Below are 57,671 nucleotides of genomic sequence, written 5' to 3' on the forward strand. Positions count from 1 at the left end.
CTTACACAGAAATCCGTGAAGGTGACGAAGTTCGTCGTACTGGTCGCATCATGCAAGTACCAGTAGGAAAAGAACTAATTGGTCGTGTTGTAAACCCATTAGGTCAACCAGTTGATGGTTTAGGCCCAATCAATACAACAAACACTCGTCCAATCGAAAGTCCAGCACCAGGTGTAATGGATCGTAAATCTGTTCATGAGCCACTTCAAACAGGTATTAAAGCGATCGATGCTCTTGTACCAATTGGCCGTGGTCAACGTGAGTTAATCATCGGTGACCGTCAAACTGGTAAAACAGCAGTTGCACTTGATACAATCATTAACCAAAAAGATGAAGATATGATTTGTATCTATGTAGCTATCGGACAAAAAGAATCAACTGTACGTAACGTAGTAGAAACACTACGTAAGCACGGTGCATTAGAGTACACAATCGTTGTAACTGCATCTGCTTCTCAACCAGCTCCATTATTATACTTAGCTCCTTATGCTGGTGTAACAATGGGTGAAGAGTTCATGTACAATGGTAAACACGTATTAGTAGTATATGATGACTTATCAAAACAAGCAGCGGCTTACCGTGAGCTGTCATTACTATTACGTCGTCCTCCAGGTCGTGAAGCTTATCCAGGGGATGTATTCTACTTACATTCTCGCTTATTAGAGCGTGCAGCAAAATTAAGTGATGCAAGAGGCGGCGGTTCTTTAACTGCACTACCTTTCATCGAAACACAAGCAGGGGACGTATCAGCTTACATCCCAACAAACGTAATTTCTATTACGGATGGACAAATCTTCTTACAATCTGACCTATTCTTCTCTGGCGTACGTCCAGCGATCGATGCGGGTACTTCTGTATCTCGTGTTGGTGGATCTGCTCAGATTAAAGCAATGAGTAAAGTATCAGGTACACTTCGTCTTGACCTTGCATCTTACCGTGAGTTAGAAGCGTTCGCTCAGTTCGGCTCTGACCTTGATAAAGCAACTCAAGCGAAACTAAACCGTGGTGCTCGTACTGTTGAGGTATTAAAACAAGGATTACACAAACCGTTACGTGTAGAGAAACAAGTTATCATTCTTTACGCTTTAACACGTGGATTCCTAGATGATATCCCAGTAGTAGATATCACTCGTTTCGAAGAAGAATTCCATGCTTGGTTAGATTCTAATGCGACTGACTTATTAGAAGAAATCCGCACAACTAAGAAACTTGCGGATGACGACAAATTTGCAGCAGCAATTAACGGATTTAAAAAAGTATTCGTAGCTTCTGAGTAATAAAAGCGGAAGCGGCTCGTCCTGAATGTGAGGGGGACGAAGTGAAGCCACCGAACATTCAAGCCGCTGGAGCTAGATAATAATATATATAGGCATCTCAATCTTTGAGATTGCTGACGGTTATGTAAAGGAAAAGAGTAGGTGCACCTATTCTTTTCCTTCAATCATGAGCAAGAATATCTTGCAACGTAGATTAGGAAGAGGATTCTTACTAATCGTGCCAACTTCCGGAAAAAAGGTGGTGAAAACCTGTGGCATCTTTACGCGATATAAAAGCGAAGATTACCTCGACAAAGAAAACGAGTCAAATTACGAAAGCGATGGAGATGGTATCTGCATCTAAGTTAAACCGTGCAGAACAAAATGCTAAATCTTTCGTTCCGTATATGGAAAAGATTCAAGAAGTAGTAGCGAGCATTGCGCAAGGAAGTAAAGGAATTAATCATCCGATGCTAAATGCGCGTCCTGTAAAGCGTACAGGATACATCGTTATTACATCTGATCGCGGACTAGCAGGTGGTTATAACAGTAACGTATTACGTACAGTGAGTAACGTAATTCGTGAACGTCATAATATGGATTCAAACCAATATTCAATTATTGTGCTTGGACGACTAGGACGTGATTATTTAAAACGTCGCGGCTTTAACATCATTGATGAAGTAGTTGGATTATCTGACCACCCATCATTTACTGATATTAAAGATCTTGCTTCTCGAGCAATTGCGATGTTTGCAGATGGTGCTTATGATGAGCTGTATATTTACTACAACCATTACGTAAGTAAAATTTCACAAGAAGTAACGGAAAATAAAATTTTACCGCTTACTGATGTGGCGTCTGATAAACCGACGACAGCTTATGAATTCGAACCTTCTGAAGAAGAGATTTTAAAAGTACTATTGCCACAATACGCAGAAAGCTTAGTGTACGGTGCATTACTAGATGGTAAAGCAAGTGAGCACGCAGCGCGTATGACAGCAATGAAGAGTGCTACAGACAACGCAATGGAAGTTATCGATTCACTTACACTTTCATTCAACCGTGCGCGTCAGGCAGCGATTACGCAAGAAATTACGGAAATCGTTGGTGGAGCAGCAGCGTTAGAATAGTATTAAAAAGCGTAGGCGGTTCGTTCAGAATGAGAGGGAGATGGAGCTTTTGACGTAGAGGCGATTTGTGCCTCGTAGGAAAAAGCGAAGCCACCGAACATTCTAACCGCCGGAGCTAGATTCAATAAAAAGCGTAGGTGACTTGCTCAGAAGGGAAGGGCATTGGAACTCCTGACAAAGAGGCGTTCTTTGCCTCGTAGGAAGGGGTGAAATGACCGACCCTTCTAGCCACCGGAGCTAGATTCAATAAAAAGCGGAAGCGGCTCTTTCAAAAGAGTCGCGTAAGCTAAACTAATAAAAAATTAAAAGCCAACTTCTCTTAGAAAGCTGGCTAATTAAAAGAAAGCTAGGAGGGAACCCGATGAATAAAGGGCGCGTTACGCAAATCATGGGTCCGGTTGTAGACGTTAAGTTTGATGGCGGAAAGCTACCAGAAATCTACAACGCCCTTACGGTAAAACAAAGCAACGAAAACGGAAGCATGAACTTAACATTTGAAGTTGCACTTCATTTAGGTGATGATACAGTTCGTACAGTTGCGATGTCTTCCACAGATGGACTTGTTCGTGGCACAGAAGTAGAAGATACTGGTAAAGCAATTTCTGTACCAGTTGGTGATGTAACACTTGGACGTGTATTCAACGTATTAGGTGATGCAATTGACTTAGATGGTGAACTTCCTGCGGATGTACACCGTGATCCAATTCACCGTCAAGCACCTGCATTCGAAGAATTATCTACTAAAGTAGAAATTCTTGAAACTGGTATTAAAGTAGTAGACTTACTTGCTCCTTACATTAAGGGTGGTAAGATCGGCCTATTCGGTGGTGCCGGTGTAGGTAAAACAGTATTAATTCAGGAATTAATTAACAACATCGCACAAGAGCACGGTGGTATCTCTGTATTCGCTGGTGTAGGTGAGCGTACTCGTGAGGGTAATGACTTATACCACGAAATGAGCGATTCTGGCGTAATCAAGAAAACTGCGATGGTATTCGGACAAATGAACGAGCCACCTGGAGCACGTCAACGTGTTGCATTAACAGGTTTAACAATGGCTGAGCATTTCCGTGATGAGCAAGGACAAGACGTACTTCTGTTCATCGATAACATCTTCCGTTTCACGCAAGCGGGTTCTGAAGTATCTGCCCTTCTTGGTCGTATGCCATCTGCGGTAGGTTACCAACCAACACTTGCAACAGAAATGGGTCAATTACAAGAGCGTATTACATCTACAAATAAAGGGTCTATCACGTCTATCCAAGCGGTATATGTACCAGCCGATGACTATACTGACCCAGCACCAGCTACAACGTTCGCTCACTTAGATGCAACAACAAACTTAGAGCGTCGTTTAACACAAATGGGTATTTACCCAGCCGTAGATCCATTAGCATCTACATCTCGTGCACTGTCTCCAGAAATCGTAGGAGAAGAACATTATGAAGTAGCTCGTCAAGTACAACAAACTTTACAACGTTATAAAGAACTTCAAGATATCATCGCTATCTTAGGTATGGATGAGTTATCTGAAGAAGATAAGTTAGTTGTACATCGTGCTCGTCGTATTCAATTCTTCTTATCTCAAAACTTCCACGTAGCTGAGCAGTTTACAGGTCAAAAAGGTTCTTACGTACCTGTAAAAAATACAGTTAGTGGTTTCAAAGAAATTCTAGAAGGAAAATATGATGACCTTCCAGAAGATGCATTCCGCTTAGTAGGTGGCATTGAAGAAGTTATTGAAAACGCGAAGAAAATGATGGCGTAAGGCCTTAGGAGGGACGAAGTATGAAGACATTTCCAGTCAGTATTGTAACTCCTGATGGACCGGTTTACGAAAAAGAAGTAGAAATGGTAAGTGTAAAAGCAGAGAGTGGGGAAATGGGGATCTTACCAGGTCACATTCCAACTGTTGCACCATTAAAAATTAGTGCAGTTCGTCTGAAAAATGGTGGACACACTGATTATGTAGCAGTAAGCGGTGGCTTTATCGAAGTTCGTCCAGATAAAGTGACTGTATTATCATCATCTGCTGAAGAAGCAAACCATATCGATATCCATCGTGCAAATGAAGCGAAGCGTCGCGCTGAGCAACGTATGCAAGATAAACAAGCACATGTTGACTTTAAACGTGCAGAAATGGCCTTGCAACGTGCCGTGAACCGTTTAAACGTTTCTGATATGAAGTAAAAAAAATCCGTAAGGGCCCTTGCCTTTACGGATTTTTTTGTCTATTTTATGGAGAATTTTACAAAACTGGTATAATTATATTGATGCTTGTATAAGTAGAAGTGTACAACAATTTATATTTTATGAAGGGGATGAATCAATGATTGGTGAAATGAAACGAGAAGCATTGTACTCTTTAAAGGGAAAATGGGGACTAGGTGTTGGGTCAACAATTTTATATTTTATTTTAAGTTATGTCGTTTCGATGGCTGCAATGCTTATACTATTAATTCCAGGAATTATTATATTTCTCTCAGTTGTAAGTTTAACTGGATCATTTGAAGAGGAAACGATGTCAATTGGAGCAGGTATTACCTTTGGGATTTTTTATTGCATTATGATAATTTTGAGTAACGCATCGTATGGGATTACATCATATGGTTATACAAATGTATTTTTACAGATTAGTAAACGAGAAGATGCTAAAGTAGATCACTTATTTGAAGGATTTCGCGGTTTTAAAAGAATGATGAAAACAATGTGGGCAATGCTTGCAATTTTGTTATATACAGGTACATGGATTCCGATGCTGTTAATAGGCTTATTTGCATTGTTAGGTGAAGAAGGGAATACGTCATTTGCAATAGCTTTCTTCGTGCTATTAGCGATTTCAATTGTTGGTATGATTGTGATGTATTTTTCTTATGCGCTGACGTACTATGTAATGATTGAAAATCCAGAATATAGTGTTTCGCAGGCGATGAAGGAATGTAAGAATCTTATGAAGGGGCATAAGTTAGATTTGTTTCTTTTATGGCTGAGCTTCATAGGATGGGCTATTTTAGCGCTTCTTACTTTTGGAATAGGCTTTCTTTGGCTTAGTCCGTATATGAGTACAACGACAGCACACTTTTATCGCTACATCTCAAAAGGTGAATTGCAATAGAAACATGCTATACTAATAGAATTATTGTGTATAGGAGGCTAAATATGATTAGTGATCTAAAAGGAGAAGCACTAGATTCATTAGAAGGGAAATGGGGATTAGCAGTCGGAGCCACATTACTTATTTCTGTTATAATGATCACTTTTAACTTTATTGTTGATTTTTCGTTTACACAAATTTTGGGTTGGGAAGATATGAAAAACTCCATGATAGTAGATATTATTACAACTTTTATGGTAGGTCCATTAACGTTAGGTGGCTATTATTTAGCGCTACATATAATTCGAGAAAAAGACGCGCGTATTGGGCATATATTTAGATGGTTTACAGCAGGAAGTAAGTTTATAAAGTCATTTTTATTATATATAGTAGTGAACATTTATATTTTCTTATGGTTTTTACTATTTATTATTCCAGGCATCATTAAATCATTCTCTTATGCGATGACGTACTTTATAATAAATGATCATCCTGAGTATTCCATAAATCAAGCTATTACAGAAAGCCGTCGTATGATGGATGGGCATAAGATGGAGTATTTCATTTTATGTTTAAGTTTTATCGGTTGGTTTATATTGAGTTGTATTACGTTAGGGATTGGATTCTTATGGTTAATTCCATATTTCTACACAACATCTGCGGCTTTTTACGAAGAAATCGCAGAAGAATATTATGAGAAAAAAATTTAGCACTATAAAACCCCCAGTATGAATTATTTGTTCATACTGGGGGTTTTTTGTAGAAACTTTATAAATTGATTACTAGTAAGTGGTTTACTGAAATAGTAACCTTGCATATATTTACAGTTATGTTTTTGCAGAAACTTAAGCTGTTTTTCGGTTTCAATTCCTTCGGCAACGACTGAAAGATTTAAAGTATTTGCGAGGGAAAGGATTGTAGAAACGATGGCTCGTTCTTCAGGACGATGATCGGCTAATTGTGTGAATTCTCTCGGTACTTTTAATGTGTCGATTGGAAAAATTGATAAATAAGCAAGAGAAGAATACCCAGTACCGAAGTCATCAATGGAAGTTTGGATACCGTATTCTTTTAATTGCTTCAGTCTTAATAACGTTTCTTTCTCGTCAATCATTGCAATTCTTTCTGTTAACTCAAGTGTGACATATTTTGGGTCGACGCTTATGTTGTTTAATATTTGTGAAATGTTTTCGATTAATTGATCTTGCCGGAACTCTTTTGCGGATAAATTAACACTTATTTTTAAATTTTGGTAGCCAAGGATATGCCATATTTTTAATTGGAGACAAGCTTCTTGTAATACCCAATGTCCAAGTGGGACTACTTGTGGCGTCTCTTCTACAATTGGAATAAACTCACATGGTGAAATATCACCTAATAGTGGGTGTTTCCAACGTATTAAAGCTTCAGCGCCGATGATTTTATTTGTTGTCGTATCAATTTGTGGTTGATAGACGAGATGAAATTCTTTGTTTACTAAAGCAATTGGCAGATCTTTTTCAATTCGAGCTTTTCGTTCCATTTTTTTATATAGTTCTTTCGTGTAAAGAGAGCTACCGTTTTTTCCTTTATTTTTTGCTTCGTACATGGCCATATCAGCATGCTGCAAAATGGATAGCGGATCTTCACCTGCTTCAGGATATATTGCAATTCCGATACTCGGTGAGATTTGTAAATGTTGATTTTCGATTTCAAATGGCTCATTCATGGCCGCTACAATTATATCAGCCATTTTTTGGACATCTGGCTTTTTTTTGTAATTTTCGATAAGGATTGTGAACTCATCTCCAGCTAGCCGCGCGAGTTTCATATTTGATGTTGATATTCTTTCGAGCCTTTTTGCTACTGCGATGAGCAATAGGTCTCCTACTCGATGACCGAGGGTATCATTAATAACTTTAAAACGGTCTAGGTCGAGAAACATAACAGCAAAAGGCTTTTTCGATATTTTTGCTCGTGCAATTGCCTGTTCCAAATGTTGATGAAATGCACGACGATTTGCAAGCTCTGTTAAAGTATCATGGTATGCTAGAAAATTAATCTGTTCTTGCTGTTGTTTGCTTTCCGTAATATCTTTAATCATTAAATAAACCCCAGAAATTTTCTCTTTTAAAAAGATCGGTACGGCGGTAACGTGCAAGTAGTAAATATCTCTGTTTTTATGATACGCCCGTATTTCTAAAGAGATAGAATGTCCCTTTTTTACACGATGAAAGGAATTAATCATTTCTTCTAAATCTTCTTCGTATATGAGTGAATAGTAAGGCTGGTTTAATAATTCATTCGTTTGATAACCGAGTAAAGTAGTACCAGCGTTATTTACTTTGAGAAAATTGCCGTATAAATCTAATGTGAAGATTGGATCTGGATGATGCTCGTATAAAGATTTAAACATTTGTTGATTATGATAGAGTTCATTTTTCTGTTCTACTAAATCTTCTGTACGTAGTTTAATTTGTTTCTCGAGTTCTGAGTTGAATTGCATTTGAGCTAGCAATAATATTTTATTTTGTTTTCGAACTAAACTATGACGTATGAGAACGAAAGAGAAAGTTATTATAAGACCAATTACTATAATAGGCCCAAAGACGTATTCAACTAATATAAAAAGAATAAGTGTTATTACTGAAATATAAGGCAATGATAATCGGATTGATTCACCAATTTTAGGTGTTAGTAGTACTTGCTCTTGTTTTTCAGGTTCTTTTGTATGGAGAATACAGGCGATTGCTACTAGTACTAAGGTTACTTGATAGAAAGGAGTAACTGTAAACATAGAATACTCTGGTATGAAGTATTTTATATAAGCATAAATCGCATCTGTAGTAGCATATAAAATTAAAGCACTGCTAAGAAGCGCACCAACCTTTTTAGGTAATAAGGATAGTGGTTTGAATAAAAGATTGATTCCTATTAAGAGAAAGAGTAAATCAACCATTGGATAGGTAAGTTGAACAAATATGTCGATATAGGATGTTGTAAAAACGTGAATGGTTCGTTCAATAAGTAAGTAGTAACTTAAAGTAAATTGGGCTGTAACGATAATACAAATATCACATAGCATAAAAAGTTTTTCTAATAAATCTCGGTTATAAATGATTTCGTATAGAAAGGCAAATGCAAAAGTAACTAAAAAAAGTAAGTAAAAAAAGTCAGATGGATCAACGAACGTATAGAAGTCCTTTACAATTAAACGCTGATAGGCAACGACTATATCACCGATAAAATAAGAGAGAGCTCCAACGGATAATATAATCCAAAATAAACGAGATAGCCCTTCTTTCATGTTTGAAAAGTAAAGTATATAACTACAAGCGATAATATCAATTAATAGGGTACTCATTCCGATTAATAGCTGAAAAGGAAATGAATATTCATATAGAAAAGGCATCGCTACGTAGTGAATCGTTATAGACAGCAATACAATGCTTATAAGAATACTTACATGTGTTTGTTTTTTCATTTATATCACCTACGGTTTCTTGAAAAGCGTATATAAGTTTTATATTTATTTTGCACAGTTATAGCGAGTTGTAAAAATAGATTTTAATAATTCTTGTTTCTGTCTCCCAACATATCGACATAGGAATTTGAAGTTTGCTATAATGATTAGAATAGTTGCATTATTTAGAAAAATTTAAAAATAATAATTACTGCAACTAGGACATATTGTTTACTATGTGAACTTGTTCTTAATTTAGGGGGGAGGGTTTCACAATGGCAAGTGTATATGAAAATAGTTATATGATCGTTTTGATTTTCTTGCTATTAGGTATATTGCTGCCGGTAGTGGCTCTTACATTAGGAAGGATGCTGCGCCCAAATAAGCCAAGTGCAGCAAAGGCGACGACGTATGAGAGTGGAATTGAGCCGTTTCATGATGCAAATATTCGGTTTCATGCTCGTTATTATATTTTCGCTTTATTGTTTGTGATCTTTGATGTAGAAACTTTATTTTTATATCCTTGGGCTGTTGCGTATGACAAGCTAGGTTTATTTGCATTAATTGAAATGCTCATCTTTGTTGTAATGTTGCTAGTTGGATTAGCGTATGCTTGGAAAAAGAAGGTGTTACAATGGTTATAAATTTTGAGGAATTACATCCAAATGAGCGAGCAGAATTAGAACGAAATATCTTTTTTTCTACATTGGAGCAGTTGAAAGGATGGGCGAGGAGCAATTCTTTATGGCCGATGACATTCGGACTGGCGTGCTGTGCAATTGAAATGATGGGAGTAGGCTCATCACATTACGATTTAGATCGATTTGGGTCATTTTTTCGGACTTCACCAAGACAATCGGACGTCATGATTGTATCGGGAACAGTAACGAAGAAGATGGCTCCTATTGTTCGGCGCTTATATGATCAAATGCCCGAACCGAAATGGGTTATTGCGATGGGATCTTGTGCGACAGCAGGTGGTCCGTATGTAAATTCATATGCTGTTGTGAAAGGTGTAGACCAAATCGTACCAGTTGATGTGTATATTCCTGGTTGTCCCCCAAATCCGGCTGCTTTAATTTATGGAATTAATAAATTAAAAGAAAAAATTCGTTACGAAGCAAAGACCGGGAAGCAGGTGACGAATAAATGAGTAATCCAAACAAAGACTTAGAGGATCTGAAAAAAGAAGCAGCTAGGCGTGCAAAAGAAGAAGCGAGAAAACGCCTTGTAGCGAAACACGAGGCGGAAATAAGTGAGCTTGAGGCAGAAAATCAAGAAAAAGAGAAAGCGCTACCAAAAAATAATGATATTACTATAGAAGAAGCAAAACGACGTGCAGCAGCGGCAGCAAAAGCAAAAGCGGCGGCGTTAGCGAAGCAGAAAAGAGAAGGAACAGAAGAAGTAACGGAAGAAGAAAAAGCGAAAGCAAAGGCAAAGGCAGCGGCAGCAGCAAAAGCAAAAGCGGCGGCGTTAGCGAAGCAGAAAAGAGAAGGAACAGAAGAGGTAACGGAAGAAGAAAAAGCGAAAGCAAAGGCAAAGGCAAAGGCAGCAGCAAAAGCAAAAGCGGCGGCGTTAGCGAAGCAGAAAAGAGAAGGAACAGAAGAGGTAACGGAAGAAGAAAAAGCGAAAGCAAAGGCAAAAGCAGCGGCGGCAGCAAAAGCAAAAGCGGCGGCGTTAGCGAAGCAGAAAAGAGAAGGAACAGAAGAAGTAACGGAAGAAGAAAAAGCGAAGGCAAAGGCGGTGGCAGCAGCCAAGGCAAAAGCGGCAGCATTAGCGAAGCAGAAAGCTTCGCAAGGTGATGGGGATTCGGGAGATGAAAAGGCAAAGGCAATTGCAGCAGCAAAAGCGAAAGCAGCAGCGGCTGCAAGAGCGAAGACAAAGGGAGCTGAAGGTAAGAAAGAGGATGAGCCGAAGCGGGAAGAAACGTCCGTAAATCAGCCGTATTTAAATCAGTATGTTGAGGCTATTAGGGAGAAGGTAGGAGAGGGTGCATTAGTAGATTCCTACATTAATAAACTGTCAAAGGATGTGCCGACTCTTGTGGTGGATCAAGAAAAATATTATGAAGTGATGGAGTCACTGCGATTCCATGAAGGACTTGCTTTTGATTATATGTCAGAGCTACATGCGACGGATTTTGTGACACATATGGAAGTATATGTTCATTTGTTTTCATATGGTAAGAAACAATCGGTAGCGGTGAAGGTAAAGCTAGACCGGGAAGAACCGCAAGTTGAATCTGTGACAGCGCTTTGGAAAGGGGCTGACTGGCCGGAGCGAGAAGCATACGATTTGCTCGGCATTATATTTAAAGGGCATCCGAATTTAACGCGTATTTTAATGCCAGATGATTGGGTAGGACATCCGCTTAGAAAAGACTATGAACCGTATGATGTGGAGGTGTAGCTATGATCCGTACGGAAGAGATGCTTTTGAATGTAGGACCTCAGCATCCGAGTACACATGGTGTGTTCAGGCTCGTAATTAAGATTGACGGGGAAATTATTAGAGAAGCTACACCGGTTATTGGGTATTTGCATCGCGGGACAGAAAAAATCGCTGAGAGCTTACAGTATACGCAAATTATCCCTTATACAGATCGAATGGACTATTTATCAGCCATGACGAATAATTACGTCATTTGCCATGCTGTAGAGACGATGATGGGGCTTGAAATTCCGGAGCGTGCCGAATACTTGCGAGTACTTGCGATGGAGCTAGGGAGAATTGCAAGCCATCTCGTTTGGTGGGGGACGAATCTTCTTGATATAGGAGCGGTCAGCCCGTTTTTGTACGCGTTTCGTGAACGAGAGATGATTATAAATTTATTAAATGAATTATGCGGGGCACGGCTTACTTTTAACTATATGAGAGTTGGCGGTGTGAAGTGGGATGCGCCAGATGGTTGGATTGAAAAGGTGGAAGAGTTTGTTCCGTATATGAGAGAGCAATTGGCAGGTTATCATGATCTTGTTAGCGGTAATGAGATTTTCTTAAATCGTGTGAAAGGCGTTGGTATATATAGCGCGGAAGAAGCGATCTCGTATTCTTTAAGCGGAGCAAATTTGCGGTGCACTGGAGTAAACTGGGATCTTCGCAAAGACGAGCCGTATTCGATTTATGATCGTTTTGATTTTGATATTCCTGTTGGAAGCGTGGGAGATGCTTGGGATCGCTACGTTTGCCGAATGCAAGAAATCGAGGAGTCTTTAAAGATTGTTGAGCAAGCAGTTCAGCAGTTCCCAAAAGATGGAGCAGTGCTGGCAAAAGTACCGAAAATTATTAAGGCACCTAAGGGAGAAGCGTTTGTACGTATCGAATCGCCGCGCGGAGAGATTGGTTGTTACATCGCTAGTGACGGAAAGAAAGAGCCGTACCGTTTGAAGTTTCGTAGGCCATCTTTTTATAACTTGCAAATTTTACCGAAGTTATTGAAAGGTGAAAACATCGCTAATTTAATTACGATTTTAGGTGGAGTTGATATTGTACTTGGGGAGGTTGATGGCTAATGATTGAGACGCTCTTACAATCATCTTCAAGCTGGACGAATTTCTTCATTTTTTTCGGATTAGCGGTGCTTCTACTATTTGCAGTCCTTGGCTTCGTTACATATGGAATTTTGGCAGAACGGAAAGTGATGGGATTTATGCAAGGGCGGATTGGACCAAACCAGGTTGGAGGCCGATTCGGTTTACTGCAAACGGTAGCTGATGTTTTAAAACTATTATTGAAAGAAGATAGTATTCCGAAAGCAGCAGATAAACCACTGTTTATATTAGCACCTGTCATTGCATTTGCGCCAGCATTTATGGTGCTGGCAGTTATACCGTTCACTGATAAATTTCAATTTGCCGATATTGGAGTCGGGCTACTTTATTATATCGCTGTTTCCGGTATTACGACGATAGGTGTTGTAACTGGGGGATGGGCATCGAATAATAAATATTCCCTTTTAGGAGGGATGCGTGCGGCGGCGCAAATGATTTCTTATGAGATTCCGCTCGTAATGAGTGTAATTGGTATCGTGTTGTTGGCTGGTAGCCTGAATTTAAATGAGATTGTAGCGGCGCAGGAGAAGGTTTGGTACATTTTCGTGCAGCCAATTGGCTTCGTCGTTTTCTTAATTGCAGCAGTTGCAGAGTTAAATCGGACGCCATTCGATTTGCCAGAAGCGGAGTCAGAACTTGTTTCTGGATATCATACGGAATACTCAGGTTTTCGCTGGGCGTTTTTCATGCTTTCAGAGTACGTATATTTCTTCGGGATGGCATCGTTAATTACAGTGCTCTTTTTAGGCGGATGGAATCCAGTCATGTTTCTTGGATTTATCCCAGGTGCCGTATGGTTTGCTTTGAAATTTAGCAGTGTAGTCTTTCTATTAATTTGGTTCCGCGTTACGTTCCCGCGTATAAGAGGTGACCAGTTAATGGAGTTTGGATGGAAAGTATTATTGCCGATTGCACTTGCAAATATTTTCTTAACGGCATTGATTAAGGAGTTATTCTTCTAATCTATGAGGGGGGTGCCAGTAAGAGATGAAGGGACTATTTAAAGGATTAAAATATACACTAAGTAATTTGAGCAAGAAGAAGGTAACGTATGATTATCCAAATCAACCGTTGCCGTTGCCAGACCGTTTTCGGGGGATTCAAAAATTCTATCCGGAGAAATGTATTGTTTGTAATCAATGCTCTAACATTTGTCCGACAGACTGTATTCAGTTAACAGGAAAGAAACATCCGGATCCTACGAAAAAAGGAAAAATTATCGACACGTATGATATTAATTTTGAAATTTGTATTCTTTGTGATTTATGTACAGAAGTTTGTCCGACAGAGGCGATTGTCATGACAAATAACTTTGAGCTCGCGGAATATTCACGTGATGACTTATTTAAAAATTTGCAGTGGCTTGACGAAAACGACGAAAACGTCAGGAAGGAGAATAAGGCATGAATGGCGAGTTTGTAGCATTCTTTATACTATCCTTGTCTGCAATTATCGGCGGTGTTCTTATGTTGAACTTAACGAAAGTTATGCACATGATGCTAGCTCTCGTTCTAACATTTCTCAGCATTGCAGGTTTGTATTTTCTTTTATCAGCCGAATTTATAGGCGTTGCACAAATTTTACTTTACTCTGGTGCAATCACAATTATTATGATTTTCGGCATTATGTTAACGAAACATAACGCGGAAAATGAATCGCGTCTTACTCTTCGAAAATGGATTATCTTCTTTGCGGTTGTAGCATTTGGAGCGGTTATGTATTTCGCTGTTAATAATATTGATTTTGCAAATGAGAGCACACAAGGAAGTTTACCTCTCCATGAAAACAACACACTTCAAATCGGTACGCTTCTCTATTCAAAATATATTATCCCATTTGAACTAACTTCAGTTATTTTACTTGTAGCACTCGTTGGCGCGATTATACTTGCGAAAAAGGACGAGAAAGAGGAGGATTCCAATGAGTAGCGTTCCGGCTTCTGCATATTTAACACTTGCGATTATTTTGTTTTGCATCGGCCTATTTGGAGCTTTAACAAAGCGGAATACAGTAATCGTATTAGTTTGTATCGAATTAATGCTAAATGCTGCCAATTTAAACTTAGTGGCGTTTAGTAAATTAGGCTTATTTCCGAATTTAACAGGTCAAATTTTCTCACTGTTTACGATGGCTGTAGCGGCAGCGGAAGCGGCGGTAGGACTCGCTATTTTAATTGCTTTATATCGTAATCGTACGACAGTTCAGGTGGATGAAATGGATACGCTCAAAGGATAGCATTGTGACCGAAAAAGGGGGAAGGAAACAATGATCGATTATGCATGGCTCATACCGCTTTTCCCACTCGTTTCGTTTTTGTTACTTATTATATTCGGGAAGAAAATTAGAGAAGGAAGCAGTGTACTTAGTATTTTTTTCGTCTTTCTCTCCTTTATACTTGCGGTACTTGTGTTAATAGAAAGATTTTCAGAAGCAAGCGTGAAGCATAAGTGGGTGTGGCTTAGAGCTGGAGATGTGGATATATCATTTGGCTTTGAAGTGACTGCATTAGGAGCTTTAATGTTGTTTATCGTTACGCTTGTGAGTCTGCTTGTACATGTGTATTCGAAAGGTTATATGAAAGGTGATGAACGATTACCAACCTTTTACGCATATTTAGGACTCTTTACATTTGCGATGTTAGGGCTTGTTATATCAACGAATTTATTACAGCTTTATATATTTTGGGAATTAGTTGGCCTTGGCTCATTTTTACTTATCGGTTTTTATTTCTTTAAAGAAGAAGCGAAGGCTGCTGCAAAAAAGGCTTTTATTATGACCCGTATTGGGGATGTTGGTTTATTTATCGGGATGATTTTAATTTTTTGGTACGCAGGTAGTTTTGAATATGACGCAATATTTAGAGCGATTTATACAGGGGATCTACCTCCTTACATGATTACAATAACGGCGATATTAATTTTTATCGGGGCGATGGGGAAATCAGGTCAGTTCCCGCTTCACACGTGGTTGCCAGATGCAATGGAGGGGCCAACGCCCGTGTCGGCACTTATTCACGCGGCGACGATGGTTGCAGCGGGCGTATATTTAGTAGCGACGATGTTTCCATTATTTTCGGCAAGTGCGGTAGCGATGCAGACAGTGGCAATTGTCGGAGCTTTCACTGCAATCTTTGCGGCCTCTATCGGCCTTGTACAAACAGATATAAAGAGAGTACTTGCTTATTCTACAGTTAGCCAGCTCGGGTATATGATGCTCGCATTAGGTTCTGCTGGTTATGTAGCTGGTATATTCCATTTGACGACACATGCTTTTTTTAAAGCACTACTATTTTTGGCAGCAGGAAGTGTAATTCATGCCGTGCATACGCAAAACATTAACAAAATGGGCGGTTTACAGAAGAAGATGAAAGTAACTGGTACGCTATTTTTGATAGGTACACTTGCAATTAGTGGGGTTCCACTCCTTTCTGGGTTCTTTAGTAAAGATGAAATTTTGGCTGCGACTTGGATGAATGGTAATTACTTTTTATTCGTATTAGCAGTAATTGCGGCATTCTTAACGGCATTTTACATGTTTCGTCTATACTTCCTTGTCTTTACTGGGGAAGCGAAGACGAAGGAAGATGTGCATGAGTCGCCCCGCGTTATGACGTATCCAATGATTGTTCTCGGCGTTCTCGCAGTAGTGGCAGGATATATAAATACACCATGGTTTGGGACGTTTCTCGGAGATTGGTTGACGAAAGATGTAGGGTTTAAGGTTGAAGAAGCGCATGGACCAGTTTGGATTATGATTGTTGCGACGCTCGTTTCATTTGCGGGAATCGCTCTTGCATATTTCATATATGGCAAGAAATCAATTTCTAGAGAGTGGGCTGGGGGTACGGGAACCTCGCTTTATAATCTTTTGAAAGAAAAATATTATGTGGATGAACTATACAACATGACGGTGATCCCTATTACGAAAGGAATCGCTCGTGTGCTTCGCTTATTTGAAGTGTATGTAGTCGAAGGAATTGCAGTTTTAATTGCAAGTGTAGTTAAAGGAACAAGTAATCTTGGATCGAAGCTTCAAAACGGGAATGTACAAGTGTACGGTACTGTAACGGCTGTTTCGCTCGCTGTACTCGTCATTATTTTGCTCTATACGGGAGGGGATTTACGATGAATGATTTGTTGTTAACGTTCTTCATTTTTTCCCCGCTTTTAGGAATTTTATTGCTTGTATTAACACCGAAAAAGGAATTGCGTACAGTGCGGGCGCTTGGCTTATTTGGGACGGCACTTCCATTTGGAATCGCCATCGTCCTCGCTTGTACATATGCTTCTGGAAAGAGCTTGTCACTATTTGATGAAAAGGTGAAATGGATTAAGTTCGGAGATTTTACAGCGGTGGATAAAAGGTGGTTTTCTATTTATTACGAGCTCGGTATTGATGGTTTGTCGCTTATCATGATGGTACTGACGGCTCTTCTAGCGATGCTTGCAGCAATTGCAGCCTTTTCTATTAAAAGCAATTTAAAAGCATTTTATATGCTGTTACTCATGCTAGAAATAGGGATGCTCGGCGTCTTTGCTGCTCAAAATTTAATGTTGTTTTTTATCTTCTTTGAAATTACGTTGCCACCCATGTTCTTATTAATTGGGAAGTGGGGAAAATTGTCGAGTGAAAAGGCTGCTTATAGTTATTTAATATATAACGGTATTGGCTCAGCTATTTTGCTCATTGTTTTCTCAATTTTGTTCGCGAAAACAGGTACAACAAATATTGTGGAGCTGAAAGAGATATTAAGAAGCGTAAGCGCAGGGGGAGAACTCGTCATCCCAAGTAGCTTGCAGCTTGGTGTATTTATTGCCATAATGATTGCCTTTGCAATTAAACTACCTGTTTTTCCGTTGCACCGCTGGATGGTCAATGTACACATAGAAGCGCATCCAGCTGTAGTTATGCTTCATGCGGGTGTTTTGTTAAAGATTGGAGCGTACGGTATTATTCGCTTCGGGAAAGGGTTATTCCCGGAATATTTTCACGATGTTGCAACGCTAATTGCGATATTAGGCGTAATTAATTTATTATACGGTGCCTTTTTAGCGCTCATCCAAACGGACTTTAGGAAAGTACTCGCTTACTCTAGTATTTCGCATATGGGAATTGTATTAATGGGACTTGCGTCACTTAATGCACCTGGTACACAAGGAGCGCTATTCCAAGTTGTATCACATGGTTTAATTGCAGCCTTGCTCTTCTTCTTGCTAGGTGTTATAGAACAACGATTTGGAACTTCGGATATTACGGTGCTAGGCGGACTTGCGAAAAGTGTACCGATACTTAGCGGATTCTTTTTAGCAGGAGGAATGGCATCACTTGGATTACCAGGGATGTCTGGGTTTGTTAGTGAATTTCTTGCCTTTCTCGGTTTATTTCAAGGAGAGCCCGTCATTGCTGCAGTCGGTGTGATTGGCATCATTTTAACCGCTGTATACGTATTAAGAGCGACACTTCAAGTGACATTTGGAAAGAAAGAATGGGAAGCGAAATCTGATATACACGGATGGGAGTACGTCCCTGTTTTACTACTTATCTTTTGTATTATTGCAATTGGAGTTATGCCAGAGATACTAGGGGATCCGCTTCAAAATACATTGAAAACATTGGGGGTGAAGTAGGATGGATATGAATACGTTACTTAGCTTATCGTGGCATCTAATGGTGCCAGAATTTATTATTCTCGGGGCCGCCATCCTTCTTTCCATATGTGATTTGTTTTTTAAGCTGAACCATAGATATGTAGCTCTTGGTGCGATCGCTGCCATTGTATTAGCAATTGTTTCATTAATTACGCTATATAGCGAACCAGCTGGAGATATTTTAAATGGATCGTTTGTGTTAGATGGATTTTCAAAAGGGTTTAAAACGTTGTTATTAGGCGCCTCAGCTCTCATTTTATGCATCGCAATGAGCGATGATAAGAAGAATCCGATTGAAGATAAGGGCGAATATTATTACTTATTTTTAATGGCACTTCTTGGCGCGATGTTCATGGCTTCTAGTGTTGACTTTATCACCCTTTTCGTTGGTTTAGAGTTACTTTCACTTTCTTCTTATATTTTAGTCGGAATACGAAAAAAGAACCGTGCATCAAATGAAGCGGCAATGAAATATGTCATTAGCGGAGGAATTGGAACGGCGATCACGCTCTTCGGAATGAGTTATTTATACGGTATTACAGGTTCAACTAACATTGTAGATATGCAAAAGGTACTCACTGGGGAGCTCGCTAGTGGTATTCAGTTATTGTTAGCTCTCGCATTTCTTTTATTGCTAGTTGGTCTCTCATTTAAAATTGCCACAGTGCCGTTTCATATGTGGGCACCTGATGTGTATGAAGGAGCGACTACACCTGTTACCGCTTTTCTTGGAACGATTTCTAAAATTGCTGGGTTCCTACTCATTATTCGTTTGTTCCTTATGGTTTTTGCAAGTGTATTAATACAAGGAGATATGCAATCTTTATATGGGCATATGAGTATATATATTGCGGTGCTAGCAAGTATAACGATGATTGTTGGGAATGTAGTCGCGTTAAAACAATACAACATAAAACGTTTATTTGCTTATTCAGGTATTGCGCATGCTGGGTATTTACTCGTTCCACTTGTGGCATTATCACCATTTACGCTAGATAGCATGTGGTTTTATATGCTGGCATACATGCTTATGAATATAGGCGCGTTTGCCATTATCCACGGCTTAATCTTACAAAACGATAAGGAAAACATAACGATTTTCACCGGATTATATAAGAAATCACCATTTGCAGCGATCATGATGACAATCTTTATTTTATCGCTGGCCGGGATACCAGGGACGGCTGGCTTCATTGGAAAGATTAACATCTTTTTAGGCGCGCTTCATGTAGAGCCAGCACATTACGTACTAGCTTCGATTATGATGGGTACGACAGTTGTTTCATTCGTATATTATTTCCGTATTTTACAACAAATGTTTTTCCGCACCGGAGAGACAGAAGAGAGGATACGGTTACCGTTAAATATAAAGGTTGTTATGAGTCTTTGTGCAATTTCGATTGTAATACTAGGGATTATGCCGATGATTGGGTACAATTTCTTTTATGAATATTTTCCATTAATGAAAGATTTCTTCTTCTTAGGGAACGTGGTACAATAGTGAAAATAAAAGGTGTGGAGTCAGTACTCTGCGCTTTTTATTTTGTGTTAACTTGTAATGTAGATATACGTTTTTTGAAAGAAAATCACGATGTAAAATGTAAGATGTCTATTTGCATTTGAAAAAGTGTGGCTCCTACTTATTATGGTATCGTTTTTATATTCTTTCATAAGTAGTAGCTGAGTAAAAAGGGGTCGATTTTTTGGCACAACTTTTAGGGCAACAAGCACTGATTGCCATTGTTTCGCATTTATTGTTTATTACCATTACGTGGTGGGCTTTGCAAGGCATTCACATTGAGCGTTTAATGAAGTCCGGAAAAGTGCTGCAGACGCGAGTATTACTCATCTTAATTACAATTGCAATTGGGACATCTGTAAGTAACTTTTTCCTTGATTATTTAGGCTATTCGAAGAGTTTAACGTATTTAGTAAAGTAAGTGTATAGAACCTCAAATCTCCGTTAACAATGGGGATAGGAGGGGATGAAATTGAAGCTTAAAGCCATTCTTATTGTTGCACTTAGTGTTGTTTTATTTTTGGTTGGATATAGAGAGATGAAACCGATAAGCGATGAACAGAAAATGGAGAGCATGATTAAGGCTTTAGAGAAAAATGATGCTAAAGTAGAAAAATGGTCATGGTTAGCTAGAGAAACAAAAACAATTTCTAATATACATACGTTTCAAAAGTTGTTAAACGATGTGAAGGACAAGGCAAATATTCAAAAGTGGGAAGTAGAGCAATCTCCAGATGGATATAAAGCTACATCCTATAAAAAGTTTGCTTCTCATGAAGAACGAGTAGTAGTAACTTGGAGTAAAGAAAATACTAAAGAAAACACTTTCATTATCTTTGAAGTAAGTGGGGCGAAATGGGACCCGAAGTATGTTCAAAAAGTGAATAAAATTTTTAGTGAAAAACCTATAATTTACACTTGTGTTCAAGGTGTACTGAATGATAAGATTGAAGGTGTTTTGCAAAATAAAACCAATCAGGTTTTGAAAGATCTTTCAGCAAGAGCGATCGAACAAGTAGAAGAAAGAGCATTTGTGTCAGTCTCCGCATACAATAAAAAGTGGGATGACGCTCTTTCAACAAATAGAGAGAAAATAAATGTGCAAATAGCAATACGTTCTACAGACAACAAAGATACAATTGTGGTTGGCACACCGATCATAACTTCTGAGTATTGAGTGAATAGATACTGAAAAAAGGACACGGAGGGGAATAATTTGGAAAAGATCATCGTCCGTGGCGGAAAGCGGTTAAACGGCACAGTGCGTGTTGAGGGCGCAAAAAATGCTGTATTACCTATAATCGCTGCAGCCCTATTAGCGAGTGATGGAAAGAATGTACTATCTGAAGTACCAGTTTTGTCTGATGTATACACAATTAATGAGGTATTACGTCATTTAAATGCTGAAGTCGTATTTGAAAATAATCAAGTAACAATCGATTCTTCTAAAGAACTAAACATTGAAGCACCATTTGAATATGTACGTAAAATGCGTGCATCTGTTCAAGTAATGGGACCATTATTAGCACGTAATGGTCGTGCTCGTATTGCACTTCCTGGTGGATGTGCAATCGGTTCACGTCCAATTGACCAACATTTAAAAGGCTTCGAAGCAATGGGAGCAAAAGTACAGGTTGGTAACGGTTTTGTTGAGGCATATGTTGAGGGAGAACTAAAAGGAGCTAAAATCTACTTAGACTTCCCAAGCGTAGGCGCGACAGAAAACATTATGTCTGCAGCTACATTAGCAAAAGGGACAACAATTCTTGAAAACGCAGCGAAAGAACCAGAAATCGTTGACTTAGCTAACTTCTTAAATGCAATGGGAGCGAAAGTACGCGGAGCTGGAACTGGAACGATTCGTATCGAAGGCGTTGATAAATTATATGGTGCAAACCACTCTATTATTCCTGACCGTATTGAAGCGGGAACATTCATGGTTGCAGCAGCAATTACTGGTGGAGACATCTTAATTGAAAATGCTGTACCTGAACATTTACGCTCAATTACAGCGAAAATGGAAGAAATGGGTGTTAAAATTATTGAGGAAAACGAAGGTGTACGTGTTATCGGCCCAGATAAGTTAAAAGCGGTTGATATTAAAACTATGCCTCACCCAGGTTTCCCAACAGACATGCAATCACAAATGATGGCATTATTACTACAAGCTGATGGAACAAGCATGATTACAGAAACGGTATTCGAAAACCGCTTTATGCACGTTGAAGAATTCCGTCGTATGAATGCTGATATTAAAATTGAAGGTCGTTCTGTTATTATGAACGGTCCAAACAGCTTACAAGGTGCTGAAGTAGGCGCAACTGATTTACGTGCTGCAGCTGCATTAATCTTAGCTGGTTTAGTATCAGAAGGTTATACTCGTGTAACTGAGTTAAAACATCTTGACCGTGGTTATGTAGATTTCCATAAGAAATTAGCTGCATTAGGTGCAACTATTGAACGTGTAAACGAAAAAGTAGAAGAAGTGAAAGAACAAGAAGTTTCTGATCTTCACGCTTAATTGAAATAGTCTCTATGTCTTTTGACATAGGGGCTATTTTTTTTTGGGTTATTACTGTTATAGTCAATAAATTCTATACTTATGCACGTACCAGTAAAAATATTTAGAAAATTTCCGTTTTATGCTCTTCCTCCTTAAGTATGTTCTAAAAGAAAGAGTTGTTCCATAAGAATGAATGGAGTAAAGCTTTTATATTGGGGGAAAATAGGATGAAATTTTCAAAGCCACTTTTTATTACAGTAGCGCTCTTAATAGCGCTCGTTATCATTGTACCTGCAGCCCTTGTTATCCCATTTGCGAAAGCAAAAGTAGGGGAAGAAACGGCCTCTAAAACTCCTCCAGCGATAGAAAGTATACCAGCTCCAGGAAAAGTAGATACAGCGGTTCAAGTTGCTGTATATCGTGAGAAACAGAAGAAGGTAGAATCATTGCCTATGGAGGAGTATGTGACCGGTGTAGTAGCTTCTGAGATGAATGCCAGTTTTGAAATAGAGGCACTAAAGGCACAGGCATTAGCAGCGAGAACATTTGTAGTACAACGTATGCTAAGCGGAGGAAAGAAAAATAATGCGGACGTGACAGATACGGTGAAAGATCAAGTGTACAAAAGTAAAGAAGAATTGAAGAAACAATGGGGTAATAACTACGAAAATAATTTGAAGAAAATCGAAGAAGCCGTTTCGAAAACAGCAGGACAAGTTTTAACATATGATGGAAAACCAATTTCAGCATCCTTCTTCTCAACGAGTAATGGCCGGACAGAAAATGCAGCTGACTATTGGGGAAATGATTATCCGTACTTGAAAAGTGTAGATAGTCCGTGGGATCAAGCCTCTCCAAAGTTTACGAGCGAGCAAACATTTACAGTAGCTGATTTTCAAAAACGTCTCGGTGTGAAAGTACTAGCAGACGGGAAGGTTGGAAATATTAAAGACCTTACGGAAGGAAAGCGCGTAAAGGATGTAGCTTTTCAAGGAAAAACATTAACAGGAAAAGAAGTTCGTGAAAAGTTAGATTTACGTTCTTCTGATTTCACGTGGAAACAACGAGGGGATAAAATCATCATTACAACGAAAGGCTTCGGTCACGGCGTTGGTATGAGTCAATACGGAGCGAACGGTATGGCAGCGGAAGGAAAGAAATATACAGATATCGTCGCTCATTACTATAAAGGCGTTGAAATAAAGACGATGAATGATTATGAAGGAAAATTGATGGTGAAGAAATAGGTGTCAGAACTCTGGCACTTATTTTTTTGTTTAAAATATCATAATTTTCCATTAACTGTTTGATATAATAGGATAAAAAGGCATTTGGGGGAGATGAAATGGTGCTACTGGAGTTGAAACAGTTAGGGAAAACGAACCAATTACCGGTAATTGACCTAAAAGTCGGGAAAGGACAATGTGTTGTTTTGCAATGCAATAATCATACAGCTAAAGTGTTGCACCGCATCATTATAGGCGAAGAAGAAGCGTCGACTGGCAATGTACTGTTTGAAGGGGGAGCAATTGGAAAGAAAAATTATCCACGCATCGGCTTTTGCTTTTTGAAAGATGAGGCATATGATCGTTTGAAGGTGAAGGAATACTTTAAGTTTTTAATAGGGCTTTATGAATCAAAGATAAGCATAGAAGAAGTTGTGCAGTCTGTTGGTCTCCTAGATAAACTAAACGTTAAAATAGAAAAACTATCGTTTTCAGAGAAGCGTCGTCTTCATATTGGACGAGTGATGATTCATAATCCGGATTTAGTTATTTTGGAAGAGCCAGAGCAAAATGTAGATATAGAGAGTACGATCATTATTCGAAAAGCAATCATGAAAATGAAAGAACAAGGAAAGGCGATTTTTATTACGTCATCATTTCTATCGGATGCCCTTTCGTTAACAGAGGATGTATACATATTAAACAACGATGGTGTGAAAAAGATAGAAATTGAGCAAGAGGAAGTGGAAGAAGTCGGTGAAGAAAAAGTCATTCAAATGATTCCGCAAATGAAATTAGAAAGAATACCAGCGAAAGTGAACGATAAAATCATTTTACTTGATCCGATGGAAATCCATTTCATTGAAACGCAAAACGGAGTAACGCATATTCACGTTCGTGAAGGTGATTTCGTATGTGCATTAACATTAAGTGAACTAGAAGCAAGATTAACAGGTTTTGGTTTCTTTAGATGTCATCGCTCGTATCTTGTGAATTTACAAAGAGTACGAGAAGTGATTACGTGGACTCGTAATAGTTTTAGTTTAATTTTGGATGACGAAAGAAAAAGTTCAATCCCGCTTTCGAAAGGACGCATGGATGAATTAAAAGGCGTGATTGGGCTATAAAAAGTGCTCCAATAAGCTTAACATGCGATTCATTCACCGGTAAAAATACTCCTTTTACCGGTATTTTACTGCGTAAACCCTTTGTTTTTCATATGATTGAGTCAAGAAAAGCGAAACAAACGAACGAAAAGCGCTAAAGCGACTTTCATCTATAAAGAAGAAAAACAAAGGGGATGAAGAAATGACATTGGCAATTGAAATGAAAGATGTAATGAAAAGTTTCGATGGAAAAACGGCACTTCGAAATGTAAATATTGAGGTGAAGCAAGGAGAGATTTTCGGATTCCTTGGACCGAGTGGATCTGGTAAGACGACAACGGTAAAAATTTTAACTTCTCAATTGCTTCATAGTGTTGGAACAGTAAGAGTATTAGGGAAAGATATTACAGGACCAAGTAGCATCGATTACAAACGAATTGGTATTTTAACAGATAACAGCGGCTTATATGAAAGACTTAGTATTTATGATAACTTACTATTATTTTGTGACCTATACGATTGTAAAAAAGAACGAATCGATGAAGTACTAGCACAAGTAAATTTATTAGATGATAAAAAAACACCAGTAAAGAAACTATCAAAGGGAATGAAGCAACGCGTCACACTAGCAAGAGCAATCCTTCATAAACCAGATATCCTCTTCTTAGACGAACCAACATCTGCACTCGATCCAGTAAACGTCCAAAACATTCATAAAATCTTAAAAGACTTAAATGAAGAAGGAACGACGATTTTCTTAACGACTCACAACATGGATGAAGCAGAAACGCTTTGTAACCGCATTGCCTTCCTTTGTGGCGGAGAAATTGTAGCGCTTGATACGCCAGAGAACCTACGCTTACAATACGCTAAGGACCAAATAGAGGTCGTATTAAAAGATAAACAAAAAGAAGTAGTGCAAAAAGATGAATTAGGCGCAAAACGTATTTCAGAATGGATGAAAAAGGGCGAACTGTTATCTATTCATTCATACGAACCAACGCTAGGCGATATCTTTATTGAAGTTACTGGGAGGGGATTATAATGACATTTTCAATGAAACGGTTTTCGGCTATTGTAAGAAAAGAAATAAATGATGCAGGTAAAAACTCACAAGTTATATTAATGGCGCTATTACCTATTCTACTTGCTGTATTCTATAGTAATATGGATTCTATAAAAGAGTTCTTTGCAGGTTTTGTTATTGTAATGACGATTACCATGGTGGGAAGTTATGTGCAAGCAATTATTATTGCAGAGGAGAAGGAAAAACACACGTTACGAGTATTGATGTTGTCTCCAGCAAGTCCAATAGAAGTTATTTTAGGTAAAAGTGTATTAACTGTATTTTTTGTACTAGCATCTAGTTTTATTAGTTTAGTGATTTTAGATACTTTTAAAGGAAATATTGGTATGCTAGTTATTATTATTTTAATAGGAACATTGTTATGTGTCGTTTTAGGTACTATAGTTGGCTTACTATCCCAAAATATAGCACAAACATCTATATTGGGGCTTCCGATTTTTATAATATTCATAATGGGGCCGATGCTACAAGAAATGGTTAAGAATGAATTTATTATAAAAGTAGTTAATCTTCTTCCGACAAATCATGTTATGGAGGCATTGCAAAAAGTTATAAAGGGAGAAGGGTTTATTGCGATTCAAGAACATATTTTAAACAATACAATTTGGACTATATGTCTTATCATTCTTTGTATTATTGTGTACAAAAAGAAACAATTAGACTAAAAACTGAGCCGAAACGCTCAGTTTTTTCTTTTTTTCTATCATTTCCTCGGAAATTTTACATTCCTTATACATATTTTTACAGATTTTGTCGAAAAGTAATTAGTTATACGTTGTATAGGATACGTGAATATTGTTCAAAATGATTGCTGAGGTGATGATGGAATGCGAGGAAGAAATAATAAAAAGTCGCAAAAGGTAGTACATTTATTTCAGAAAAGATGGGTGTTTCCGGCACTATACATTGCTTGTGCAGCGGTAATCTTAATGGTTGCGCTATGGTTCCAAGGAGCTAATCCGAAGAAGACTCCAAACCACGATCAAGCAACACCGTATACACAATCGGAAGATCCAGCAGTACCAGTAACGAAATCTTCAGAAGTAGTGAAAATGCCAGCTGCCGCGAATGCGGAAGTAGTCGTACAGAAGAAATTCTATGAAGATGCAGCAACTGAGGCGGAACAAGAAAAAGCACTTGTCTTTTATAACAACACATATTCCCCGAACAAAGGAATTGACATTGCTGCGAAGAATGGGAAAGAGTTCAATGTTGCTGCTGCTTTAAGTGGTACAGTAACGAAAGCTGAAAAAGATTCACTTCTTGGTTATGTTGTAACAGTTGATAGTGGAAATGGTGTAGCGGTATCTTATCAAAGCTTAGGCAGTGTGAAAGTAGAAAAAGGTGCAAGAGTTGCACAAGGTGAAGTATTAGGAACATCCGGTCTAAGTGCAATGAATAAAGAGGCAGGCTCTCACGTTCACTTTGAAGTACGTAAAGACAATGTGGCTGTGAATCCTGAACGTTACTTAAATAAATCAGTAACAGAAATTAAAGCTGATGCAGGTGCTGCAAAAGCTACGAATGCTTCTGGTAAAAAAGCTGACGACAAATCTCAAAAAGAAGAGAAGTCAACGAGCACGAAACCAGAAAATAAAACAGAAGACAAGTCTCAAAAAGAAGAGAAATCAACAAGCGGTTCAACTAGTGACAAAAAAGAAGAACCGAAGAAAGAAGAAAAATCAACAAATGGTTCTACACAATCATCTAACGATTCTTCTTCACAAGAATAAGAAAGTGAAAAAATCAGTTCTCACTAGGAGAGCTGATTTTTTTATTTCTATATAAAAATAATCAATTTCGAGAAAAAAGTTGCAAAAACAAGGAAAAATGACGAGATTCTCGAATATATATTACAAAAGGGAGGGGATACTGTGTCATTTTTATTTGTTCTGTCGACTGCTATTATTTTATTGTTTGTTTTATTCACTTTATATTATTATATTGCCGGTAAGAAAGAGGTTCCCCACCATCAGTTGTTAGAAGAAGAATTGGAACGAGAAGAATGACGCCTTTTATACAAGGTGTCATTTTTTTTGGCCATAATAGTCAGTTTTAACGTATTTCTCACAAAAAAACGTAATTTTTCTTAACTTAGTCCGCAAAAATAGTGAACATGTAGCATATATCAGTAGTGCGGGCAATACAATGGTATAAACCAAAGCAAAGAGAGTGTTTGAGGTGAGAAATCGTGAATCATTTCATTATAAATCCAAGAATGTTTAACGCTTACAAACAGCACTCACACTTACTTCTTAGTCGTATGCAGCGAGGCTCATTTCACCCTTCTCACATCCAAATTAGGGAGGCGAGTGGTGTGCACGATTACATCAAAGAGAGAACTATCAAGATTGGTAAGTATATCGTGGAGACAAGAAAGACAGTGCGTGTCATTGCAAAGGAATTTGGGGTATCAAAGAGTACAGTTCATAAAGATTTAACAGAACGTCTACCAGAGATTAATCCAGAGCTCGCAAATGAAGTAAAAGAAATTCTTGATTATCATAAGTCTATTCGTCATTTAAGAGGTGGAGAAGCAACAAAACAAAAGTATAGAAAAGAAGATGTAGAGAAGCCTGTACGTCAATAATGTTACAGTAGCAAACATTCCGTTCACATTCGGTAATATTTTTCAGAAGAATTCTTTTTGCGAATATTACGTTTCTGTTAAATTTATGATAAAATCAGAAATTAGGTGAAAAGAATTCGGGTGTAACCTGATTTTGAATATCGAGGAGGAAAAAACGGGAATGTTTGCGCGAGATATCGGAATTGACCTAGGTACGGCTAATGTATTAATTCATGTTAAAGGTAAGGGTATTGTATTAAACGAGCCATCTGTTGTGGCAATTGATCGTAATAGTGGTAAAGTATTAGCAGTCGGTGAAGAAGCGAGAAGTATGGTGGGACGTACGCCTGGTAATATTGTAGCAATTCGTCCGCTTAAAGATGGTGTAATAGCAGATTTCGAAATTACAGAAGCAATGTTAAAGTATTTCATTAACAAATTGGACGTAAAGAGCTTCTTTTCAAAACCTCGTATTTTAATTTGTTGTCCAACAAATATTACATCAGTAGAACAAAAAGCAATTCGTGAAGCTGCTGAACGTTCAGGTGGTAAAACAGTATTTTTAGAAGAAGAACCAAAAGTAGCCGCAGTTGGTGCTGGTATGGAAATCTTCCAACCAAGCGGTAACATGGTTGTTGATATTGGTGGAGGTACAACAGATATCGCTGTACTATCTATGGGTGATATTGTTACCTCTTCCTCTATCAAAATGGCTGGCGATAAGTTTGATATGGAGATCTTAAACTATATTAAACGTAAGTATAAGCTATTAATTGGAGAACGTACTTCAGAAGATATTAAAATTAAGGTTGGTACAGTATTCCCAGGTGCACGTAGCGAAGAACTTGAAATTCGCGGACGTGACATGGTAACAGGCTTACCACGTACAATTACAGTATGCTCTGAAGAAATTACAGAAGCATTAAAAGAAAATGCAGCTGTTATTGTACAAGCTGCAAAAGGCGTATTAGAGCGCACACCACCAGAATTATCTGCAGATATCATCGACCGCGGTGTTATTCTAACAGGCGGTGGAGCTTTACTACACGGTATTGACATGCTTCTAGCAGAAGAACTAAAAGTACCGGTATTAATTGCTGAAAACCCAATGCACTGCGTTGCGGTTGGTACAGGTATTATGTTAGAGAATATCGACAGATTACCAAAGCGTGCTTTGAGATAATTTGAAAGAACTAAGGCTAATGCCTTAGTTCTTTTTTTCGTTTTTGTATTTTTTTATTTTGATTTTTTGCGAAAATGGAAGGAAAATAGAGAAATATGAAGGAAACAGGTAAAATATTCATATATATGGTTAAATTTAATATTTCCTTATTTGAAAACGTTTATAATATAATGAGTCGAATACGACATTAAGGCAAATAATGTTTCAATACATATTGCCTTTCCCTAATTTGGGCATACACTCTTTTCCACCTCCGTGTCAGTTGCAAAAATGTGCAACTATTTTAATGGAATAGAGTGTGTGCATTTTTTTTAGGAAGCTGTGCTAAATATAAAATGTTACTTTGTAATGACAAACAATAAACAAAATGGGATAATAGCAATATGTCCGAGTGGTAAGACCAATATTACAAAAGGGGCGATTGTTACATGCTAAATATAGAACAAATTAAAGAAATCATTCCTCACCGCTATCCATTTTTGCTTGTTGATAAAATATTAGAAGTAGATGAAGGAAAAAGAGCGGTTGGGATTAAAAATGTATCCGCAAACGAAGAATTCTTTAACGGACACTTCCCTGACTATGCAGTTATGCCTGGTGTACTTATTGTAGAAGCATTAGCGCAAGTTGGAGCAGTTGCAGTATTAAAGAAAGAAGAAAACCGCGGAAGACTTGCTTTCTTTGCAGGTATCGACAATTGCCGTTTCAAAAAACAAGTACGACCAGGTGATCAGCTTCGTCTAGAAGTAGAAATGACACGCGTACGCGGCCCGATTGGAAAAGGAAAAGCAATCGCAACAGTAGATGGTGAAGTTGCATGTGAGGCAGAAATTACATTTGCGATTGGTGATAAAAAAGAATAGAAATTAAAAAATCTCCTTGTGAAAAGACAAGGAGATTTTTTAATTTCTGCTATATAACGATGAAACGATAATTTACAAACTAATCAGAAAATAACTTGTAAATAGATGGAAATTACCATATACTTACTTTATTATTTATCTAGAAAACAGGATAAGTGATAAAGGTAATAAAGAAATAAGGGCATTGTCATATTGTTAAGGTACTTAAATAAGACAAAGTAGAATGTTATTGATTATGATGAAATGTGGGGAACTCAGCAAGAATATTAATTAGACGTATGAAATCGAGCATAAAAGAGAGAAAAGGGAAATGTCGCATTTCACAAAAGGAGATTATGAATATGTTCGGGAGAAAGAAAAGAAAACCATTACGACAATTAATTACACATAAAGAGCCTAAATCGCGTATTACAGAACAATACCGTAACATTCGTACAAACATTGAGTTTACATCTGTAGATAATCATGTTCGTTCTATCATTGTTACTTCAGCAGATCCAGGTGATGGGAAAACAACAACAATCGCAAACTTAGCAGTTGTTTTCGGACAGCAAGGAAAGAAAGTTTTATTAATTGGAGCTGACTTGCGTAAGCCGACGATACAAAACTTATTTGCCATTCATAGTTCAAATGGGTTAACGAACTTATTATCAGGACAAGCAAAACTTATGCAATGCATTCAAAAAACAGATATAGAGAACGTATACTTAATGGCAGCAGGTCCAATCCCGCCAAACCCAGCAGAACTATTAGGAAGCCGGGCAATGGACGAGGCGTTGCTAGAAGCATATAACATGTTTGATATTATATTAATTGACACACCACCTGTCCTTGCGGTTACGGATGCACAAATACTTGCGAATAAATGTGATGGAATCGTACTCGTTGTACGCAGTGAAAAGACAGAAAAAGATAAAATCGTAAAAGCGAAACAAATATTAGATAAAGCATCAGGAAAAATACTTGGAGTCGTTTTAAACGATAAAAGAGAAGAAAAAGAGCAGTATGGTTATTACTAAAATAGAAAAAAGCCAATAAGGAATACTTGTTGGCTTTTTTCTCATTTTGAAATTTATTTCTCAAGTTACATAGCATAAAAAACATGATATGATAAATAATTTGGAAAATCATTGGAATGTGTTGTCATATTTAAGATTATTTTGTAAGATTAAACTTGTTTCTTGTGAACAAATATAGAACTGAATTATTAAAAATAAAAAATGTAAGATTTATATGTTATAATTTTTCCTATGTGTAAATTTTAGAAAGTTGGAGGAACTTATGGAAGAAACAATTAGTTTAAAAGAGTTATTTCATATCTTAAAAAAACGTTTAGCAATGATCCTCGTAATCGCATTTGGTGCAGCTATAGTAAGTGCTATCATTAGCTTCTTCTTTATGACACCAATCTATCAATCTTCGACGCAGATTCTTGTTAACCAGAAGAAGCAAGAAGGGGCAGCTATTCAATACAATGAGGTACAAACAAATATTCAATTAACAAATACATACAAGGTTATCATTAAAAGCCCTGTTATTTTGGATCAAGTGAAAGAAAAGCTAGGTTTAAATATAACAGTACAAGAGCTAAACAATAAAATTGAAGTAGCTAATGAGAAAGACTCACAAGTAGTGGCGGTAACTGCGCAAGATAAAGACCCAAAACTAGCTCGTGATATTGCTAATACAACTGCAGAAGTGTTTAAAGGTGAAGTTGCTAAAATTATGAGTGTTGATAACGTAACAGTGTTATCAAAAGCAGAAGTTGCAGAAAATCTATCTCCAATTAAACCACGTCCAATGCTAAATGTAGCAATCGCTTTCGTTATTGGTTTAATGGTTTCAATTGGTCTTGCATTCTTACTAGAATACTTAGATAACACAGTGAAAAAAGAAGAAGATGTTGAGAACTTACTTGGATTACCAGTGTTAGGTATCGTTGCTCGTATGGATGAAGAAACAATGAACGTGAAATCGCACGCTCCATCATCAAGAAAAGTGAGGGGACAAACAATTGGCTCTTAATTTATTTAAAAAGAAACAGAATCATCGTCAGCGTCGTCAATTAATTGCTCATCAACAACCGAAATCACCAATTTCAGAGCAATATCGTAATATTCGAACCAATATTGAATTTGCAGCTGTTGATACGAATTTACATTCACTAATGGTAACATCTGCGAACCCAAGTGAAGGGAAAACGACAACGACAGCAAATATGGCAGTTGTGTTTGCTCAACAAGGGAAAAAAGTATTATTAATTGATGCAGATATGCGTAAACCAGCAATGCATCAAATGTTCCAAGTAGATAATATTTTTGGACTCACAAACGTATTAACACATAGTGAACGTTTAGAAAAATGTGTACAAACGACATCTGTAGACAATCTACACTTTTTAGCTTGTGGTCCAATCCCACCAAACCCGGCAGAATTGTTAGGTTCAAAATCAATGAAAGAACTTCTTGGACAAGCATACAGTATGTACGATCTAGTTATTTTTGATATGCCACCAATTTTAGCTGTAACTGATGCGCAAATTATGGCAAATATATGTGATGCTTCTATTCTTGTTGTTCGTAGTGAATCAACAGAGAAAGAAACAGCAGTAAAAGCAAAAGGATTGTTAGAATCGGCTAAAGGTAAATTGTTAGGTGTTGTTCTGAACGATCGTGAACGTGAAGAAGGCTTATATTATTACTACGGTGCAAACTAATTAAAAGAGTGAGATATGGTTGAAACATATCTCCTTTTTTCCCTTGAACATATCTCCTTTTTTCCCTTGAATATGAGATTTCTCATATTCAAGGGAAAAAAGATTTTTATATGAGAGAGGGAGGATAAAATAAATGATTGATTTACATTGTCACATTTTACATGGCATCGATGACGGTGCACAGACAGTAACAGATAGTTTAGCAATGGCGCAACAAGCCGTAGCAGAAGGAATACATACCATTGTTGCTACACCACATCATCAAAATGGCAAATATGTAAATGAACGTACCTCAATTATTCATCACGTAAAACAACTAAATGATGAACTACAACAATATAATATTCCACTTACTATTTTACCGGGGCAAGAGGTCAGGTTATATGGTGATTTATTAGAAGACTATGAAGCTGGTAAAATCGTTACTTTAAATGAAACAAATAAATATATATTCATTGAATTTCCATCGAATCACGTACCTCGTTATGCTGAACAATTATTATACGAATTACGTGTAAAGGGAATGATTCCAATTATTGTTCATCCAGAACGTAATGCCGAGTTAATCGAGCGGCCAGATAAGTTATATAACCTTGTAAATAAAGGGGCATTAACGCAAGTAACGGCGGGTAGTTTATTAGGGAAATTCGGTAAAAAAATTAAAAAGTTTTCACTTCAACTTGTAGAACATAATTTAACACATATGGTCGCTTCAGATGCACATAACACAACGTCAAGAGGATTTCATTTAGCGGAAAGCTATGAATTAATTGAGAAAGAATTCGGGATGAATGTTATGAGTGATTTAAAAGAAAATCCGTATTTATTAATTAGCGGGAAGGCAATTTACAAAGAAGATCCAGAACAAATCCGTCGTAAAAGATTGTTCGGTATTTTTTAAATAAGGAACTGGTGATGTCTCCTAACCGTTATCAATGGAGGCACTCGGTCGTGCTGTGGGTAGAAAATTTATTTTCGAACCTACCTTAGACGCTTGTCGTCGGGAGTATGACGTGAGGATGGGTTGGATGCCCATAATTTATTTCTAATAGAAACTCTACCTATGGAGTTATAAGTATGACTCTATAGGTAGGGTTTTTGTTATTGTTACATGTTAATAAATAGATTTATAGGGGGCCTATAATTGAAAAAAGTAAGAAAAGCGATTATCCCAGCTGCTGGTCTTGGGACAAGATTTTTACCAGTGACGAAAGCAATGCCGAAAGAAATGTTACCTATCGTCGATAAACCGACAATTCAATACATAGTAGAAGAAGCGATAGAATCAGGTATTGAAGATATCATTATTGTGACTGGAAAAGGAAAACGTGCCATTGAAGATCATTTCGATCATTCTTTTGAACTAGAACAAAACCTTTTAGAAAAAGGGAAGTATGAAATGCTTGAAAAAGTACAAGCATCTTCAAAAATTAATATTCATTACATAAGACAAAAGGAACCAAAAGGTTTAGGGCATGCAGTATGGTGCGCGCGTAAATTTATTGGAAATGAGCCATTTGCCGTGTTACTTGGTGATGATATTGTCCAAGGCGAAACACCATGTTTACGTCAATTAATGGACCAATACGAGGAAACACAATCATCTGTTATTGGTGTAAAAACAGTACCAGAAAATGAGACACATCGTTACGGTATCATTGATCCAATCGAACAAAATGACCGTCGTTATCAAGTGCGTCAATTTGTAGAGAAACCAGCTCAAGGAACAGCACCATCAAATTTAGCAATTATGGGTCGTTACATATTAACACCGGAGATTTTTACATTTCTTGAGAACCAGCAAACAGGTGCCGGTGGAGAGATTCAATTAACGGATACAATTCAACAATTAAATGAGATTCAACGAGTATTCGCGTATGACTTTGAAGGAATACGTTATGATGTTGGGGAGAAGTTGGGTTTTATTACTACAAACCTAGAGTTTGGGTTGCAGAATGCTCAATTAAGAGAAGAACTTATAGAGTATATTAGCAATTTATTTCAAAACAGATTGGATAATTTTAGATAGAATAAGAGGTGCAGCATTATATGGCTATGAGAGAAATGAAAAAATATCCCCTAGATGAAACAATTGAAACTAATATTAACCTTCCTAATCATTACATTTATTTTACTTTAAAAAATACGGCTGATTTTCTTATGGCATTACTGGGTCTTGTAATTCTTTCGCCGATATTGTTACTTTTTGTTTTAGCTATAAAACTTGAGTCAAATGGCCCGGCTTTTTTTCTTCAAGAGCGTGTGGGATTAAACGGAAGAGTGTTTAATATAATAAAATTAAGGTCAATGTATATTGATGCTGAGAAAAATGGAGCACAATGGGCGAAGAAAAATGATGCTCGTGTTACAAAGATAGGTGCTTTTATTAGAAGAACTAGAATTGATGAGATACCGCAACTAATTAATATGCTAAAAGGTGATATGAGTTTGGTAGGACCTCGTCCAGAAAGACCAATATTTACTGAACAATTTAATAAAGAAATCCCTGGATTTAAAAATCGTATAGTTGTAAAACCAGGGATTACTGGGTGGGCACAAGTAAATGGTGGATATGATATTTCACCAAAGGAAAAATTAGAGTTTGATATTTACTACATAAAAAATTTAAGCCTATTTATGGACGTAAAAATAATATTTAAAACTATTAAGGTTATTTTTACTGGAGAGGGCGCTAGGTAAGAAGAGTAGAGGGTACCTTATAGAAAAACTAAAAAGTTAAATAACATTTTATATTAGAATGTTAATAGTTAAAAAAGATATATTTTAGAGGTGTAATGTATATGAGAGAATTGGTTTCAATTATTACTCCAGTCTATAATGCTGAAAAGTATTTGAGAAATACCATTGAATCTGTGATAAATCAGAATTATTCTAATTGGGAATTAATAATTGTTGATGATTGCTCCAAAGATAGCAGTCGATTAATTATTGAACAATATATGGAGTCCGAGAAAAGGATTAGGCTAATAGCTCTAGATGAAAATAGGGGAGTTACTTTTGCTAGAAATACAGCCATAAAGGCCGCTAATGGGAAATATATTGCTTTTTTAGATAGTGACGATTTGTGGCATCCTAATAAATTATCAATTCAGTTAAGTTTTATGCAGAAAAACAATTATGTTTTCTCCTTTTCAAGTTATGAATGGATGAATGAAGATGGGACAACGTTTAATAAAATAATCGAGGCGCCTAGTGTTGTTGACTATCATAGGTTATTAAGAGGTGGTAACCCAATAGGGTGTTTGACAGTTATGATTGATAAAGAACAGGTTGGAGATATCGAAATGCCAGATTTAAGACATGAGGACTATGCAACGTGGTTGAGTATCATGAAAAGTGGAGTTATAGCTTATGGAGTAAATGAAAATTTAGCTTCATATAGAAAATCAAATAATTCGCTAAGTTCAAATAAATTCAAAACCATTATATGGACTTGGAATATATATAGGAAAAATCAAAAACTTAGTTTTTTAAAATCAATGCAATGTTTAGTGATGTATATTTGTAATACATCACTAAAATATTTGAGGAAATAAATGTAAAATCAAAACCTTATTGGAGAAAAGCATATCCATTAGGGATATAAAAGAAAAAATATATCAATGTTTATGGTAGTATGTACTGCTTATTTGGTATGTACTTTTTAACAATTATGTTAGGGATAAATTATTAAGAGTTTAATATGTAAAATTGGAATGGTACCTAATAAAAAAGGAGTAATTATGAATATAGAAATGTTAGTATCCACGATGAATCAAACAAATTATAATTTGATTCATCGTATGAATATAAAAGATAGAGCAGTGATTATAAATCAGTTGACAGATAATAACATCCAAATCCCACGGAATTTGGATGAGGAAAAACTTAAATTTATTAATGTGCATGATAAAGGATTGAGTAAAAGCAGAAATATGGCAATTAAAAATTCAAGTGGCGATATTTGTGTGATTTGTGATGATGATTTATTTTATCATGATGATTATACAAATAAAATAAAAACAGCATATGAAGAAAATGCAGAAGCAGATGTAATAATTTTTTGTTACGATACAGATGGAAGACATAAGAAAAAATTTTACAAAGAAGCGAAAAGCCTTGGATATATAGATGTGATGAAAGTATCTTCAGTACAAATTACTTTTAGAAGAAAATCCATAATAGAGAATGACATCTATTTTGATGAGTTATTTGGAACTGGTTCTTCTTATTATCAGTGTGGAGAAGAGAACATTTTTCTTTTTGAATGTCTAAAAAAAGGGTTGAAAATTCATTTTGAACCTGTATCTATATTATCTATTGATAATAGTGATGAATCAACTTGGTTTAATGGTTTTAATGATAAGTTGTTTTGGGATAAAGGAGCAATGTTTACTGCATTAAGTAATAAATTTTATCACTTTCTAATATGGCAGTTTGCTATTCGTAAGTATAAGTTATATCGACATGAAACAAATTTCATTAAGGCAATTAACAGTATGTATAAAGGTCATAAAAATTATCTCAGTATCCATAGATAGAAGAATGCTAGATAATGTTAGGTAGGCAAGGGTATAAAAATTATATATTTTTATTAAGTATAATATATAATTTTTATGAAGTAATCGACATAATTTAAGCAAGTATTTGGAGTGAAGCAAATTGAAGTTATTTTTTGTAGGTGATTTTGATAGTGACAATGGGCCAGCTAGTGTTAACAAAGCGTTAAAAAAATATATGCCTAATAATACATTATATTCAATGGAAACTAAATTGTATAAAAGGATAATAGAATTGTATTCAAAGATAAGGAAGTCTGATGCAGTCCTTTTTTCAGGTTTGTCAAAAATTAATATTATTGGATTCAAAATTGCAAAATTACTGGGAAAAAAATCAGCATATTTAATGCATGGGAGCGCGTTGTTAGAAGGTAAAATAAATCAAAATTCTAACTCTAAATTGATTAATGTGGAGAAACAAACATTAAAAGTGGCACCGATTACTATTTGTGTATCAGAAAATTTTATGGAATCCATAAAGGTTAGTTATCCTCAGTGGATTGACAAATTAACTTTTGTAAATAATGGAATTGATTGGGGGATGATCGAAGCATCGGATTATGAGAATGTAAAAAGGGAACCTAAAACATTATTATGTGTAGGTGGAGGTGTCCCTTTAAAAAAAATTAAAGTAGTTTGTGAAGCTATTGATTATTTGAATACACATAAGAATTCTAATTTAAAGCTAATAGTTATAGGGGCTGTTGGAAAAGATACTAATAAAATTAAGTCATATCCTTTTGTGCAGTATATTGAAAAGGTAGCAAAAAAAGATATGGAATCTTATTACAAAAAATCATATTTGTATATTCAAAATAGTGAATTTGAAACGTTTGGCCTTGCAACAATGGAAGCCTTAATAGGCGGTTGTAATTTGCTCATTTCACAGAATGTTGGGGCAAAAGCGATTATTAATGGTTTAGAAGCAAATGATTTGATTAATGATGTCGATAATATAAAAGAGATTTCAAACAAAATAATGCATAATTTATTTAATAGTAACAATAATAGGTTGATCAATAGTATAAAAAAAGATCAAACATCAGTAGAAAGTTCTTATAAAAAAATAATGCATATTTTAGCAGAAGCAGAGTAGAAGTTAATTGTTATTTTTAGAGGAATTACTTGTAATTAGAATATCAGAGAAAAATAATTAATAAGGAAAATCTTTGGTGAAATATATGTCTATAAGAGTCGATAATACTGCAGTTTTAAAAATAAATAGTTTCATAATATCATTGATTGTCTTTTTAAATATTTATCAAATAGGTTTGAATTGGTTATTTGGTATCTCTTTTAACATGGCAATAGAGTATTTGTTCATTCCATTATTGTTCATGATAAATAAATTTCAATTGAAGATTTTTAGAAACTATAAACTTGTGTTTTATATGTATTTTATGATACTTTCATTTACTATTACATTTTATTTGAATAATAATGCCATGTTATCATATTATTTCAATCACTTTGTTTTATATGGATTGATATTATTAATTGTCTTCTTGTTCCCTATCAGTCATGAATACTTATATAAGTATATTTTATGGCATTCCTATGCTATAACGTTGATATATATGTCTGCATTATTTATGGGAAAAGTCAGCATTATACATGATTACATGACATGGGGATATTATTGTGTATTTGGTTTAAGCTTTATTTTAGGTGACGCAATTATAAATAAAAAGTTTTTTAAATTAATATGTTTAATTCCCTTGCTAGGAATAGCTTTTATTAATGGTCCTAAGGGAGCTTTTATTATAATAGCAGCTCTTCTAATAATCTGTTTTTATCAATTGACAAATAGTTGGTTAAAAAGGGTTTCAATGTTAATAATACTTTCGGTTTTAGCATTAAATTTTGTTGGCTTATTAAATGGATTAATAAAGATTCTTGAAAATATTAGTTTTACTGCAAATAGTTATTTCATTAATAGTTTAAAAAGTGTTTTATCAGTAGATAAAATTTCAGGCGTCTTTGATAATCGTGATTTCATTTATGGATATGGTATACATACGATAGAGGAGAATGTCTTTGGTATTGGAATAGGTAAATTTCAATCGACATATGGAGTCTTCCCACATAATATATTTTTAGACATATTTTCAACCTATGGTATTCTTCTGGGTGGTTTAATAGTTGTCTTTTTAGTATATGAAATAGTTACTTGTTTTATGGTTGTAAAAAATAAAAAACAATTAATAATATTTATAGTTGTTTTAAGTAATTCATTTAAGTTGTTAGTGTCAAAAACTTTTATTTATGATCCTGTATTTTGGCTTTTGATTTGTATTATGGCAGTTATAAAAGGGAAGAAGGATAGCTTAAGTAATAATAAGGTGTCTAATTGAGATTTTTTATATATTACATGAATATGGCTTTAGAAGGGATGAAAGATGGAGAACCTAACAATTTTTACACCTACATATAATAGAGGATATCTTATACAGCGATGCTATGAGAGTTTATGTCGGCAATCTAATAAAAATTTTGTTTGGCTTATTGTAGATGATGGTTCTATCGATAATACTGAACAAATAGTTAATTCTTTTATTAAGGAAAAGAAAATCAAAATAATTTATTCTAAACAAAAAAATAGTGGTAAACAAGTGGCACATAATACTGGTGTATTAATGTGTACAACAAAGATATTTGTTTGTGTAGATTCAGACGATTACTTGTCAGATAATGCAGTACAATTGATTTATGATACTTGGGATAAGATTGAAAGTGATAGAAAATTAGCTGGTATAATTGCTTTAAAAGGAAACACCTTTAGTGAAGTAGTAGGTACAGAGATGCCGAATAATATTGAAAGATCGTCTATCTTTAATCTCTATGAGAAGTATAAATTTAAAGGTGACGCAATGTTGGTATTTAAAACAGATATTTTAAAAAAGCATTTGTTTCCTGTTTTTGAAGGAGAAAAATTTATTACGGAAGCTGTTGTCTATGATCAGATAAGCCAGAAGTATGAGATGAAATTATTAAATAAAGTCTTGTATTTCTGTGAATATTTAGATGACGGATATTCGAAAAATATACAGTCAATTCATAAGAAAAATCCTAAAGGATATATGTATTTTTTAGAGCAAAGAATTGAAAACGCAAGAGATTTAAAAAGTAAATATAAAGCAGTTTCATATTATATTGCAGGGTGTTTAGAAATAAAAAGTATATCAGCCTATATAAATTGTGATTTTGGTTTCTTAAAATTTATTTCGCTCCCAAAAGGTTTAATTATATATATAAAGCCAATTATAAAGAATAAATTAGTTAAGTATAACATAATAAAATTCTAATACATTGAGGTGAAAGCATTGAATAATGCTAAGGTAAGTATAGTAATTCCAACTTACAAAAGGGCGGATAAAATTGTAAGAGCTGTGGAGAGTTGTATTAACCAAGATTATAAAAATATAGAAATAATAGTTGTGGATGATAATGGAGATGGTTCGGAATTTAGAGCCAAGACCAAATCTTTAGTCAGTCCATATATTGAAAAGTACGGGGTTAGATATATAGAACATGAAGAAAATAAGGGTGGAGCAGGCGCTAGAAATACGGGAATCAGGGAGGCAACGGGAATTCTGATTTCTTTTTTAGATGATGACGATGAGATATTACCTAACAAAATTTCAGAACAAGTTGAATTATATAATCGACATAAAAATGAAAATGTAGGACTAATATATTGTTATTGTGAAGCAGTAAATGCAAAAGGTGCGCATAAACAGTACTACAATAATGATTTGCAAGGAAATCCCTTATATGAAAACATGTTGGGATGTATCGCTGGAACTTCATTATGGCTTTGTCCGAAACACGTATTAGAAGATGTGGGGTATTTTGAGAATACACCTTCTAAGCAAGATACAATATTATTATTGAAAATTTTAGCTGCAGGATATAATGTTTTTAGAGTTGATCAACCATTAGTTAAATATTATGAATATAATGATGGGAAAATTAGTGGTATAGGTTTAAATAATATTAAAGGAGAATGTAATGCACGGGTATTTAGTAGAAAATATTACTATAAGTTGAACAATGTAAATAAAATGTTAAATGTAGAATATGCATTCTCTAAAAAATTATTAACTTTATATTTATTAAATGGACTAAATGATTTGGCTAAGGAAGAATTAAAAAATATGATTACCCTTAAACGTTATTCTTTTAATACTTTAAAAGGAGTATTAAAATACAACTTTAAAACTATTTATAAAATATTTATAAATAATAAAAATAAAAGGCTTACTTAAAATGAATAATGTAAAAAAGTTTAAAGTTAATAAATTCACCAGTAATACAATTTGGTTAATATTAGAGAAAATTTTTCAATTAATTTTAGGTTTAGTTGTAGGAATCTGGACAGCTAGATATTTAGGGCCTTCAAATTATGGAATATTAAATTATGGCGCCTCATTTATCGCTTTTTTTTCTGTAATATGTAGCTTAGGGTTAGAAAATGTAATCATTAAGTATTTTGTTGATTATCCAAGGAAAAATAATATAATTCTCTTTTCCGCTATAATAATTAGATTTGTTACCTCGATAATATCTATATTAGTGATTTGTTTGATAGTTTCAATAACTCATTATGATGAAAAACTAGTTATTGCTGTTATAACATTACAATCATTAGCTTTAATATTTAATTCCCTTGATACAATTGATTATTGGTTTCAATCGAGATTAATGTCCATGTATGTGGTAATAGCAAAGTCAGTCACGAGGTTTATTGTTAGCATTTGGAAAGTGTATTTACTAATTTCAAATGCTTCATTACAACTTTTTGCCTTATCAAGTTCAATTGAAGCTATGATTCTAGGTGTGATTTTATTAGTAGTCTATTTTAAAAAAAATCCCATTAACTTCTCTTTTTCCAAATATTATTCAAAAGAGCTGTTTTTGAATGGCTATCATTTTATTTTATCAGGTCTTTTAGTAACTCTCTTTACTCAGATGGATAGAATTATGTTGGGAAATTTGATTGGACAAGAAAGTGTTGGGATATATTCTGTTGCATCAAACATAGCGACTTTGTGGTATTTTGTTCCATTAGCTGTGATTAACTCTGCTAGACCAATTATATTAAAAATGAAACAAATATCTATAGTAGAATACCAAGAGAAATTAAAGCAATTGTATGCATTTATTTTCTGGTTAGGGTTACTAGTATCTTTATTTATTACAGTATGCTCTAATTTGATAATACAAACATTATACGGACAACAATATATTGAAGCAGCTATTCCACTTGCGATTTTAATATGGGCGAGTGTTTTTTCTTTGTTAGGAACTGCTCGAAATATTTGGATAGTAAGTGAAGGAGTTAACAAGTATACAAAATATTATTTTTTAATAGGTATGTTTGTGAATTTTGTACTTAATTACATCTTTATAAATTACTTTGGTGTAGTAGGTTCTGCTGTAGCAACTTTAATTGCCCAAATCATTACTACAATTGTGGCCCCATTGTTTTTTGCAAAAACAAGAGAATCTACATATTTAATGAGTCAAGCAATGATGTTAAAGGGTGTAATACCAAAACGAAAAGCGGAGAAATAATTAAGAATTTTTACGATAGATAAAATATACTCTATAGTGTTAAATTAATACTATTTATAGTAATTATAAGCAGTTAAAATATAGTAGTAAAACTTATTTTTTAGGATCTTAAAAGAAATTTTAAGGATAATTTTACTATTTTAGTAGATTAGTGCAAAAATTATTGATAGATAAGGAAGATAATAATGAAAATAGCTGTAGCTGGAACTGGATATGTTGGATTAGTAACTGGTGTGTGTCTTGCAGAACATGGACATTTCGTTTCTTGTGTAGATATGAATGAAGACAAAATACAACTCTTAAAATCTGGAAAATCTCCAATTTATGAGCCAGGGCTTGAAGAGTTAATGGTTAAAAATATGGATAAAATTAAATTTACTACAAATTATAAAAAGGCTTATAAAGATGCTGATGTTATTTTTATAGGTGTGGGGACCCCTGAGAAAGCAGATGGTTCAGCTGATTTACAGTATCTTTATTCGGTAGCGGTTCAAATTGCAGAAAGTGTTGAAAAAGATTGTATTGTAGTGGTGAAATCAACAGTTCCTATTGGTACTAATGAACGGTTAGAATACATTATCAAAAATAATCTTATGAATGATGTGGTTATACATGTTGCATCAAATCCAGAGTTTTTATCACAAGGTTCGGCAGTTAGGGATACATTACATTCTTCAAGAATTATTATCGGGGCAGAAGAAGAAAGTGTAGCGGATATTTTAAAAGAAGTATATAAAGATTTTGGTGCACCTATATTGGTAACGAGAAGACGAAGTGCAGAAATGATTAAGTATGCATCTAATGATTTCCTTGCGCTTAAGATTTCATATATTAATGAAATTGCTAACCTATGTGAAATTGTCGGTGCTGATATTGATGATGTAGCTAAAGGCATGGGATATGATAGTAGAATAGGGAATAAATTTTTGAATTCAGGTATAGGTTATGGTGGTTCCTGTTTCCCAAAAGATACTAAAGCGTTACATTGGTTAGCTAATTTCCATGACTATGAATTAAAAACGATTAAAGCAGCTATAGATGTTAATGAGAATCAAAAAATAAAATTAATCAAAAAATCACGTAAATACTTTGAAAGTTTAAACGATGTAACAATTGCTGTTTTAGGTTTAACCTTTAAACCAGGGACAGACGATTTAAGAGAGGCACCATCTTTAGTTAATATACCTATTATGTTAGACGCTGGAGCGAATGTGAGGGTTTGGGATCCGGTTGCTTTTGATAGGTTTAAGGAAATGTACCCTAATGAAATAACATATTGTGCAACTATTGAAGATGCATTATTAGGAGCAGATATATGTTTTATTTTTACTGAATGGGAAGAAATAAAAGATTTTGAAATATCTAAGTATGGGGATTTAATGAAAAATCCAATAATTATAGATGGAAGGAATTGTTATGAATTAGATATTATCAAAAAGGATAATGTTATTTATGATTCCATTGGAAGAGAGACGATTAATAATTTAAAATATAGCATGTCCTAAAATCTAGAATATGTATAACGGTTAATGATAGTTGAATAAGTATGAGGGAATTTTTCTATATTAGTTTAGTTTGGTAAAATAGGGTTTTTATTTCTATGCAATAAAAACCCTATTTTAATTTGGAATCTTCATACTCTATACGTCAGTGTTATTTGGGATTTGGGGTATAGGAGAGAAAACTGCATATGCTTTTGTTTATACAGTTTCATGTAGAATGTAATTATTGTTTTTTTCTTTGAATTTTGCACTAGCTGGTATAAGAAAAAAGTTTTGTTTTGGATACTTGGTATTACCTTATTTGTTGGTGGCCTAGATATGTCGATAGCAACTGTAGAAAAACTCTTAAATATCCCTAGCAATTATTGTATCGAAGTGAATATGGAGGGATTTAGAGATATTGTAGCTGTAGTAGATATTAATAATGTCTTAGAGTTTTCCTTGGAAGAAAAGTGTTTTAAAAAAGGAATATTCACTTAACTGATGATTAAGCTTTAGCTTATGCATGCATAGAGAAGAGCCACATGGTGACTTTGGTCATCAAATGCGTCAATGTCAAGTTATGCAAACTTATCTTCGTTAGCTCATTATGTAGAGATGCTTATAGCAATTCAACAAAATGTGAAAATAAACTTAATGCAAGATTAAAATACTTAGTATGCAAAAGAATCATAAAGATTGCTTGAAAAAAAGTGAAGATATTCAAATCCCAGGTGATGGTCATAAAGCATCTGATAGTATCTACTATTATGTTTCAGATTTAGCGAAACAAAATTTAACAAATAAATTACGAACACATCTTGACTTAAATAAGTGAAAAAAACAATTCCTTTGGAAGGAGTTGTTTTTTTGTAGGCTTATATTGTGAGATAAATAGATAAGTCGAATTAATGAATAAGAAAGTAGTACTTGCCTTATTTGTTTTTATGTTGTTTGTCACTTCAATTGTGAACGATAAATTATATTGAGATAAGAAACTCGCTAATGCAACGGGAAAAATGAGTGAATTAAAAAAGACAACGCATTGAAGCAGAAGATGGTGGAGGAAAGAAGATAGTAAAAAGAGAAAAAAACAAGATAAAAAGGTAATGAATCCTGTTATTGTTGGTGATCAAGTTTTTTTTCTGAGAAAGATGCCTGAATATCTAATTTGATTTTATTATAGGTACTATTTATTACCTATAATAAGGGAAATGATAATTCTGTAGCTAATACCTAGAAAATGCAGAAGGTAATACGATTATAATTCATCCATCAAAGAAGAATTTAGCTTCCCTAGTGAGAAAAGATATGATATTTAGGCATAATATGTAACAAATTATTTTGTGTCTACATAAAAAATAGTTTAAAGAGGAGGTTGTAAATTAAATAATTTCTGCTTTTTTTAATAAATTATAGCAATGGAGGTTTAATTATGAGAATACTTGTAACAGGTGGAGCAGGATATATTGGTAGTCATACATGTGTAGAATTACTAAATAGCGGTTACGAAATTATAGTAGTGGATAATCTTTCGAATAGCTCGGTAGAATCTATAAATCGAGTGAAAGAAATAACAGGAAAACAATTTAAGTTTTATAAAGAAGATGTTTTAAATCGCGAAGCGCTTGACGCAATTTTTGAAGAAAATGCAATTGAAGCAGTTATTCACTTTGCAGGATTTAAAGCTGTAGGGGAGTCAGTAGCAATTCCATTAACATATTATCATAACAACATTACAAGCACGTTAGTGCTATGTGAAGTAATGCAGAAACATAATGTAAAGAAGATAATCTTTAGTTCATCTGCAACTGTATATGGTATCCCGGAAACGTCACCGATTACGGAGGAGTTTCCATTAAGTGCAACAAATCCATATGGTCAAACGAAATTAATGATTGAGCAAATTATGCGTGATGTGGCATTTGCAGATGCAGAATGGAGTATCGCATTACTTCGCTATTTCAATCCATTTGGTGCACACGAAAGTGGGCGTATCGGAGAAGATCCAAATGGAATCCCAAATAACTTAATGCCATATGTAACGCAAGTAGCAGTAGGTAAGTTAAAAGAATTAAGTGTATTCGGAAATGACTATCCAACGAGAGATGGAACAGGAGTCCGTGATTACATCCATGTTGTGGACTTAGCAAATGGTCACGTAAAGGCGCTTGAGAAAGTACTGAGTACAACAGGAGTAGATGCTTATAACCTGGGCACAGGCATGGGCTATAGTGTATTAGAGATGGTTGAAGCGTTTGAAAAAGTTTCGGGCAAGAAAGTCCCTTATAAAATTACAGAACGTCGCCCAGGTGATGTGGCAGTATGTTTTGCTGATGCATCGAAAGCAAAGCGTGAATTAGGCTGGGAGGCAAAACGCGGATTAGAAGAAATGTGTGCAGATTCTTGGAGATGGCAGTCTGAAAATAAGACTGGATATCAGAAAGTTAGTAACTGAGAATAGGTTATAGGTGCTAAAACTTTCATTGAGTTATTAATATAGTTTGGCTTAAAAATTGAATTACATGTATAATGTATTTTATATTTTGTAGTCATAATAATTTGATAGCGGTACCTGAAGAAAGAAGGTTAAAAGCATGAAAAAGAAAATCTTATTTTGGATATTAGGAATCATAGGAGTATTAATTATAGGTGGAGGAGCTTACGCTTATAATATATATTCTTCTGTTTCAAAAACATTAGATGAAGTTCATAAACCATTAAAACGTGATCAAGGTAATAAACAAGAAGAAAAAATCAATAAATCTGAACCTGTTTCAATTTTACTATTAGGTGCAGATGAGCGTGGTGGAGATAAAGGACGTTCAGATTCTTTAATGGTCATTACATTAAACCCTAAAAACAATTCAATGAAAACAGTAAGTATTCCTCGTGATACATATACAGAAATTGTTGGAAAAGGTAAAAGTGATAAAATTAATCATGCGTATGCATTTGGTGGCGTAGACATGTCTGTAGCGACAGTAGAAAAATTCTTAAATGTTCCAATCAATTACTATATTGAAGTAAACATGGAAGGATTTAAAGATATTGTAGATGCAGTAGGCGGGGTCGATGTTAATAATGATTTAGAATTCTCCCTGGAAGGGAAACACTTCCAGAAAGGGAATATTCACTTAACGGGTGACCAAGCTCTAGCATATACACGCATGCGCAAAGAGGACCCACGAGGCGACTTCGGTCGTCAAATGCGTCAACGCCAAGTGATGCAAGCTGTTATTAAGAAAGGCGCAACTTTCTCTTCTTTAACAAGTTATGGTGATGTGTTAACAGCAATTCAAAAGAATGTGAAGACAAACTTAACGCAAGATCAAATGTTTGATATGCAAAAGAATTATAAAGATTGTCTGCAGAATAGTGAAGATATTCAAATCCCAGGTGACGGCCACAAAGCTGCTGATGGTATTTGGTATTACTACGTTCCAGATGCTGCAAAACAAGATTTAACGAATAAATTAAGAGCGCATCTTGAAGTGACTAAGTAGTATGTAATAACCCAACTCCTTTGGAAGGAGTTGGGTTTATTTTTGCGTGAATTTATATTAGTATTATATATTGTGAGATTAATAGATGAGGTGAATCGATGAATAAGAAAGCGATACTTGTCCTTGTTATTTTTGTATTGTTTGTTGCTTCGATTGTGAGCGGTAAATTGTACTGGAATAAGAAAGTTGCAAATGCAACGGGACAAACGAGTGAAGTAACGAAAACAAAGGCTGAAGTGAAAGATAGCGGAGCGAAGAAAGAAGAGAAAAAGGAAGAGAAAAAAGAAGAGAAAAAACAAGATACGAAGTCATCTTTTAATGAAGCATATGCGAAGAATTTGCCAGATGCAGTGAAAGAGAAGTTAAAGAAAGCTGCGGAGGATAAAAAGGCAGTAAATCTTGTTATTGTTGGTGATGAAGGTTCTTCATCTGAAAAAGGTGCTTGGGCAGCTAAGTTAACGGCTAATTTAGAAGCTGCTTACGGTAAAGGTTTATGGAATGTGGCTGTAAAGGAATATAAGGGTGAAAGCACAGAAGAGTTAATCGTGAATAAGCGTGATAAAGAGATCGCGAAAGAGAATCCAGATGTGATTTTATTTGAACCACCATTTATTACTGATAACGGTAAAACTGGTAATGGGAACTCTGTTGCGAGTACACAGAAGTTTGTTCAAGCACTTTCTACTAGTGCAAAGGGTGCTACGATTATGATTCAACCATCAAATCCAGTGTATGGTGCGAAAAATTATCCGAAAGCGATCGAAGCATTAAAACAATTTGCGACGCAAAATAATTATACATATATTGATCATTGGGGAGCATGGCCGGATGCATCGACAAAGGCTATTTTACCATACTTAAAAGAAGAGTTTGGTTTCCCAACTGCTAAAGGTCATGAAGTTTGGGCACAATATGTAACGGATTATTTTGTAGCTAAATAATAAAAGGGGAGAGGGTATCGTCGACAAAATATGTTCGACAATACCCTCTCTTTTTTTGTACGATTTTTGCTATACTAAACTGTACTATAATACATGATGGAAGGAGGAGAATGATGAAAATACTTGTGGTTGATGATGAATCGAGTATTCGTAATTTGATTCGGATGCAGTTGGAGATGGAAGGTTATGAAGTATTGGCAGCGGCTGATGGGAGAGAAGCTTTAGAGCGATGGAATGAAGGGCCGGATGTATTGATTTTGGATGTTATGCTTCCGGATACGGATGGGTATGAGTTGCTTCGTTTGTTCCGTGAGAGGGATAGGGATATTCCGGTGCTTATGTTAACGGCAAAGAGTCAGATGAATGATAAGTTGCTTGGCTTGCAGCTTGGTGCTGATGATTATGTGACGAAGCCGTTTAATTATGCGGAGCTTATTCTTCGGGTTAAGAATATGGCGCGGCGTGTAAAGAAGACGGAGACCGCTGTAAGTCATGAAGTAATTGAGGCTGGAGAGATAGTGATTTGTCCTAAGGAAAGAAAGGTACATGTGAGTGGACAAGAGATTCAGTTAACGTACCGAGAGTTTAATTTATGTCAGTTATTTGTTTCAAATCCGCAGCGTGTGTTTATGAGGGATGAGTTACTTGAGAAAGTATGGGGGTTTGAGTATATCGGAAATACGAGAGCAGTTGATATTATGGTGCAGAGACTTCGAAAGAAGCTTGGTACGAGCGGAGAATATATTAAGACAATTTATGGCGTTGGCTATAAACTGGATTGTTGAGTGGTGATGGTATGTCTTTAAAGCGAAATATGGTGTTTGGAATAGTTGGGCTGTTAATTCCGATTTTTGTTCTTTTATATGCAGTTGTTTATATTACGTTAGAAAAGAATATGTATCATAACGCAGCAGATTCTTTAGAAAAGTTAAGTGTAGAAGCACAAATTTATACGATGAATTATTTAGAGAAGGAAGCAGAAGTGGATACGCTTGGTCCTAATTCACTTTTAATTGCGTCGTATTTAGCAAAGCGTATGGATGTCCGTGTGCAGATGATCGGGAAGAATGGCGATGTTGTTGCAGATACACAAAAAGGAGCATTGCTTCACCGTAACATCGACATTGAGAGTTCCTTGAAGGGAAAGAAGTCTTACGTTTTTGAGGAGGCGGATCCAGCTCCTATTCTTTTGTTTTCAAGCCCGGTTTATTATGGAAACGATGTCATTGGAAGTATTCGTTTTATAAATGAGTTAACGGGTGAGAAGGAAGTTTTAACGAATGTGAGCTGGACGTTCTTAATGACATCTCTTTGCCTGGTAGCAACCGGTATTTTCTTTGCGATTCGTTTGGCGAAGTCTCTTCATAAACCAATTGATCAGTTGAGACAAATGGCACAGCGGCTTGCGAATGGTGATTATAAGAGTAAGATTGAGTTAAATGAGTACGTGGAAATCGCTCAGCTTTCAGCATCTTTTAACGCGATGGCTGATGGAATTGAGCTGCATATTAAGCAATTGCAGGAGGAGAAAGAGAAGCAGAAGGATTTCCTAGACCGCATTACGCATGAGCTAAAAACACCGCTAACGGCAATTATCGGTTATGTTGATTTAATTCCAAAGTTACAATCGAAAGAAGATGTACAGGAAAGTCTTCGTTATGTGGCGGTGGAAAGTGAGCGTTTATTATCACTTGTAGAGGAACTGCTTAAGTCTTCGAAATATGGGACGAGTACGTTTGAAGTGTCTCCTACAGTTGTGAACATAAAGGAATTGGCAGAAGAAGCAGTTTCAATTGTGAAACCTCGTCTAAATCAGTTTGAAATTGAAGTGATAAATGAGTTAAAGGATGTACATGTTGTTGCGGATTTTGATAAGACGAAGCAAATTTTCTTAAATGTGCTTGATAATGCAATTAAGTATAGTGATGCTTCGCACATTCGTATGAATGTAATTATAAATGAGCATGAGGCGAAGGTTTTTGTTCATGATGATGGGATCGGTATAGATGAAGTGGTGCTTGCAGAGTGGAATGAGTCTCCGAAAGGAAAGGCACTTCCTTCTAGTTACGGGAATGGTTATGGTTTATATATTTGTCAGGAGATTATGAATAAGCAGGGCGGAAGCATGCGTATTGAGAGTAGTGAAGAAATAGGTACTACAATATTCATTACATTTTTGCTTCCGAGAAGGATGGAAGACATAAAAAACTTGAAAGCGGTTAAATGATACATTTATGAAACAATTATGCGGTATTTTCGAAACAACGTTTTTTTATCTTGGAGGTAGGCAGAAATGAAAAGGCTATCATTTCAAATTCTTATGTTTGTCATTTGTATGATTGTTTCTCTTGTTTTGTTTTATGTTATGGAGAAGCAAATCTATAATCGAATCAACATTGTAAATGATAAACAAGCCGTTTTACAAAGGGTGAATGAATCTCTTCCAATTGAAGTGAAAGTAAGACATGAAAAGTGGGGAGAAATTGTTGTAACGGATGAAGTTCGTTTGCATACGATTGTTTCATTCTTTGACCGAATTCGAATAGAGTCGGGGGACGTTAAGAGCCAAGAACAAGTATTTACTGGAGAAGTAACGTACTTGAATGGACATAAGCGTACTTTTGCAGTAGGTGACTTGTTCCAGTATGGGGAAAATGTATACGGAAAGAATGGCATGGATCCGATGATTTCAGCACTTCAAACGTATTTATTAAGCCTGTATTACACGCCAGAGCGTATTAGTGATTTCTTTGCTTCAGCAAAGGATGTCGTAGTACGTCAAGGTGATGTGGTACGTACTATCAATCTTACGCACATACTTGATTCTATTCGGTACGCAAAGCAAATTACAGATTACGGAGAAATTCAGAAGTTATTACAATCGCAGAATGAACCGATTGCTTATATTACAGCTTATAAAACAGGTAAGCGTGTAAAGAATAATCGTGAAGATATTCTTACGATTTCTGTGTATCCATCGTACTTTGTGGTGCAATATCTCGGTGATAATAACGGGAATGTCATGTATATGAAAGGCTCTCTAGCAGAGTTATTCGTAAAGGAGAATGCGTCATGAGAAAGATAGCCTTTTTCTTCTTTTTGCTAGTAATTGGAGGAGCGATGTCTAGTTGCTCTCGAGATACAACCTCTATTAAATATAGTAAAAATGGTCTCCCTATTTTGGATGACCGTCATATTGTTGCGTATGTAGCGGCTCGTGAGGAAGTTGGTGAAGCGTTACTTTCATCATTTTGTAAGCCACGCGGATGTACGTATGAATTTATTCGTCTTTCAACAGAAGAACTTCTTCGTAGAGTGGAAGAAGAAGCTGGAAATCCGAAGGCGGATATTATTATTGGCGGTACAGTAGATGCGCATCAAATGATGAAGCAAAAAAATCTTTCTATTCCTGTGATAAGCCAACATGCAAATCGTATTTCAAAGACTGTTAAAGATAAAGATGGTTATTGGTACGGTTATGAAGTGGAGAAGCTAGCAATTGCGATTAATAAAGAGCGGTGGAACGAGGAAATAGCGCCGCTCGGTCTCTCGTATCCGTTAAGATGGAAAGATTTATTGAATCCAGTATATAAAGGAAAGATTGTCATGCCCGATCCAAATGTTTCAGGTACAGCATATACGTTTTTTCAATCACTTATTGATACGTTAGGTGAAGAGGAAGCGAAGGAATATGTGAAGAATCTGGCAGAACAAGTTGGAGAAGTAACAGTGAATGGTTATATCCCAGCAGAACTTGTTGCGAGCGGTGAATATATGATAGGCATCAACTTTATGGGAGATCAGAGAATGCTTCAAAAACAAGGCTTTCCTATTTTAAGTAACGAACCTGAGCAAACAGGGTTATCCGTTAATGCGATTTCTAAACTAAAACGTGCACCGAGTGGTATTATTGCGGATTTATTTATTGATTATTGTTTATCAGAAGAAGCGGGTCACATTTTAGAAAAAGTGTCGTTTGGCGTACCAACGATGTTTGCGAAGAATGAGAAAGAAATAGAAGGACAGCCGGTTAGAAGGACGAACCAAAATATATCAAATAGCGGGATAATCGAGATATGGAATAGACAGCGTCTCTCTCTGAAGTGAGAAAAGGAGACGAAAATATATGTTTAAATGGCTCAAGCCAGCACCTGCAATTGAAAGATTGCCAGCGGATATGATCGACCGTGTATATCGATTACTACGTATTCGTGTGTTAATCGGGATTTCAGTTGGATATGCTGCTTATTATTTAGTTCGTAGTAACTTTACGTTATCAAGTACGTACTTAGTACAAGAATATGGTTTTAGTACAGCTGAAATTGGTCTACTAGGTTCAGTAATGGCAATCGTTTATGGATTTAGTAAGTTCTTTATGGGGAATTTATCAGATAAAGCTTTCGCCCAGCGCTTTATCGCAGTCGGTTTATTCTTATCAGGGCTTGTAAATATTTGTTTTGGCTTTGCATCATCATTTGGGATGATTGTTACATTACTTGTTGTTAACGGTATTGTACAAGGTATGGGAGCACCACCTTGTAGTATTGTTATGACGAAATGGTTCTCAAAGAAAGAACGTGGTACGAAAACAGGTCTTTGGAATATTTCACATAACGTTGGTGGAATGCTTGTGCCACCACTTGTCGGAATTGGTGTAGGTATTTTTGGTGAAAACCATTGGCAAGGCGGCGTGTTTATTTTCCCTGCAATTATCGCAATGGTAATTTCAGTTCTTGTTTGGATTAATGCGAAGGATACACCAGAATCTGAAGGTCTTCCTCCAATTGATGAGTATCGTAATGACTATGAAAATCTTGAAAAAGCAGATAATGCTAACAAGATGTCACCAAAAGAAATTTTAATGAAGTATGTAGTGAAAAATAAATTTGTATGGTTCTTATGTATTGCGAATGCTTTTGTTTATTTAATTCGTTTCGGTGTTATTAACTGGGTTCCGCTTTATTTAACGACAGTTAAAGGATTTTCAAAAGCAGAAGCGCATGCGGCATATGCAATCTTTGAAGGTATGGCAATTCCAAGTTCATTAATCGTTGGTTTTTTAAGTGATAAATTATTTAAAGGAAAACGTATGCCATTATGTATTATTAGTATGGTTGGGGTTGTTATTGGTACGTTTATATATTGGCAAGCAACTAGCGTACTTGTTGTAAGTATTGCAGTTTCTATTATCGGTTGTTTAATTTATGTACCACAGTTCTTAATCGGTTTAAGTGCGATGGAATTAGTACCGAAATTTGCAGTAGGTACGACAGTTGGTATGTGTGGTTTATTCGGTTATGTAGGCGGAAGTCTTGTAGCTAACGCAGCAATTGGTGTTATTGTTGATCGTTCTGGCTGGGATGGTTGTTTCATCTTACTATTAACAGGAGCGGTTTTATCAACAATCTTCTTATTTATTGTTCAACGTGGACATGAGAGAAAAGATCCTAAAGTAGCGTAATATTTTGTTTGAAAAGCTATCCAATTGTGTGTGATTGGATAGCTTTTATATTAGAAAAAACAAACAGTATGAAAAATTGCAGTTTAATATATAAATGATTTTTGTTAATTAATATAATTTTTTTAGATTCCATAAACCAAATAGATACATGGTTATACCGAAAAATCCGCCGCCACAGATGAAAATTACAACCTTAAATAAAGAAATAGAGATTTCCTCTGAACCTACATAGGGAAGGATATAATTCATAAAAACAAACATTTGAAAGCCCCAAAGCACACCTGCTTTTAAGCCAGCTTTTCTTAATTTTTTCTTGTGTTGTAAATATTCTTCTTTTGTTGCACATTCAGTATCACTTAAACCTTTTTTCTTGAATTTAAAGGCTAAGTAATTAGCATAAATCATATTAGATAGAAAAATGAATATTGTCCCTATAGATATTGTGTGATTCATAGTATCAACAAGTAACATAATAAGCATTACCAACATATTTAACCACCACAAACCAATTCCAGCTACAGATAACTCTTTATTGATTTCTTGTTTTTGGTATTCATCTCTCTCACTTAGTGTTCCAACAAAACTATTATAAACTCTTTCTTTCCATTCAATTTTCATCATTTAATCTCCCTCCCAAAATAGACTATTTAAATCTGTTTTTAGTGCTTTTGCTAATTCGATACATAAGGCTAAAGAGGGATTATATTTCTTGTTTTCAATTAAATTTATTGTCTGTCTCGCCACGTTAACTTTTTTAGCTAACTCTAGTTGCGATAGCCCTTCAGATTTTCGATATTGTTTAACGTTATTCAAATATAACCCTCCCATTGATGGTTGTAGACCTCGTGTACCGAAATGTCATTTATATGTGACATTTTATAATTGAATAGATGAAATGTCAAATATATATGACAAAATAGCTATGGTGCAATTAGGAAAATGATTTTAATGATTCATTTTGGCAAGAAGTATGTTAATAAAGAATGGCTTCCATTCAATTAAAATTGCTCTTTTTCCTTTCCTTAAATCTATCTTAAAAGATATAATGTCATATTTCTAATCATTGGAATTTTTGTTACAATATAAATGGATGTGTAAAACTTTGTAAAAATAATGTAATAATATGTAATCTGTTTTCAGAAAGTTTTATACAATTTTTATATTAAACTATTAAGTTATAAAAGGGAGCGAGAATATGTTACCAAATACGGTTCGTACTCCAAACAAGAAGAAGAAATGGATTATTATTGGGGTTATTGCACTAATTGTTATTGTAGCAGCAATTAATATTTTTGTTATGCAAGGGAAGAAGAAGGGTGCATCAACAAATGCTGATGCTGTAAGTTTTGAGAAGGTAACGGAGCGTAAGCTGAATAATACGAAGTTAATTTCTGGTCAGGTGAAGCCTGGTAATATTGAAAGCTTCTATGCAGATCCAGCCAAAGGGAAAGTGAAAGATATTGAGGTAAAAGAAGGGCAAGAGGTAGAGAAAGGTACGAAGTTATTCTCTTATGATAATGAAGAGATTAATCTTCAAATGAAGCAAGCTGAGCTTGATCAGAAGATGGCGGATATGCGTTATGATCAAGGGAAAAAGAAGATTGATTCGCTCAAGAAAGAAATTAAGAAGGCGAAAGATAGCGGAGCTGGGAAAGAAGTAACAGATCCGATGGACGAGCAAGTAAACGAATTAGAGATTGCTCAAAAGACAACTGATCTTGAGAAAGAAAAAGGGAAGTTGCAGAAAGAAGAGTTAAGTAAGAAGCAGAAAGAGCTTACGATTTATAGTAATTTCGCTGGTGTTGTTCAAAAGTTAGATAAAGATGCGGCGCAAAGTTCATCTCAAGCGTTAGGTGGTCAAGGAAAATCGTTTTTACAAGTAGCTTCTAAAGATCCATTCCAAGTTCAAGGTACGTTAACTGAGCTTCAGAAGTCACAAATTCAAAAGGATCAAACATTCACTGTAACTGCAAAAGCAAATAGCAAGAAGAAGTGGACAGGTAAGATTACAGAGGTAAGTGAGTTCCCAACGAGCGCAGAGATGGCGCAAGCTGGCGGCATGGGTGAGGCTACTCAAAATATGTCCCAATATACATATAAAGCAAGTCTTGATAGTCAAGACGGTTTATCTCCAGGTTACCACGTTTCTCTGCAAGTAAACTTAGAGAATAAGACGATGATTGCTGTTCCAAGTAAAAGCATTGTAGAAAAAGGCGAGGATGCATTTGTTTATGTTGAGGAAAAAGGGAAGCTTCGTAAACAAAATGTGAAAAAAGGTTCTACTGATGGAGACTGGACAGAGGTTGTAGAAGGCGTAACAGTGGGGCAAAAGGTGGTTAAAAATCCTTCCGACGATGTGTATGACGGAATGGAAGTGAAAGAGAAATGATTACGTTAAATAATATTGCTAAAACGTATTATCAAGGAAAATTGGCGGTGCCGATTTTGCATGGTATTAGTTTAACGATTCAGAGCGGTGAGTTCGTTTCTATTATGGGGCCATCCGGTTCTGGTAAGTCAACGCTTATGAATATTATCGGTTGTTTAGATCGTCCAACAGAAGGTGAATATATGCTGAATGACGTGAATATCTTAACAGCAGACGAGTCAAAACTTGCTTTAATTCGTAATGAATATATTGGATTTGTATTCCAGCACTTTAATTTACTGCCTCGTCTTTCCGCAGTGGAAAATGTTGAGCTTCCGCTCGTATATGGTGGCGTAAAGAAAGCGGAGCGTCGCAAGCGTGCTTTGGAGGCGTTAGGTAAAGTTGGATTGGCAGATCGCGTGCATCATTTACCAAATGAGTTATCAGGTGGACAGAAGCAGCGTGTAGCGATTGCAAGAGCGATTGCAAATAATCCAACGTTCATTATGGCCGATGAACCGACTGGTGCACTTGATACGAAGTCTGGTGAACAAGTTATGGATATTTTCACGAAGCTTAATGCAGAAGGCACGACGATTGTTATGGTTACGCATGAAGAGGAAGTAGCAGCGTATTCTTCCCGCCGCATTGTACTGCGGGACGGGAAAGTTACAGAAGATAGAAGGTGTGCGGTATGAGTTTACTAGATAGTATAAAAATTGCCCTCTCTTCTATTTTAGCTCATAAATTGCGTTCAGCTCTTACGATGCTCGGTATTATTATCGGGGTAGGTTCAATTATTACGGTCGTTGCAATTGGGCAAGGCGGGGAAGCTGCATTGAAATCGCAGTTTGTTGGGGCAGGTAATCAAACGGTTCCGAT

Annotated in this window: 57 protein-coding genes and 1 pseudogene (2 of these 58 running past the window's edge); 55 read left to right on the plus strand and 3 right to left on the minus strand. The window is 35.8% G+C overall.

Annotated features, from left to right (window positions below; genetic code table 11):
- The 6 genes from atpA to DN403_RS04535 form a co-directional block, all read left to right on the plus strand.
- On the plus strand, positions 1 to 1,277 hold the 3' portion of the coding sequence (atpA, locus tag DN403_RS04510) for a F0F1 ATP synthase subunit alpha (protein WP_000027521.1). It extends 232 nt beyond the left edge of the window; the window shows 1,277 of its 1,509 coding nt (coding positions 233–1,509); its start codon lies off the left edge, out of view; it ends in the stop codon at positions 1,275 to 1,277.
- Positions 1,278 to 1,528: 251 nt separating this feature from the next.
- Positions 1,529 to 2,389 carry a F0F1 ATP synthase subunit gamma gene (atpG, locus tag DN403_RS04515; protein ID WP_000157703.1) on the plus strand — a complete coding sequence of 287 codons (861 nt, stop codon included), beginning with the start codon at positions 1,529 to 1,531 and terminating at the stop codon, positions 2,387 to 2,389.
- Between the two features lie 361 nt (positions 2,390 to 2,750).
- The gene (gene atpD / locus DN403_RS04520; RefSeq protein WP_001032597.1) at positions 2,751 to 4,157 is read left to right on the plus strand and encodes a F0F1 ATP synthase subunit beta; all 1,407 of its coding nucleotides are present in this window, start codon (positions 2,751 to 2,753) and stop codon (positions 4,155 to 4,157) included.
- 20 nt (positions 4,158 to 4,177) lie between these two features.
- Entirely contained in the window at positions 4,178 to 4,579 is a 402-nt protein-coding gene (gene atpC, locus DN403_RS04525; protein ID WP_000847214.1) for a F0F1 ATP synthase subunit epsilon, read from the plus strand.
- A 139-nt stretch (positions 4,580 to 4,718) separates the two neighbouring features.
- Positions 4,719 to 5,504 (plus strand): DUF975 family protein, encoded by a 786-nt coding sequence (locus tag DN403_RS04530; RefSeq protein WP_000578833.1) that lies wholly within the window; start codon positions 4,719 to 4,721, stop codon positions 5,502 to 5,504.
- 44 nt (positions 5,505 to 5,548) lie between these two features.
- Positions 5,549 to 6,193 carry a DUF975 family protein gene (locus tag DN403_RS04535; protein WP_000622478.1) on the plus strand — a complete coding sequence of 215 codons (645 nt, stop codon included), beginning with the start codon at positions 5,549 to 5,551 and terminating at the stop codon, positions 6,191 to 6,193.
- Positions 6,194 to 6,216: 23 nt separating this feature from the next.
- On the opposite strand, the gene DN403_RS04540 is transcribed toward DN403_RS04535, so the two are convergent.
- Positions 6,217 to 8,946, minus strand: coding sequence for a putative bifunctional diguanylate cyclase/phosphodiesterase (locus DN403_RS04540; protein WP_149185313.1), 2,730 nt, complete (start codon positions 8,944 to 8,946; stop codon positions 6,217 to 6,219).
- A 254-nt stretch (positions 8,947 to 9,200) separates the two neighbouring features.
- Here DN403_RS04540 and nuoA point away from each other — a divergent pair, with 254 nt between their 5' ends.
- The 46 genes and pseudogenes from nuoA (at position 9,201) to pgtP (ending at position 54,421) form a co-directional block, all read left to right on the plus strand.
- Complete coding sequence (nuoA, locus tag DN403_RS04545) at positions 9,201 to 9,569, plus strand: NADH-quinone oxidoreductase subunit NuoA (protein ID WP_000179273.1); 369 nt, start codon at positions 9,201 to 9,203, stop codon at positions 9,567 to 9,569.
- Entirely contained in the window at positions 9,560 to 10,078 is a 519-nt protein-coding gene (nuoB, locus tag DN403_RS04550; RefSeq protein ID WP_000236331.1) for an NADH-quinone oxidoreductase subunit NuoB, read from the plus strand. Before nuoA ends, nuoB begins: the two co-directional genes overlap by 10 nt.
- Positions 10,075 to 11,334: an NADH-quinone oxidoreductase subunit C gene (locus DN403_RS04555; protein WP_149185314.1), complete on the plus strand. Its 1,260-nt coding sequence runs from the start codon at positions 10,075 to 10,077 to the stop codon at positions 11,332 to 11,334. The genes nuoB and DN403_RS04555 overlap by 4 nt, the downstream gene beginning before the upstream one ends.
- Before the next feature lie 2 nt (positions 11,335 to 11,336).
- Complete coding sequence (gene nuoD, locus DN403_RS04560; protein WP_000621463.1) at positions 11,337 to 12,437, plus strand: NADH-quinone oxidoreductase subunit NuoD; 1,101 nt, start codon at positions 11,337 to 11,339, stop codon at positions 12,435 to 12,437.
- On the plus strand, positions 12,437 to 13,438 hold the full coding sequence (gene nuoH, locus DN403_RS04565) for an NADH-quinone oxidoreductase subunit NuoH (RefSeq protein ID WP_149185315.1): 1,002 nt from the start codon (positions 12,437 to 12,439) through the stop codon (positions 13,436 to 13,438). The genes nuoD and nuoH overlap by 1 nt, the downstream gene beginning before the upstream one ends.
- 25 nt (positions 13,439 to 13,463) lie before the next feature.
- Complete coding sequence (gene nuoI / locus DN403_RS04570) at positions 13,464 to 13,883, plus strand: NADH-quinone oxidoreductase subunit NuoI (RefSeq protein ID WP_000677191.1); 420 nt, start codon at positions 13,464 to 13,466, stop codon at positions 13,881 to 13,883.
- A complete protein-coding gene (locus tag DN403_RS04575) occupies positions 13,880 to 14,404 on the plus strand; it encodes an NADH-quinone oxidoreductase subunit J (RefSeq protein ID WP_001012810.1) in 525 nt (174 codons plus the stop codon). The genes nuoI and DN403_RS04575 overlap by 4 nt, the downstream gene beginning before the upstream one ends.
- The gene (gene nuoK, locus DN403_RS04580) at positions 14,397 to 14,711 is read left to right on the plus strand and encodes an NADH-quinone oxidoreductase subunit NuoK (protein ID WP_000100079.1); all 315 of its coding nucleotides are present in this window, start codon (positions 14,397 to 14,399) and stop codon (positions 14,709 to 14,711) included. The genes DN403_RS04575 and nuoK overlap by 8 nt, the downstream gene beginning before the upstream one ends.
- 30 nt (positions 14,712 to 14,741) lie before the next feature.
- Positions 14,742 to 16,604, plus strand: coding sequence for an NADH-quinone oxidoreductase subunit L (gene nuoL, locus DN403_RS04585; RefSeq protein WP_086398016.1), 1,863 nt, complete (start codon positions 14,742 to 14,744; stop codon positions 16,602 to 16,604).
- Entirely contained in the window at positions 16,601 to 18,103 is a 1,503-nt protein-coding gene (locus tag DN403_RS04590) for an NADH-quinone oxidoreductase subunit M (protein WP_016078204.1), read from the plus strand. The genes nuoL and DN403_RS04590 overlap by 4 nt, the downstream gene beginning before the upstream one ends.
- A 7-nt stretch (positions 18,104 to 18,110) precedes the next feature.
- Positions 18,111 to 19,625 (plus strand): NADH-quinone oxidoreductase subunit NuoN, encoded by a 1,515-nt coding sequence (gene nuoN / locus DN403_RS04595; protein ID WP_002083561.1) that lies wholly within the window; start codon positions 18,111 to 18,113, stop codon positions 19,623 to 19,625.
- Between the two features lie 202 nt (positions 19,626 to 19,827).
- Complete coding sequence (locus tag DN403_RS04600) at positions 19,828 to 20,064, plus strand: DUF1146 family protein (RefSeq protein ID WP_000057889.1); 237 nt, start codon at positions 19,828 to 19,830, stop codon at positions 20,062 to 20,064.
- A gap of 51 nt (positions 20,065 to 20,115) precedes the next feature.
- Entirely contained in the window at positions 20,116 to 20,820 is a 705-nt protein-coding gene (locus DN403_RS04605; protein WP_000767913.1) for a YwmB family TATA-box binding protein, read from the plus strand.
- Positions 20,821 to 20,859: 39 nt separating this feature from the next.
- A complete protein-coding gene (gene murA / locus DN403_RS04610) occupies positions 20,860 to 22,164 on the plus strand; it encodes a UDP-N-acetylglucosamine 1-carboxyvinyltransferase (RefSeq protein ID WP_000411275.1) in 1,305 nt (434 codons plus the stop codon).
- 209 nt (positions 22,165 to 22,373) lie between these two features.
- The gene (gene spoIID / locus DN403_RS04615; RefSeq protein ID WP_000672657.1) at positions 22,374 to 23,393 is read left to right on the plus strand and encodes a stage II sporulation protein D; all 1,020 of its coding nucleotides are present in this window, start codon (positions 22,374 to 22,376) and stop codon (positions 23,391 to 23,393) included.
- A gap of 98 nt (positions 23,394 to 23,491) precedes the next feature.
- Entirely contained in the window at positions 23,492 to 24,499 is a 1,008-nt protein-coding gene (locus DN403_RS04620; protein WP_149185316.1) for a LytTR family transcriptional regulator DNA-binding domain-containing protein, read from the plus strand.
- A gap of 181 nt (positions 24,500 to 24,680) precedes the next feature.
- Positions 24,681 to 25,523 (plus strand): ABC transporter ATP-binding protein, encoded by an 843-nt coding sequence (locus DN403_RS04625; protein ID WP_149185317.1) that lies wholly within the window; start codon positions 24,681 to 24,683, stop codon positions 25,521 to 25,523.
- The gene (locus tag DN403_RS04630) at positions 25,523 to 26,230 is read left to right on the plus strand and encodes an ABC transporter permease (RefSeq protein WP_000144420.1); all 708 of its coding nucleotides are present in this window, start codon (positions 25,523 to 25,525) and stop codon (positions 26,228 to 26,230) included. Before DN403_RS04625 ends, DN403_RS04630 begins: the two co-directional genes overlap by 1 nt.
- Before the next feature lie 162 nt (positions 26,231 to 26,392).
- Positions 26,393 to 27,298: a stage II sporulation protein SpoIIQ gene (gene spoIIQ / locus DN403_RS04635; protein ID WP_001214924.1), complete on the plus strand. Its 906-nt coding sequence runs from the start codon at positions 26,393 to 26,395 to the stop codon at positions 27,296 to 27,298.
- 141 nt (positions 27,299 to 27,439) lie between these two features.
- Positions 27,440 to 27,574, plus strand: coding sequence for a hypothetical protein (locus DN403_RS04640; RefSeq protein WP_000008903.1), 135 nt, complete (start codon positions 27,440 to 27,442; stop codon positions 27,572 to 27,574).
- A gap of 308 nt (positions 27,575 to 27,882) precedes the next feature.
- Positions 27,883 to 28,155, plus strand: coding sequence for a sporulation transcriptional regulator SpoIIID (gene spoIIID, locus DN403_RS04645; protein WP_000544012.1), 273 nt, complete (start codon positions 27,883 to 27,885; stop codon positions 28,153 to 28,155).
- Positions 28,156 to 28,315: 160 nt separating this feature from the next.
- On the plus strand, positions 28,316 to 29,317 hold the full coding sequence (gene mreB, locus DN403_RS04650) for a rod shape-determining protein (protein WP_000457978.1): 1,002 nt from the start codon (positions 28,316 to 28,318) through the stop codon (positions 29,315 to 29,317).
- Between the two features lie 428 nt (positions 29,318 to 29,745).
- Positions 29,746 to 30,180 carry a 3-hydroxyacyl-ACP dehydratase FabZ gene (gene fabZ / locus DN403_RS04655; protein WP_000931959.1) on the plus strand — a complete coding sequence of 145 codons (435 nt, stop codon included), beginning with the start codon at positions 29,746 to 29,748 and terminating at the stop codon, positions 30,178 to 30,180.
- A 341-nt stretch (positions 30,181 to 30,521) separates the two neighbouring features.
- Positions 30,522 to 31,199 (plus strand): CpsD/CapB family tyrosine-protein kinase, encoded by a 678-nt coding sequence (locus tag DN403_RS04660; protein WP_000467944.1) that lies wholly within the window; start codon positions 30,522 to 30,524, stop codon positions 31,197 to 31,199.
- A gap of 262 nt (positions 31,200 to 31,461) precedes the next feature.
- Positions 31,462 to 32,205, plus strand: a complete 744-nt coding sequence (locus tag DN403_RS04665) for a YveK family protein (protein ID WP_042596756.1) — start codon at positions 31,462 to 31,464, stop codon at positions 32,203 to 32,205.
- Positions 32,195 to 32,896 carry a CpsD/CapB family tyrosine-protein kinase gene (locus DN403_RS04670; RefSeq protein ID WP_149185318.1) on the plus strand — a complete coding sequence of 234 codons (702 nt, stop codon included), beginning with the start codon at positions 32,195 to 32,197 and terminating at the stop codon, positions 32,894 to 32,896. Before DN403_RS04665 ends, DN403_RS04670 begins: the two co-directional genes overlap by 11 nt.
- Before the next feature lie 133 nt (positions 32,897 to 33,029).
- Positions 33,030 to 33,797 (plus strand): tyrosine-protein phosphatase, encoded by a 768-nt coding sequence (locus tag DN403_RS04675; protein ID WP_042596752.1) that lies wholly within the window; start codon positions 33,030 to 33,032, stop codon positions 33,795 to 33,797.
- A 243-nt stretch (positions 33,798 to 34,040) separates the two neighbouring features.
- On the plus strand, positions 34,041 to 34,925 hold the full coding sequence (galU, locus tag DN403_RS04680; RefSeq protein WP_016079672.1) for a UTP--glucose-1-phosphate uridylyltransferase GalU: 885 nt from the start codon (positions 34,041 to 34,043) through the stop codon (positions 34,923 to 34,925).
- A 20-nt stretch (positions 34,926 to 34,945) separates the two neighbouring features.
- Complete coding sequence (locus tag DN403_RS04685) at positions 34,946 to 35,596, plus strand: sugar transferase (RefSeq protein WP_016079673.1); 651 nt, start codon at positions 34,946 to 34,948, stop codon at positions 35,594 to 35,596.
- Positions 35,597 to 35,697: 101 nt separating this feature from the next.
- A complete protein-coding gene (locus DN403_RS04690; RefSeq protein ID WP_042596749.1) occupies positions 35,698 to 36,453 on the plus strand; it encodes a glycosyltransferase family 2 protein in 756 nt (251 codons plus the stop codon).
- Between the two features lie 186 nt (positions 36,454 to 36,639).
- On the plus strand, positions 36,640 to 37,437 hold the full coding sequence (locus tag DN403_RS04695; RefSeq protein ID WP_016079675.1) for a glycosyltransferase family A protein: 798 nt from the start codon (positions 36,640 to 36,642) through the stop codon (positions 37,435 to 37,437).
- A 121-nt stretch (positions 37,438 to 37,558) separates the two neighbouring features.
- Positions 37,559 to 38,551, plus strand: a complete 993-nt coding sequence (locus tag DN403_RS04700; protein ID WP_042596747.1) for a glycosyltransferase family 4 protein — start codon at positions 37,559 to 37,561, stop codon at positions 38,549 to 38,551.
- A 481-nt stretch (positions 38,552 to 39,032) separates the two neighbouring features.
- On the plus strand, positions 39,033 to 39,809 hold the full coding sequence (locus DN403_RS04705) for an O-antigen ligase family protein (protein ID WP_223285820.1): 777 nt from the start codon (positions 39,033 to 39,035) through the stop codon (positions 39,807 to 39,809).
- A 45-nt stretch (positions 39,810 to 39,854) separates the two neighbouring features.
- Positions 39,855 to 40,760, plus strand: coding sequence for a glycosyltransferase family 2 protein (locus DN403_RS04710; RefSeq protein ID WP_042596743.1), 906 nt, complete (start codon positions 39,855 to 39,857; stop codon positions 40,758 to 40,760).
- Between the two features lie 9 nt (positions 40,761 to 40,769).
- Positions 40,770 to 41,723 carry a glycosyltransferase family 2 protein gene (locus tag DN403_RS04715; RefSeq protein WP_223697992.1) on the plus strand — a complete coding sequence of 318 codons (954 nt, stop codon included), beginning with the start codon at positions 40,770 to 40,772 and terminating at the stop codon, positions 41,721 to 41,723.
- Between the two features lies 1 nt (position 41,724).
- Positions 41,725 to 43,032 carry a flippase gene (locus DN403_RS04720; protein WP_044798200.1) on the plus strand — a complete coding sequence of 436 codons (1,308 nt, stop codon included), beginning with the start codon at positions 41,725 to 41,727 and terminating at the stop codon, positions 43,030 to 43,032.
- 185 nt (positions 43,033 to 43,217) lie between these two features.
- On the plus strand, positions 43,218 to 44,537 hold the full coding sequence (locus DN403_RS04725; RefSeq protein WP_042596738.1) for a UDP-glucose dehydrogenase family protein: 1,320 nt from the start codon (positions 43,218 to 43,220) through the stop codon (positions 44,535 to 44,537).
- A 303-nt stretch (positions 44,538 to 44,840) separates the two neighbouring features.
- A pseudogene (locus tag DN403_RS04730) lies at positions 44,841 to 45,351 on the plus strand (LCP family glycopolymer transferase); the annotation flags it as partial.
- 597 nt (positions 45,352 to 45,948) lie between these two features.
- Entirely contained in the window at positions 45,949 to 46,971 is a 1,023-nt protein-coding gene (gene galE / locus DN403_RS04735) for a UDP-glucose 4-epimerase GalE (RefSeq protein ID WP_042596736.1), read from the plus strand.
- Between the two features lie 139 nt (positions 46,972 to 47,110).
- A complete protein-coding gene (tagU, locus tag DN403_RS04740; RefSeq protein WP_000727054.1) occupies positions 47,111 to 48,019 on the plus strand; it encodes a polyisoprenyl-teichoic acid--peptidoglycan teichoic acid transferase TagU in 909 nt (302 codons plus the stop codon).
- A 98-nt stretch (positions 48,020 to 48,117) separates the two neighbouring features.
- On the plus strand, positions 48,118 to 48,960 hold the full coding sequence (locus DN403_RS04745; RefSeq protein ID WP_042596735.1) for an SGNH/GDSL hydrolase family protein: 843 nt from the start codon (positions 48,118 to 48,120) through the stop codon (positions 48,958 to 48,960).
- A 113-nt stretch (positions 48,961 to 49,073) separates the two neighbouring features.
- Complete coding sequence (locus DN403_RS04750) at positions 49,074 to 49,745, plus strand: response regulator transcription factor (RefSeq protein WP_000699556.1); 672 nt, start codon at positions 49,074 to 49,076, stop codon at positions 49,743 to 49,745.
- Positions 49,746 to 49,756: 11 nt separating this feature from the next.
- Positions 49,757 to 51,187, plus strand: a complete 1,431-nt coding sequence (locus DN403_RS04755) for a HAMP domain-containing sensor histidine kinase (protein ID WP_149185319.1) — start codon at positions 49,757 to 49,759, stop codon at positions 51,185 to 51,187.
- A gap of 66 nt (positions 51,188 to 51,253) precedes the next feature.
- The gene (locus DN403_RS04760; RefSeq protein WP_149185320.1) at positions 51,254 to 52,036 is read left to right on the plus strand and encodes a DUF3919 family protein; all 783 of its coding nucleotides are present in this window, start codon (positions 51,254 to 51,256) and stop codon (positions 52,034 to 52,036) included.
- A complete protein-coding gene (locus DN403_RS04765) occupies positions 52,033 to 53,067 on the plus strand; it encodes an ABC transporter substrate-binding protein (RefSeq protein ID WP_001225641.1) in 1,035 nt (344 codons plus the stop codon). The genes DN403_RS04760 and DN403_RS04765 overlap by 4 nt, the downstream gene beginning before the upstream one ends.
- A 19-nt stretch (positions 53,068 to 53,086) precedes the next feature.
- Positions 53,087 to 54,421: an MFS transporter gene (gene pgtP, locus DN403_RS04770; protein ID WP_000477603.1), complete on the plus strand. Its 1,335-nt coding sequence runs from the start codon at positions 53,087 to 53,089 to the stop codon at positions 54,419 to 54,421.
- A 108-nt stretch (positions 54,422 to 54,529) separates the two neighbouring features.
- Here pgtP and DN403_RS04775 read toward each other — a convergent pair whose 3' ends face one another.
- Both DN403_RS04775 and DN403_RS04780 read right to left on the minus strand, forming a co-directional pair.
- Entirely contained in the window at positions 54,530 to 55,042 is a 513-nt protein-coding gene (locus DN403_RS04775) for a DUF3278 domain-containing protein (RefSeq protein ID WP_000975590.1), read from the minus strand.
- Positions 55,043 to 55,234, minus strand: a complete 192-nt coding sequence (locus DN403_RS04780; protein WP_001067014.1) for a helix-turn-helix transcriptional regulator — start codon at positions 55,232 to 55,234, stop codon at positions 55,043 to 55,045.
- 382 nt (positions 55,235 to 55,616) lie between these two features.
- Between DN403_RS04780 and DN403_RS04785 the strand changes: the two genes are divergently transcribed.
- The 3 genes in view from DN403_RS04785 to DN403_RS04795 are tightly spaced (each overlapping or abutting the next) and all read left to right on the plus strand, a layout consistent with a single transcriptional unit that may run on beyond the window.
- A complete protein-coding gene (locus DN403_RS04785; protein ID WP_149185321.1) occupies positions 55,617 to 56,810 on the plus strand; it encodes an efflux RND transporter periplasmic adaptor subunit in 1,194 nt (397 codons plus the stop codon).
- Entirely contained in the window at positions 56,807 to 57,487 is a 681-nt protein-coding gene (locus DN403_RS04790; RefSeq protein WP_000631624.1) for an ABC transporter ATP-binding protein, read from the plus strand. The genes DN403_RS04785 and DN403_RS04790 overlap by 4 nt, the downstream gene beginning before the upstream one ends.
- Positions 57,484 to 57,671, plus strand: partial view of an ABC transporter permease gene (locus tag DN403_RS04795; RefSeq protein ID WP_000054346.1) — the start only. The gene runs 1,012 nt beyond the window's last position; the window shows 188 of its 1,200 coding nt (coding positions 1–188); it begins with the start codon at positions 57,484 to 57,486; the stop codon falls past the right edge of the window. Before DN403_RS04790 ends, DN403_RS04795 begins: the two co-directional genes overlap by 4 nt.

Source organism: Bacillus sp. AY2-1 (assembly GCF_008368965.1).
GTDB lineage: Bacteria > Bacillota > Bacilli > Bacillales > Bacillaceae_G > Bacillus_A > Bacillus_A thuringiensis_S.

Coding starts and splice junctions, on each gene's coding strand:
- atpD (WP_001032597.1), top strand. CDS start 2,751: ATGAATAAAGGGCGCGTTACGCAAATCATGGGTCCGGTTGTAGACGTT.
- atpC (WP_000847214.1), top strand. CDS start 4,178: ATGAAGACATTTCCAGTCAGTATTGTAACTCCTGATGGACCGGTTTAC.
- DN403_RS04530 (WP_000578833.1), top strand. CDS start 4,719: ATGATTGGTGAAATGAAACGAGAAGCATTGTACTCTTTAAAGGGAAAA.
- DN403_RS04535 (WP_000622478.1), top strand. CDS start 5,549: ATGATTAGTGATCTAAAAGGAGAAGCACTAGATTCATTAGAAGGGAAA.
- DN403_RS04540 (WP_149185313.1), bottom strand. CDS start 8,946: ATGAAAAAACAAACACATGTAAGTATTCTTATAAGCATTGTATTGCTG.
- nuoA (WP_000179273.1), top strand. CDS start 9,201: ATGGCAAGTGTATATGAAAATAGTTATATGATCGTTTTGATTTTCTTG.
- nuoB (WP_000236331.1), top strand. CDS start 9,560: ATGGTTATAAATTTTGAGGAATTACATCCAAATGAGCGAGCAGAATTA.
- DN403_RS04555 (WP_149185314.1), top strand. CDS start 10,075: ATGAGTAATCCAAACAAAGACTTAGAGGATCTGAAAAAAGAAGCAGCT.
- nuoD (WP_000621463.1), top strand. CDS start 11,337: ATGATCCGTACGGAAGAGATGCTTTTGAATGTAGGACCTCAGCATCCG.
- nuoH (WP_149185315.1), top strand. CDS start 12,437: ATGATTGAGACGCTCTTACAATCATCTTCAAGCTGGACGAATTTCTTC.
- nuoI (WP_000677191.1), top strand. CDS start 13,464: ATGAAGGGACTATTTAAAGGATTAAAATATACACTAAGTAATTTGAGC.
- DN403_RS04575 (WP_001012810.1), top strand. CDS start 13,880: ATGAATGGCGAGTTTGTAGCATTCTTTATACTATCCTTGTCTGCAATT.
- nuoK (WP_000100079.1), top strand. CDS start 14,397: ATGAGTAGCGTTCCGGCTTCTGCATATTTAACACTTGCGATTATTTTG.
- nuoL (WP_086398016.1), top strand. CDS start 14,742: ATGATCGATTATGCATGGCTCATACCGCTTTTCCCACTCGTTTCGTTT.
- DN403_RS04590 (WP_016078204.1), top strand. CDS start 16,601: ATGAATGATTTGTTGTTAACGTTCTTCATTTTTTCCCCGCTTTTAGGA.
- nuoN (WP_002083561.1), top strand. CDS start 18,111: ATGAATACGTTACTTAGCTTATCGTGGCATCTAATGGTGCCAGAATTT.
- spoIID (WP_000672657.1), top strand. CDS start 22,374: ATGAAATTTTCAAAGCCACTTTTTATTACAGTAGCGCTCTTAATAGCG.
- DN403_RS04620 (WP_149185316.1), top strand. CDS start 23,492: ATGGTGCTACTGGAGTTGAAACAGTTAGGGAAAACGAACCAATTACCG.
- DN403_RS04625 (WP_149185317.1), top strand. CDS start 24,681: ATGACATTGGCAATTGAAATGAAAGATGTAATGAAAAGTTTCGATGGA.
- DN403_RS04630 (WP_000144420.1), top strand. CDS start 25,523: ATGACATTTTCAATGAAACGGTTTTCGGCTATTGTAAGAAAAGAAATA.
- spoIIQ (WP_001214924.1), top strand. CDS start 26,393: ATGCGAGGAAGAAATAATAAAAAGTCGCAAAAGGTAGTACATTTATTT.
- mreB (WP_000457978.1), top strand. CDS start 28,316: ATGTTTGCGCGAGATATCGGAATTGACCTAGGTACGGCTAATGTATTA.
- fabZ (WP_000931959.1), top strand. CDS start 29,746: ATGCTAAATATAGAACAAATTAAAGAAATCATTCCTCACCGCTATCCA.
- DN403_RS04660 (WP_000467944.1), top strand. CDS start 30,522: ATGTTCGGGAGAAAGAAAAGAAAACCATTACGACAATTAATTACACAT.
- DN403_RS04665 (WP_042596756.1), top strand. CDS start 31,462: ATGGAAGAAACAATTAGTTTAAAAGAGTTATTTCATATCTTAAAAAAA.
- DN403_RS04675 (WP_042596752.1), top strand. CDS start 33,030: ATGATTGATTTACATTGTCACATTTTACATGGCATCGATGACGGTGCA.
- DN403_RS04685 (WP_016079673.1), top strand. CDS start 34,946: ATGGCTATGAGAGAAATGAAAAAATATCCCCTAGATGAAACAATTGAA.
- DN403_RS04690 (WP_042596749.1), top strand. CDS start 35,698: ATGAGAGAATTGGTTTCAATTATTACTCCAGTCTATAATGCTGAAAAG.
- DN403_RS04695 (WP_016079675.1), top strand. CDS start 36,640: ATGAATATAGAAATGTTAGTATCCACGATGAATCAAACAAATTATAAT.
- DN403_RS04705 (WP_223285820.1), top strand. CDS start 39,033: ATGTCTGCATTATTTATGGGAAAAGTCAGCATTATACATGATTACATG.
- DN403_RS04710 (WP_042596743.1), top strand. CDS start 39,855: ATGGAGAACCTAACAATTTTTACACCTACATATAATAGAGGATATCTT.
- DN403_RS04720 (WP_044798200.1), top strand. CDS start 41,725: ATGAATAATGTAAAAAAGTTTAAAGTTAATAAATTCACCAGTAATACA.
- DN403_RS04725 (WP_042596738.1), top strand. CDS start 43,218: ATGAAAATAGCTGTAGCTGGAACTGGATATGTTGGATTAGTAACTGGT.
- galE (WP_042596736.1), top strand. CDS start 45,949: ATGAGAATACTTGTAACAGGTGGAGCAGGATATATTGGTAGTCATACA.
- tagU (WP_000727054.1), top strand. CDS start 47,111: ATGAAAAAGAAAATCTTATTTTGGATATTAGGAATCATAGGAGTATTA.
- DN403_RS04745 (WP_042596735.1), top strand. CDS start 48,118: ATGAATAAGAAAGCGATACTTGTCCTTGTTATTTTTGTATTGTTTGTT.
- DN403_RS04750 (WP_000699556.1), top strand. CDS start 49,074: ATGAAAATACTTGTGGTTGATGATGAATCGAGTATTCGTAATTTGATT.
- DN403_RS04755 (WP_149185319.1), top strand. CDS start 49,757: ATGTCTTTAAAGCGAAATATGGTGTTTGGAATAGTTGGGCTGTTAATT.
- DN403_RS04760 (WP_149185320.1), top strand. CDS start 51,254: ATGAAAAGGCTATCATTTCAAATTCTTATGTTTGTCATTTGTATGATT.
- DN403_RS04765 (WP_001225641.1), top strand. CDS start 52,033: ATGAGAAAGATAGCCTTTTTCTTCTTTTTGCTAGTAATTGGAGGAGCG.
- pgtP (WP_000477603.1), top strand. CDS start 53,087: ATGTTTAAATGGCTCAAGCCAGCACCTGCAATTGAAAGATTGCCAGCG.
- DN403_RS04775 (WP_000975590.1), bottom strand. CDS start 55,042: ATGATGAAAATTGAATGGAAAGAAAGAGTTTATAATAGTTTTGTTGGA.
- DN403_RS04785 (WP_149185321.1), top strand. CDS start 55,617: ATGTTACCAAATACGGTTCGTACTCCAAACAAGAAGAAGAAATGGATT.
- DN403_RS04790 (WP_000631624.1), top strand. CDS start 56,807: ATGATTACGTTAAATAATATTGCTAAAACGTATTATCAAGGAAAATTG.